This window comes from Pseudolactococcus hodotermopsidis, assembly GCF_011170085.1.
Lineage (GTDB): Bacteria > Bacillota > Bacilli > Lactobacillales > Streptococcaceae > Pseudolactococcus > Pseudolactococcus hodotermopsidis.
This window is the reverse complement of sequence record NZ_BLLI01000010.1, coordinates 1-44,778: the sequence shown is the minus strand read 5'-3', so window position 1 is coordinate 44,778 and position 44,778 is coordinate 1. Positions and strand designations below refer to the sequence as shown.

Below are 44,778 nucleotides of genomic sequence, written 5' to 3'. Positions count from 1 at the left end.
TGATTGATAAGATTATTATTCACAAGCCAACAGCTAATGGTCAAGAACGGAATAGTAAACGTGTTCAGCAAATTGACATCCATTACCGATTTGTTGGAATGGTTGGCGATGTAACAGATAAGCTATCACAAAAAAACGAGCGCAAAAGTTAGGAGTTGCGCTCGTTAAAAAATATTGAGGGACTGCTGGGTTGGGGGTGGTTATTATACCAAAAAACGCTCAAGGACGGTCGCTTTTAAAGTTATGTTAATCTTTTCATTTTTTTCAATTCACGACTGGCATGACGAATCATGAAAACTGCCAGACAAAAGACAATCAGTGAGACGACTGCTCCCGTTGTCATGTTCGATAGTCGTCTTATTTTCTCATCATCATTGCCAAAATGCGACATCATGTCAGTTTGGAGCATAAACATGGCCATGAGCGCACCTGTAAAACTGAGCAATTTGGTTGCTGAGAAAATCGGACTTTTCATCTTTCGGACGGTAATTATGCTGATAATTGCTGTAATCATGCTATAAAAAGTGGACATAGCTGACATATAAATGACCAAACCTGCATAATTGTAGCCTTTATTTTGCCAAATCATCATACCCGTCATGCCAAGATTGAGCGCAATCATCAAAAACCACATAGACGATAAGTTTGCCACTCTTTTTCCAAGTTTTGACGAACATTTTTCAGTAAAATAAAACGTATGAAACTCAAAATCGCATCATAAACTGCCACCGCGCCAAACCACGTTGAGTGGTAATGGTGGCTGGTATACGTGTAGAAAATGACGAAAATCAGATTAACGGCGAAACTTTGATAGAGCGAGAGTTTCGCACGAAGTTTGGCATCATTAAGATAACGTGCGCCAAATTTATTTTTGGAAATAATCATCTTTGCCGTTGCGATATTATCAGGAATACCAAGGAAAAGCACTGATAAAGCATAGAGAGAAATCGGATAACATAATGTACAAACAATGGTCTCATAAAGCGCCGCAATAAAGACGAAAGCAAGCAAACTTGCGCCTAAGATACCAATGGGAATTGACCAAAATTTGCTTGGACGAAATATTTTTTTGAGCCATACCACTGCTTTGACCAGCATTTTCAATCATCTTTAGTTTAAGGGCATCTCTAAAAACTCAGATTTCCCAAATTTTGTCAGCTCATAAAATCGCTAACAGGAAAAGATGTGCTAGATTTTCCAAATCCTACGTCAATCCTCCTAGCCTTGTGACTGCGATTACTCGCCACAGAAAGTGCATGTGCACCAGCACGTGTTTACCTGTGACGAGCATTGCGCAGTCACAAGCCGTCGTCAGATTTCCTTGCGGTTAAAAAATCTATCTAAAATTTGGTCAAGCAGTTTTTAGAGATGCCCTTAATTTAATTTTTTGATAACCGTCAATAAAATAACACTTCCGATAATTTTGATAACATAAATCATCATTCTACCTCCAAGCTAATCCTTTAGTCAATGGAATCAAGGACAATAACGTAACAATTCCGACAATGCCAACAATAACACCCATGACCACATTGCCCCAAACCATTGTCAAGCACATACCGACACCTAGCAAAAGCGCCCCGATAACTGCTAACAGCGTTGTCCCGATTGTTTTGGCGCTGAACCGAATCGGCGCTTTACCCGTCATTTTGCGCCAAACAACAACGGTCAAAAGCAAGATGACAAGCCCAATACTGCCCATGATAACACCGATTTTGAAGTCGCCGAAGTCTGATTCTAGGCACATAACCATGCCAAGTGCGCTAAAAATGCCACCGATCGTTCCCATAATCATGGCAACAAAATTGGATTTTTTCATTAGATTTCCTCTTTCTTTTTATACTCGTTTCACTATAAAAAACGTACGTAACTTTCGTGCTAGATTCGTCAATTCTAGGCGACATGGCGAAGGCGTACAGGTGTACGTCGAGACTTGTCAACGACGTAATGGTGGAGCTAGCCGAAAGTGTTAGCGTTTTATAGTTAAATGAGTCTATTAAATATACCAAACTTTGTCTAATTTTACGGACGTTTGGCGTTTGTTAGTTTGACGAACAATCATAATTGTGCCGACACTGATAACTGCGGTAACGAGTGTACTTGCGATAATTTTTTTCATGGGAATTTCCTTTTTATTTGAACTTCAAGCTAACTTTCTACGAAAGTTTGCGCCTACGGTCACTCGGCGCATCGCTTTTCAGTATCATGATTTTAATCTTTCCAAATCATGTTAGGATAGATTTTTTCCATCAGCGTGTCATTGAGTATTTTGTCAATGGTGGTGTTTTTGCTTGTCGGGCCAACTTGTCTGATATGCCATTTGACAACTGCTAGGCCTGAGATTAACAAATCTAGCACCAAAAACAAGATAAATAATTTTGTCAGTACTGGCTTGATTTTCTGTGATAAATGGTCTATCGTTTTTTCAAGAAATGGTAGAACAAACAGATACCAAATAATTGTCAAAATGCCCCAAAAGACTGAAAATAGTAAGCTGACACGACCGTCAATGTTGAATGGCTGACTGCTATAATCCCATGAGACTGAGCCAATTAGCATTTCTTGGACGATTGAGACAACATATTCCAAAATGGTACTAGTAATCGCACCAAAGAGAAATATCGTGCGCAATTTTCGGTGGGCGACCAAATATTTGCCTAGATAGAGCATGACCATAGCTAAGCCGTAGATGATGTTAAATGGCCCAAAAATCAAGCTGGAACGGCATTCTAGCCGACCATTGACTAGGAAACAGAACACCGTTTCTAGTACAAAGCCGAACACTGAGCCAATGATGAAAAGCCAAAATAACTTATTAAGTTTTGCCATAATTTCTACCTGATTAAAGCAGTCGCTTTTTGACAAATATCATAGATTTCATCAAATTTCTGTTCAATCAACTCGGTCATCTGCACCGTTTTTTTCGCCGAAATCCGATGAAAAAGTGGATAAGCCAGCCCCCAAGCAAGAAAACCTAGCGCACCGAAAATGATACAAAGCACAAGATGAGTTGTTGCACCTGTGATAGAAAAAACTGAAATTGCCATAAAACCACTCCCAACGATACCTGTCGTGAAAGCCGTGATTGCGGCAGTGCGCGTTTTCATCATTTCCAGCTGATCAATTTGCTTAACCGCCACCTCAAAATGCCGTTGCAAGCGTGCCAATTCTGTTTTATTTTGAATCTTGCGATCGCGCTTGAATTTCAGCGTGATTGTACCAAGCGACGACAGCGTCGTCCCACCACCGTCATACTGCCACCCAAAAGCTGTGTAGCTGTCAACATACAGATTTTCAAGCGATTGTTTGACCGTGACTTCCTTGTACTCATAGCCGACAAAAGCGGTTGCGCTTTTTGTGATTTCGTTCATAATATCTCCTCCTTGGTAAGTTTCCCTTACCTTATGATACTAGTTTATCTTGAAAATGTTTGTAAGTTGTTTAGGGAATGTTTGGAAATTATTAACGACGAAAAAACAGCCAATTTATTATTTTTGGCTGTTTTTTTAGATTATGAAAAAGAAGATTAGTTATTTTTGGGAACTTCCTCACGAAGTTTTTGGATGATTTCGATAGGTAACTGACTGTATTTTGAAATGACAGCCATGTCTACATTGTCTTTCAACATATTAATTGCCATTTCCGCCTTTCCTTTCGTCACTCCCAATTTTTCGCCCTCAAGCCTTCCCTCCAACTTAGCAGAGGACAACTCAACATCGTAAAGCACCTTATTTTTCTCAAGTTGTAACACCATTTCTTGCTCCTCCTCTTTCAAGCTATGAAAATCAGTCTTGACTTTCGCCGCCTTAATATAATCTGGTGCCGACTCATCAACCTCGCCCGTTTTCAAAAATTTTTGCCAATGGGCAACAGCTGACAGAGCCACAACATTTTCATTTACAAGACTAAAGTAACAAAGTCTCAGAATATCTTCGCCTGTTTCACTTTTTAAAACGTCATGCGTTTCTTCGTCCAAAAGTCCAAAAATTTTCACGGCTTTTTCATTTTTACCCAAAATATGAAAATTGACAATATTAATGCCATAAGTAGCACGCAAAGCAGAAAAATTGTTATTGTTGACAAAATTTTCCGTTTCAGCATTAGCAAATGAGCCACAAAAAGCCTCAACAAGATAGTATACTGAGCGTTCCTTAAAATAATGATGCAGTTGAATTTGCATCTCAATTGTCGTTTTTGCACCATTTTCAGCAACGGCAAGAATATCAACTTCCGTCCGCAAAAGCTCGGCTTCCCCCGCCGTTTTGGCATAACTATCAATATGATAAGTTTCCGTCGGCGTGAGTGTTTTGAAAGTAACTCCCAGAAGATCTCTTACAAAAGCACGCAAAATATGCCGCGTATCCTCAGAAGTTAGCATTTTCTTAAAAAGTAAATCGTTTGTCGGTAAGTATTTCGTCATGATTTCAGCTTTCTTTTCAAAAACACGACTACTCCAATTTTCATTTAATCATAAACAAGATAGAAAATCAAATTTTTGATGTCCTACCTTTATATACGAAAAAACTTGCCATTTTGCTCGCAAGTTTTTGAAAAAATTTTGGTGTTAATAATAGAAAAACATTGCTTAGCCGTTGGCTAGAACTAACGAATTTAGCTCAAAAGTTAAGTATAGAACACCTCCAAAAACACTTGACAATCTTTATCAGACTATCAAATATCTTTTAAGTCGCCACAATATTAACCAATTTATCAGGCACAGCAATAATTTTTCGGACAGTTTTACCGCCAATCAAGCCTTTGATGACCTCATTGTCAAGGGCAATTTTTTCCAACTCTGATTTGGAGAGACCTGTCGGCACCATGATTTTCGCTTTATTCTTGCCCAAAACTTGCAGAACAATCTCAATTTCATCATCAAGAAGTTTACTGTCATCAAATGTTGGCCAAGGCACATAGGAAATACCTACTTCGCCCGTCAGCATTTGCCAGAGTTCTTCCCCCAAATGTGGCGCAAATGGCGCAAGCAATTGGACAAAACCTTTGGCATAATCTCTTGGCAATTCAGATAATTTGTTAGCACTATTAACAAAAATCATCAATTGCGAAATCGCCGTGTTAAATTTAAAGGCCGCTAAGTGTTCCGTCACAAATTTGACTGTTTCATGGTAAACACGGTCAAGTTTGCCGTCATTTTCAGCAACAATCGTTTTTTCTGTAAGCAAACGATAGACACGTTCGAGGAATTTGTGCGCCCCTTCAAGCCCCTCTGGCGACCAAGCAATACTGGCATCCAAAGGTCCCATAAACATCTCATAAATGCGCAAAGTATCCGCCCCGTACTGCGCCACCACATCATCTGGATTGACCACATTTTTCAGCGACTTCGACATTTTAGCGACAACTTGCTCAAGCGCCTCGCCCGTTTCCAGATGATAAAACTTGTCATCACGCGCCTCAACCTTGTCATTAGCAACCAGTGCACCACGACCGTCCTTATAGCTCATCGCCGTAATCAACCCTTGATTATATAACTTTTGGAACGGTTCTTTTGTTGGCACAATGCCAATATCGTAGAGGAATTTATGCCAAAATCTTGCATAAAGCAAGTGCAGGACGGCATGCTCAGCACCACCGACATAAATATCAACTGGCAACCACTCTTTAAGCAAGTTTTCATCAGCCATTTTTTCCGTATTTGTTGGATCAATATAACGAATGTAATACCAGCTAGAACCAGCCCATTGTGGCATGGTATTGGTCTCACGCCGACCTTTAACACCATCCTTGCGTGTAACCGTCAACCAGTCAGTCAAATTGGCAAGTGGCGACTCGCCAGTTCCCGACGGCTTAATATCAGTTGTTTTTGGCAAAACGAGTGGCAAGTCATGTTCAGGCACAGCCGTAGACGTGCCATCCTCCCAATGAATAATCGGAATCGGTTCCCCCCAATAACGCTGGCGGCTGAAAAGCCAGTCACGCAAGCGGTAAGTGACCTTTTGACTGCCAACACCATTTTCAGTCAGCCAATCGTTGATTTTGCTAATAGCTGTCGCCTTGTCAAGACCGTCCAAGAAGTCCGAATTGATATGCAAACCGTCCTCTGTATAGGCAGATGCGGTAACATCGCCACCAGCCAGCACAGGAATAATCGGTAAGTCAAATTGCTTGGCAAATTCCCAGTCACGTGTATCGTGAGCAGGCACCGCCATAATCGCACCAGTACCGTAGCTCGCCAAAACATAATCAGCAATCCAAATCGGAATTTCTTGATTATTGACAGGATTAATCGCATAAGCACCTGTCCAAACGCCCGTTTTATCCTTGGCAAGATCAGTACGCGCAAGGTCAGATTTGAGACTAGCCGTGTGCTTGTAATCAGCCACCGCAGTAGCCTGTGCTGATGTCGTAATCACGTCAACTAGCTCATGTTCGGGCGCTAAAACGGCATAAGTTGCCCCAAAAAGCGTATCTGGTCGCGTTGTGAAAACAGTAAAGTCACGGTCTGTCTCTTTGATTTTGAATGTCACATTTGCGCCGACAGATTTACCAATCCAGTTACGCTGCATTTCCTTGATTGATTCTGGCCAATCGACTTCTGCCAAATCATCAAGTAAACGCTCAGCGTAAGCCGTGATTTTCAACATCCATTGGCGCATCGGTTTTCTGACAACTGGATAACCACCACGTTCTGATGTGCCGTCGGGTAAAACTTCTTCGTTTGAAATGGCTGTCCCAAGTTCTTCAACCCAATTGACAGCGACTTCTGCCTCATAAGCCAACCCTTTTTCGTAAAGTTTGGTAAAAATCCACTGTGTCCATTTGTAGTATTCCGGGTCAGTTGTGTTGATTTCACGTTCCCAATCATACGAAAAGCCAAGCGAATTGATTTGACGCTTGAATGTTTCAATATTTTTCGCCGTAAATTCAGCTGGATCATTGCCAGTATCCATGGCGTACTGCTCAGCAGGCAAGCCAAAGGCATCCCACCCCATTGGATGCAAAACATTATAACCTTGCGCACGGCGCGCCCGACTGAGAATATCCGTTGCCGTGTAGCCCTCCGGATGACCTACGTGAAGCCCAGCGCCACTCGGGTATGGAAACATATCTAGGGCATAAAAATTCGGTTTTGTCTTGTCAGTCCCTGTTCTAAATGTCTGATTGTCAGCCCAAAATTTCTGCCATTTTTGTTCGATTGCTTGATGATTAAATGTCATATTAGTCTTTCTTTTAATTTGGTATGTCTTATTTTACTATTTTTAGACGCGTTTTTCAATGGTTCGCAACAAATTCAAATCAAACTCTTCAACAATACCAAGTCGCTACTGGTCAAGCTAATGCCGTATTGTTTCTCGAATTTTTTAATTTTCTGGGTCAGCGTGTTGCGATGAATGTAGAGGTCTTTAGCCGTTTTCAGCTGATTGCCGTCATTTTGATAAAGAACTTTGACCAGTTCCTGACTGTCAATATCGCGCTGAAATGCCGTTTTGAGCTTATTCAAAATCAAACTTTGCGACTTTTCAAGATTTTTAGCAATCATCGCTTCACTGAAAGTTTGATGATTGGCAAAATTCAGCTTTTCTTCTGCATAAATTTGAGCTAACTCTGATTTTTCCGTAAAAAAACCAATATACAAGTCAATTTTAAAGCTCAAATCTTGCGCCAAAGCCTTGACAACATTGGTTAGTTCAGTCCAACTCAATGTTTCTTTGTCATATTTTTCAATGGCAATGCCAGATTTTTCATCAAATTTGATTACTTTTACAACTGACGGAATGATAAGTGACAAATTGTCTGCCACTTCTGCAAAATTTTTCGCCCGAATCTGCAAAATACGGTAATTGCCATTTGTAAGCTGTTCAAAATCAGCCGAAATTTCCTGTTTAAATAAGCACTCAAAAAGTAAAATCTCGCGATTACTCAAGTCATTTTTGGCAATATGAAACGCCTTGCCGTCAATTTCAAAATTGACTTCAGCCTCACGATAACCATTTTTTACAGCATAAATTTTTGCTAATTCTTCTATTTTCATGATTTTACCAAAAAACGCCGTTTGGCGTTTCGCTTGTTATATAGTCTTATATATCTTCAGATTTCACGCGCATTTTAAACAAAGGCGACAAAGGACGATTTTCATGAATCCGAACAATCGCATCCGCAATCAGCGCTGAAATCGAGATTTCAGTGATTTTTTCAGAATTGCGAATGGCCTCTGGCAACTCAATCGTGTCAGTCACAATTAACTCGGTAATCGCCGAATTTTCAATCCGCTCAAGCGCTGGACCAGACAAGACACCGTGTGTGCATGACGCATAAATTTCAGTCGCGCCAAGCTCTTTCAAAGCATTTGAGGCAAGTGTAATCGTTCCTGCTGTGTCAATCATATCATCAATCAAGACACATTTTTTACCTTTAACATCACCGATGATATTCATAATTTCAGCAACATTGGCACGCGGCCGACGCTTGTCAATAATCGCAATCGGCGTTTTGAGGAAATCTGCCAATTTACGCGCACGTGTTACCCCACCATGGTCAGGCGAGACAACAACAACATCACCATTTTCACCAGTCAATCCCTTGCGCTCGAAATAATCAGCAATCAAGGGTGCACCCATCAGGTGGTCAACTGGAATATCGAAGAAACCTTGAATTTGCGCCGCATGTAAATCAACCGTCAAAAGACGATTGACACCCGCAATTTGGAGCATATTTGCGACTAATTTTGATGTAATCGGTTCACGCGGACGAGCCTTGCGATCTTGGCGCGCATAACCATAGTAAGGAATGACAACATTAATAAAGCCAACTGAAGCGCGTTTCAGCGCATCAACCATAATCAAAAGCTCCATCAAATTTTCATTGACAGGACTTGAGGTTGATTGTAACAAAAAGACGTGACTGCCGCGAACTGATTCTTCGATATTGATTTGAATTTCGCCGTCGCTAAAGGTTTTCACGCTACATTTTCCGAGGTCAAGCCCCATATTTCTAGCGACTTTGTTGGCTAATTCTTTGTTTGAACTGAGTGCAAATAACTTCAAGTTTGCGTACGACATGTCATCCTCCGAGATTTTTTAGACACAATCAGCTATAAAATAACGATAAAATCCCGTGCTTGAATGCGTCTATTAGTGTTATTTTATAGTTGACTGTTCACACATATAATTTTACTATTTTTTTAGCATTTTGTAAATGCTGACTAAATCAAGTCTTGAAAAAGTCCCTTGACAAATAATTCTTCGTTAAAAGTTTCCAAATCGTTAATTCCCTCGCCTAGTCCGACTAATTTAACTGGAATTTGTAGAATTTGCTGAATCGTTAAGATGATACCGCCTTTGGCTGAACCGTCTAATTTTGTCAAAACAATACCTGTCAATGGTGTAACATTTGAAAATTCTTTGGCTTGAGAAATCGCATTTTGTCCTGTCGTTGCATCCAAGGCTAATAAGGTTTCATGTGGCGCATCAGGTATTTCACGTTTGATGATTTTGCCCATCTTCTCTAACTCCTTCATCAGATTTTCCTTATTTTGCAGACGACCTGCCGTATCAATCAAAAGAATATCATAACTTTCTGTCTTAGCTTTTTTAACCGCATCAAAAACAACAGAAGCTGGATCAGACTTTTCTTTTCCGACAACAATCTCAACATCACTTCGATGTGCCCATTCGACTAATTGATCCGTTGCACCGGCACGAAACGTATCTGCTGCCGCAAGTAGCACTTTTTTCCCTTCATTTCTGAAACGATTGGCGAGCTTGCCAATTGTCGTCGTTTTACCGACACCATTAACCCCGACAAACATCATAACAGTCAAATTTTCCTGCAAATTAAGACTTGTATCAAGACCCGATTCACCAAAGTTGTCAACCATTTTCTCAATGATAACACGCTTAACATCATCTTGTGACTTAGCCTTTTGGAGCTTAACTTCACGGCGCAAATCGTCTGTTAATTGCGTTGCGACATCAACACCGACATCACTCATAATCAATGTATCTTCCAAATCTTCAAAAAATTCTTCGTCAACCGAACGGAAATTCGCCAAAAATTCATTGAAACGCGCGCCAAATGACTTGCTCGTTTTTTTCAGCGATTTTTCGTATTTTTCCTCAATTTGTGTTTCAGGTTCAGATTGGATAACGCTTTGTATTTCTGGTTCAGCGACTTGTTCTACCGAAATTTCTGGTTCAACAACTGTGACAATTTCGCGCTCAGATTCGGATGTTTCTGCTAAATCTGACAAATCAAAGGAGAAAACATCTGCCTCGATGTTTTCTGCTATTGTTTCTGCCATCTTTTTCTTACCAAAAATCTTATCAAATAATCCCATTTATGCCTCCAAAATATAGTTGTGAATTGCCCAAGCAACGCCGTGCTCATCATTTGTAACAGGTGCGATAATATCAGAAAGCGACTTGACTTGTGCTGTCGCATTTCCCATCGCAACACCGATTCCAGCCCATTCTAACATGGCAATATCGTTTTCTTCGTCGCCGATTGCCATCACATTTTCTTTGGTAATGCCTAGAATTTCTGTCAATTTTTCCAGTCCAAATGACTTGATAACACCTTTGGGCATGAGTTCTAATAAAATATCACGAGATTTGAAAATCTCATATTTTTCTTTTAAAAGAGGTGAGATTTCTAAGATTTTCTCATCTAAAACTTCGGCATCTAAAGCGCTGACTGCCTTGTTTAAAATAATATCATGAGGAATCGCTGAAAATGGTCCTTCGATAAAATCAAGAAAAGGGCTGAACCCTTGATAGAGGGACTTAGGGTCAGTCTCGTAGCAAGTGCCGTCAGAAATAACGTCCATCGGGAGGTCAAGGCGTGCCAACTCAGCGTGAATCTCAGCCAACTCAGCATAAGAAAACGTTTTTTTCGAGAGAATCTCGCCATTGTTGCGCTGAACCAGACCACCGTTGAAAGTAATCGAATACTGTGTATCATCAAGCAAATCGAGCGCCGTCAAGATATGCTCAATCGCTTTCAGCGGACGACCTGTCGTAATCACAACATGAACGCCAGCCGACTGCGCAAGTTTTATCGCCGCTTTATTTTCAGCAGAAATCGTTTTCTCACTCGTCAATAAAGTCCCGTCCAAATCAAGTGCTAATAATTTTATTTTAGTCATAATTTCATTATATCAAAATTCAAGATGTTTGCCTTGTATTTTTCTTAAAAGAAAAACTTTTAGCTAACAATCAAATAAGTTAAAAACAGTACGTCATTTTATCTATCATGCACCGCTTTTTCTGCTCCTTTGCCCGCTTCAGCGACCACATAATCTTTGAGCTTGACCGATACGATTTTAGAAATCCCACCCTCTTGCATGGTCACGCCATACATGGCTTTAGCAGCTTTCATCGTCCCTTTTCGATGGGTCACAACAATAAACTGACTACTTTCGTCAAAGCGTGTCATATAATCACCGAAACGCTTAACATTAGCCTCATCCAAAGCCGCCTCAACCTCATCAAGCACGACAAAAGGCACTGTCCGCACACGGATAATAGCAAAAAGCAGGGCGAGTGCCGTTAGCGATTTTTCACCACCACTCATGAGATTAAGACTGGCAAGTTTTTTGCCTGGTGGCTGCACCGCAATCTCAATCCCAGCATCTAGCAAGTTGTCCGAAGTCAAGCGCAAATCAGCCTGACCACCACCAAACATCTGCGTAAAAGTTGTCTGAAATGATGTTCTAATCGCCTCAAAAGTTGATTTAAAGCGAATTTTAACCTCATCATCCATGTCGTTAATCGTTGATTCTAGCAAGTTTTTCGCATTGAGCAAATCTTCTTTTTGTGTATTAAGAAACTCACGCCGATTATTGACCTCGTCAAATTGCTCAATTGCAGCTAAATTGACTGGACCGAGTTTGCGAATCTGCGTTTCCAGAGCTTGCAATTGGCGCTCACTTTCTTGTAAATTAGCTAATTCTTCCGCCAAATCTTGCGCCGCTTCAAAACTCATTTGATAATCATTTATCAGTTTATTCTGACGATTTCTGAGTCTGTTTTCAGATGTCTCAATTGACAGCTCCAGTCGCGTTTTCTGTGATAAAAATTCCTGACGTTGCTTGATATTATCAGCATTGGCAATATCTAAATCTTCAATTTGCGCTGTCAAATCTTCCCGCTCAAACCTGAGACTGACTTGCTTGATATTGGCTGCTTCAAGTTTTTCTGAAACTTTCGACAGATTTTCAGTCAATTTTTCAAGTGTTTGGTCAGTCACTTCAGGATTTTCCGCCTGATTTTGACTGGTTAGCGCTTGAATTTCTGACGCTAAAGTCACTTTTTCACTCGTCAAACGCGCAATTTCTGCCTTGTCATATTTGATTTCTGAGGTAATTTCAGAAAGTTTCAGTTGCGATTTCTGCAAGGTCTGACGTAGCGTTTCACTAAGCACTTTGACTTCTGTTTGACTGCTTTTAACTTGGTCAATGTCCGTGTTAATCTGCTTTTTCTTGTCATCAATGACAGCAAGAGCAACCCTTTTCTCAGCATTTTCAGTTGTCAGTTTATTGATTCTTGTTTGCTCGTCAGTAGCACTTGAAAGTGCCAAACGACTTTCCAAATCAGTCTTAGCTTCACATAAAACTTTTTCTTTCAATTCATATTCTTGACTGTCAAGCCGCGCTTGTTCGCCTTGTTGGCGCAAATTTATCAGAGATTCAGTCAACAACGTTTTCTGATTTTGCAACTCTTGCAATTCATTTTCATAAATTTTGACACCATTTTCAGAAAGCGTCACTTTTTGCGTTAAATCATCAATTTCAACGTTGGTAAATGACGTTGATTTTTGCTTGTTAGTGCCACCTGTAAATGAACCACCTGCGTTGATTTGTGTGCCATCCAAGGTCACAATCTGAATCGAATAATTCATCGCACGCGCAATTTTCGTAGCATTGTCAGCATTATCCACAATCACAACACTACCGAGCAAATTTGAAATCGCTGGCGTAATTTTTTCATCATAGCTAAGCAGATTTTGCGCCGTATCAATAAAGCCCGTCATCGTCGAAATTTGAGCATATTTATTAAAATAACGTGGTTTAATCGTCGTAAGTGGCAAAAATGTCGCCCGACCTAAACGCTGATTTTTCAGAAAATTGATAGCTGATTTGGCTGCTAATTCATCAGAAACAACTACAAATTGCCCACGATTGCCAATCGCAATCTCCATAGCCGTCGCATATCGTTTATCAAATGTTACCAAATCAGCAACAGCACCGATAATACCTGACAATTTATCAGTGGCTTGTAACACGGCTTTGACACCTTGAAAAAAGTTGCTGTGATTGGCACGCACATTCTCCAAATGTGTCAAGCTCGCCTTAAATTTATTCAGCTCGCCCATGGCTGAAAACAGCTGCTCTTGTGTCTGAGTAACCTTACCATTCAGTGCTGTCAAGTCAGCTTCGGAGGTTCGATATTGGCTCAAGAGCGTGTCAAGTTTTGCTTTCAACGCCTTAGCGCGTTCTGCTGTCTCGGCTAATTCAATTTTTAGCGCCATATATTTTTCAGACAGGACTTGATTTTCATCTGACTTACTGGCAGCATTTAGCTGAATATTTTCTAATTCTGATGTATTTTTGGTCAAAGCATTTGATAACTGCGCTTCTTGATTGACCAAATCAACAAATTCTGCCCGCAAACGCTCAATCACATCATCAGGATTTTCAGAAAAATTAGCTAATTTGCCTTGTAAAGCTGCAATTTCAGTCTCTAATGTTGCTTTTAAAGTTTGATTTTCAGATAATTTCTCTGATAATTGCTGCAAATCTCTTGAAATTTCAGAAACTTTTTCAGAAAGCGACGAAATTCTTTCTTCTCGCTCCGCTGCAGATTTCTGGGACATCTTAGCTTGGCTATGATAAATGTCAATTTTCGACTGAAAATCAGATTTGGCAGTTGTCAATGTCAAAATTTCTGCCTGTAATTTTTCCTGTTCAGCCTCGACAGTCGCACGTTGCTGTTTCAACTTCAGCACTTCACGATCAAATTCAGCTTGATCCTCATCAATCTGAGCTAAGGTCTGCTGTACCTCGCTAAATTGCGCTTGCGCAGACTCATAGTTCACTTTTTCAGCAATAATTTGCGCAACCAAAACGGAAATCTCAAGCTGAGAACGCGTGGCATCAAGCTCACGAAAACGCAGAGCCACATCACACTGTGCCCGCAAAGGCGTGAGTTGACCATCAAGCTCATAGATGATGTCATCAAGCCGATCCATATTTTCTTGCGTGGCAGCAAGCTTTGACTCCGTTTCTTTCTTGCGATTTTTGTACTTTAAAACACCCGCCGCTTCCTCAAAAATCGCACGCCGTTCCTCAGGTTTACTGTTAAAAATCGCCTCAATTTTCCCTTGGGAGATAATCGAAAAACTGTCACGCCCAAGTCCCGTATCCATAAACAAGTCATGGACATCTTTGAGACGAACTTTCTTGCCGTTAATCAGAAACTCACTATCGCCATTGCGATAAAGCCGCCGCGTGATGATGACTGTCTTTTCACTAGGTAAATAATCATCCTCGTTATCAAAAGTTACGATAACCTCAGCATAGTTCATCGCGCGCCGTTTCTGCGTCCCCGCAAAGATAATATCAGGCATTTTAGCGCCACGTAAACTCTTAGCAGACTGCTCGCCAAGCGCCCAACGGAGACTTTCTGTCACATTTGACTTACCTGAGCCATTTGGTCCGACAATCGCTGTGACACCAGTATCAAAAGTGATTTTTGTACGGTCAGCAAAAGATTTGAAACCGACCATTTCGATTTGCTTCAGATACATGATTTGCTGTCCTTTTGCTGATTTTGAAAGGCATCACGCGCCGCATCTTGCTCAGCTATTTTTTTAGATTTCCCTTTTCCGTGACCAATGGTACGCCCCTCAAAAACCACGTCTATCTCAAAAATAGGCTCATGAACTGGACCACTTTGCCCAATCACAACGTATGCCAAAGGAATTTTATTATTGTCATCAATTGTCCCTGCCGAGTAAAAAATCTCCTGCAAAGCAGACTTATAATCCGTCACTTTATCATAGCTACCATTTTCAATCTCAGGAATCATAACCTTATAAAGGAATTTTTTGACCTCAAACATCCCTTGGTCAACCAAAAGTGCACCAAGAAAAGCCTCAAATAAATTTTCCATATTGGCATCATTTTTACGACCACCATTTTTTTCCTCGCCATTGCCGAGCTTGAGATAAGCATCAAAACCGAGCTTGCGCGAAAAATCAGCCAGTGATTCCCGCCGAACAATCGAAATCTTCTTTTCCGTCAAAACACCCTCGCGCTCATCAGGAAAAGCTTTATAGAGATACTCAACGATGACAAATCCCAACACCGCATCACCTAAAAATTCCAAACGCTCATTATGAAAAACACTCGAATCTTTATGCTCAAAATAGTAAGATTTATGTGTAAATGCCTCATCAAGCAAAGCCAAATTTTTAAAATTTATCTTGTAATCACGTAATTTTTCTTGTAAAGTTTCCATTATCTTCTATTATACCAAAAAACAAGGGCTTTCGCACCTTGTGATGTTGGTAAAAAGGAAACAAGAAAATGTACTTTACTAAAAAATCTAAGGCACTTGTAATAGAAGCCTTTGACGGTAATATTTATATCAATATCGAGGACAAGATTTATAGCTCAAGAATGTTACTAACACATGAAATTTACTCAGAAGAATTTGATCAACCCAAAGAAGGCAAAAAAGAAAAACGCAAGTATATTCCCCAACAGTCACACCCGTGGAAACTTGCATCTTTCGAAAAGTATCTCAGAAGAATCGGTAAGACGCTTCTGGAATATCAAGCTGAAAATTCAGCCTAAATCATAACTAAATAATATCAAAAATGGAATCTAAAAGCAAATTTTGCTTTAGCAAAACGTAACTCATGTTTAGACTTTTTTTGGGACATTTTCAATTTCGCTTGACACAATTCCCAAGGCAAATTTTACTTGTTATCTAATTCTTTTATCATCACTTTTTCCAAAAAAACAAGGGGCTTTCGACCCTTGTCCTCATTTTTCTTGATCAATTTCCTTGCCTAAAAAGTAGGAAATGACTGTCCGAATCACGACCAAAGCCGCGAGTTTACCAATATCTGCAAAAGTCGGTTTGATAATACTCTCGATAATATCTGCCGCAATCAAAATTTCAAGCGACAGCAAGACATAAGCGCCCAGTTCATTTTTGATGGCACGCAACTTATCAGAATGTGTCAACTCATTTTGAGCAAATTTGACCGTTGCTTTGACAACACCGCAGAGCAATACGATAACAGCGACAACACTGGTTGCCACTATCAAAACGTCACAAATTTTCGTGATGATTACCATATTTTAGCCAATCACACTGCCATTTGCCACTTCGTCCGGCACTGTCAGCAAGGTTAATTTACCGTTTGATTCTGCTGATAAAATCATGCCTTGTGACACCTGCCCCATCATTTTACGCGGTTTAAGATTGGCAATGATTTGTAATTTTAAACCGACCAATTCTTGAGGATTTGGATAAAATTTGGCAATACCAGACAAGATTTGACGATTTTCAACATCGCCTGCATCCAATCGGAACTTGATGAGCTTGTCAGAACCCTCAACTTTTTCAGCTGCGATAACTTGCGCCACTTTGATTTCAATTTTCTCAAAATCGTCAAATTTTATCGCTGATTTTTGAGACGATAAGGTAACATTTTCTGGTTGCCACACGGTCTCCTCAGCAACTTCTGGACTTGTCGCATTCATCTGTGCCTTGATATATGCCACTTCTTCAGCTGTATCTAGGCGCGGGAAAATCGGCTGACCTTTGGCAACAACTGGTGCTGTAAATGCAAAGCCAAATGCCAAGTCAGACAATTTTGGTGCATCAAAAACAAGCCCAAGTTGCGTGTAAATGACGTTAGAAGTCGCACGCATAAAGGGTTGCAACAAAACAGCTACAAGTCGCAAACTCTCCGCCAAATGATACATGACACTATCAAGTTGCCCAGACTTACTTGTCTCCTTAGCCAAAAGCCACGGCGTTGTTTCATCAATATATTTATTTGTCCGCGAAATAATCGTCCAAATCTCATTTAGCGCGACATTGAACTCCATCTTATCCATGGCCGTATGGTAGTTAGCAATCGCTGTTTCAATGACAGCTTGTAGCGTGCTATCGAATGCCGTCTGTGCTTCTGGTGTCCGAATCTCACCGCCATTATACTTGTTAATCATGGCAATGGTACGGTTGAGGAGATTACCGAGGTCGTTTGCGAGGTCGTAGTTGACGCGATTAACAAAGTCCTCAGGCGTGAAAATGCCGTCACTGCCAAAAGGTACGGCGCGCATGAGATAATAGCGTAACGCATCCAAACCATAGCGCTCAACCAGCATTTCAGGATAAACAACATTGCCCTTAGATTTGGACATCTTGCCGTCTTTCATGAGCAACCAACCATGACCAAACACCTGCTTAGGCAAGGGCAAATCAAGCGCCATGAGCATAATCGGCCAGTAAATCGTATGGAAACGCACGATTTCTTTTCCAACCATGTGAACATTGGCAGGCCAGTATTTTTCAAAATTTGTCGTGTCGTTAGCCCCGTAACCAAGCGCCGTGATATAGTTGGTTAGCGCATCCAACCAAACATAAACGACGTGCTTGGGGTTTGATTTGACAGGAATCCCCCATGTAAATGACGTCCGCGAAACCGCCAAATCTTCCAGACCTGGCTTGATAAAGTTGTTAATCATCTCATTTTTGCGAGATTCTGGTTGGATAAACTCTGGGTGCTCGTTATAATAAGCCAACAAGCGATCGGCGTATTTGCCCATGCGGAAGAAATACGACTCTTCTTTGACCCACTCAACTTCGTGACCGCTCGGTGCTTTACCACCTGTCACATTGCCAGACGCATCACGAAAAACCTCAGCAAGCTGCGATTCTGTAAAAAATTCCTCATCTGACACACTATACCAACCCGCATATTCACCAAGATAAATATCATCTTGCAAAAGCAACCGCTCGAAAATATCTTGCACCGCTTTCTCATGATAAGCATCCGTCGTGCGAATAAAATGGTCATAAGAAATATCAAGCGTTTGCCACAATTTTTGCATATCAGCCGCCATACCGTCAACGTACGCCTTAGGCGAAATGCCTAAATCTTTTGCCTTGTCCTCAATTTTTTGACCATGCTCGTCTGTCCCAGTCAAATAAAAGACATCAAAATTCATAGCACGTTTGTAGCGCGCAAGAACATCACAAGCAATCGTCGTATATGAATTTCCAATGTGGAGTTTACCCGACGGATAGTAAATCGGCGTTGTGATGTAAAAAGTTTCTTTTATCGTTTCTTGATTAGTCATTTTATCCCTTTCAATCGTGCAAATGATGCGACGTTTTTGAAAATTTCGTCTTTACAATTATACCATATTTGCGTATTTTTGGGAATGCTTCGTGTTGTAAATACTGTGGAAAATGCAATTGTTTGATAATTCTAAACATTGGAATTAACATACCCACCCAACTTCCCAAACTCCCAACACCCTAAAACGATAACATTTCATGGTATAATAAAAGAATGAAAATGAAATTTATCTCGTGGAACATTGATTCCCTAAACGCTGCGCTGACAAGCGATTCCCCGCGCGCTCAGCTGTCTCAGGCCGTGCTGACGACCCTCGCTGCGCACAACGCTGACGTTATCGCCTTGCAGGAAACCAAACTTGCCGCAAACGGTCCGACCAAAAAGCACCTCGAAATTCTGAGCAAGCGTTTTCCCGACTACGACATTGCTTGGCGCTCGTCCATTGAGCCAGCTCGTAAAGGCTATGCGGGGACAATGTTTCTCTACAAAAAGAACTTGTCTGTCGTGATTAGTTACCCAGAAATCAGCGCGCCGTCAACCATGGATAGCGAAGGACGTATCATCACGTTAGAATTTGATACTTTCTATCTGACCCAAGTCTATACGCCCAATGCTGGCGACGGACTTAAACGCCTTGCCGAACGCCAAATGTGGGACATCAACTACCGCGAATACTTGCTTGAACTTGATAGTAAAAAGCCAGTCATCGCAACAGGCGACTACAACGTTGCCCATTATGAAATCGACCTTGCAAACCCGCAAAATAACCGCAATTCCCCAGGTTTTACTGACGAAGAACGTGATGGCTTTACGCAACTTTTGGCAGCTGGCTTTACCGACACTTTCCGCCATCTCCATGGCCAAGTGCCAAACGTCTATTCATGGTGGGCGCAACGCTCGAAAACAAGTAAAGTCAATAATTCTGGCTGGCGGATTGACTACTGGCTAACCTCAAATATCATCGCCGATAAAGTCAGCAAATCTGAAATGATTGACTCCGGCGCTAGACAAGACCACACGCCGATTTTGCTTGAGATTGAGTTGTAAGATGCTTTATCAAATACTAATGCAATTCTTTAACAATTAACTCAAAAAAATACCAGTCATTTTGATAACGACTGGTATTTTTGAATAGAAAAAAGAATCAAGTTTCACAACTTGATTCTTATCTTATACTACTTACTCGTTTTGTTTCATCCGACGTTTTTCAGCCATAAGAGCAGCTGCGGCAATTAAAGCACCGCCGACAAAACCATATGAATCAATAAATTCATCAGGCATGTCGTCACCAGTGTTTGGTAAAACTCCTCTACCTCTTCTGCTGTTTTCTGAATCAAACAACGCATCCGAGTCAAATAATGAATCGGAGTCATACTCCGAATCCGAATCAAACGCTGAATCAGAATCATATTCCGAATCCGAATCAAACGCTGAATCAGAGTCATATTCTGAATCTGAATCAAACGCTGAATCAGAATCATATTCCGAATCTGAATCAAACGCTGAGTCAGAGTCAAATAGTGAATCTGAATCAAATTCCGAATCTGAGTCAAATTCTGAGTCGGAATCAAATGTTGAATCTGAATAATACTCAGATTCAGAATCTAATTCTTCCTCAACTTCCACAACAACCACAGGAGGTGGTGTGGTAAACTCAAGTTTCTCAGGCGCTACCGTATCATTTATGATAGGCGTAAGTTCATCTAAAACATCTAAACTCACTGCAACAGCCTCTTTCACATTCTCTTTTTGCTCAGTTGGTATCTCAACTTCAAATTTCATCGCCTCAGGCTCTTTAGCATATTTCGCCTCTTCCAAGACTGGCATTGGAACACCAGTTGCAGGAGGGACGTCACTAACTCTCAAGTCTGGAGGCGTAACCAAATTCATGGTATTTTTAGCAATGTCGAAACTAAATTTAATAATCGGATCTGAAGAATCTCCTATAGTAGGCGGTAATGCTGTCCATTTGTTATTAGCAAATTCCCAGTTACCATTGAGATACATTTCTCCAACTGTCGCAACTTCAAGTTCACCTGGTTGCATACTATCAAGGTAGTTTTGATATTTGTCATAAGCTACCTTATAATTATAAGCAATTATCCTATCAAAATTTCCCGGAGTTAAAGAAATTGTATCTCGGATAGCCTCAAAGCCCCATTTACTAGGGAGATTTACAGAAGGTACACCAGGAATATCATTAGCTTCTACTTCTCCATTGTATTCACGTACCGCTTTTTCTAAATTCGCCAATTCAATCGCAAATTCTTCATTGGCTTTTAGCCACTTAGGATAAAACGCTTTTTCTAACTCTGAGAGCTTTGAAGTCATATCTGACTTCCACTCTTCCAAAACATTAAGATACTGACTTCCTACTAAACCATCCTTACCTTCCAGATAAACCCATTCTTCTGGAGTCATATTGAGATAATCCATATAGACGCTAGCATCTTCATTTTCAAGAGAGACAAGTGAAATCTTTTGATTATACTCGTCTTTCTTTCTTCGGAACTCATCAACTGCATCTTTCAAGTTATAGTAGCTAACCATTTGGTCAACGATATTATCAACCATCACAACACTTTCACGATAAGGTTGTGTTCCTGGTTCTATCGCAAAAGCTGTATCAGCACTAGGCACACCACCAATTTTAACATAAGCATCAAATGCTGTTTTATAAGCAGTGAACACTGGTTCAGCTGAGTTAATGGCGGCCTTCAAATCATTCTGAAGCGTCTGAAGTGTTGGCTTAAAGACACTATTATACTGTTCTCTTGAAGTTGCTTGGTCAAAAGAATTGACAAAAGTACTAAGTTTACTACTTTTATCATCCAATTCAGCTAATGCCTTAGCTGCAGCACTCCTAGCGACTTCATAATCAGCACTAGGTTTAATCTGAGCCTGTTCTAATGCCGTTTTCTTAGCTAATAACTCTTTATGCTCAAGCTCCAAAGAGCCTAACGCTACGTCAAGCGCACTTTTCTGCTTTTGCAAGGTATCTACTTCGCTCTTCAAGGTGTTAATCGCATCAGCACTGATGTTAATTTCTTCTTTTTTACCAAGTGCAAGCTGATATTGTCCTTTAGCTGCTTCAAAATCCTTGACTAACTGCTCATACTCTTTTTTCAGAGTCTGATAATCAGTTGACAAAGCCTTAAAGGCTTTATCTGCTGCTTGATATTCTTTAGCAAGCTCCTGATAATCCGCAAGTAAAGGTTTTAACTTAACTTCAAGTTCAGTATACTTAGCCTTAGCTTCTACTATTGCATCTTGTGCTTCTTTGTAAGCACCCGCTGCCTTAGTAAAGTCTATCCCCAAGTCTTTATGGGTCTTTTCAATGACCTTAAAAGCCTCAGTATGCTTATCATACGCCGTTTTAGTAGCATTATAAGTTTTTAAAGTCTCGTCATACTTGGCTTTAGTTTTAGCAAATTCTTCATCAGCTATCGCTAAGGCTGCCTTTTTATCAGCATAACTCGCATCAGACTTTTTGACTTCATCAAACTCTGCTGCAATCTTGTCATAAGTCGCTTTTTCAAGATTATACTCTGTCAAAACATCTGCATAGATTTCTTTAATCTCTTCAAACTTAGCCTTATCCGAATTGTAGGCAGCTAACTTTTTCGCATAATCTTGCTTACTACTCAAAAAGGCTGTTTTCAAGTCATCATAAGTTTTCGTCTTAGATTTCGCAGCATCTTTCAAGTCGTCGTAGACTTTTTTTTCTGTATCAAAAGCAACTTTCGTTGTTTCATACTCAGACTTATGCTTTTCATATGCCGACTTAATCTTTAGAAATGCTGTTTTATCAACATTTTCATACTTATCAAACTTAGCTTGATAAGCCTTAGATTTAGCTGAAAAGTCTGATTTAAGTTTATCATAAGCAGCAACTATCTCAGCATAATCTGAAACAGCCTGTTTATGATTGTCAATCTCAGCTTTTTTTTCAGCAATCAAAGCAGAAAGACGGTTAGCTTCAGATTCATACTTAGCTTTAGCACTGTCATAAGCCTTTAAATCTGCCTCGTAATCCACTTTAGCAGACTCATAATCCTCTAAAACATCAGCTGACACTGTCTCGGTCGCAAAAGAAAACTTTAGACCAGTATGATCTGCGACAACATTCGATACCATGCCAACGCTCGTAAGCGTTGCAACGGTAGTCATTGTACCAAATAACCATTGTTTACCCGATTTCCACATCCTATAATGGGACTTTTCGGGTTCTTGGTTCTGGTGCAATAAATTACTAAAAGTAATTTTCTTCATCATTTACCTCGATTTCCTCTTAAAATAAAATACAGTGTTATAAGACTATTATACGCTTTTATACTAAGTGAAAAAAATAAGTTTCGATTTCGGGACTTTGTTATTTTTCTCTAATTGTCAGATAATTAAATGACAAAAAAAGCTTGCCATAAGCAAGACTTTTCTCATAAACTTAGACTAGCATAAGTCGCCCGATAGCCAATCTGCAAGACTTTTCCAGTCTCATCAAGCAATATCGGTCGCTTAATCAACATGCCATCACTTGCAAGCAAATCTGCCGCCTCAAGCAAAGACATTTTATCAATCTTATCTTTCAAACCCAAATCACGATAGCGCATACCAGACGTATTAAAAAACTTCCGTTTGTCAAAACCAGAGGTTTCAAGCCACGACAAAATCAAATCCGCCTTTGGCGGCGCCGTCTTCAAGTCAATCTTGTCAACATTAACCTGCAACGCTTCAAGCTCACTTAAGGCTTTCCGACAGGTCGAACACTTAGGATACCAGTAAAATGTTTTCGTCATTTTTGGATTACCCGCACCTTGACAATGTTCTCAGATTTGTCAAATTCATCAGCAAGCGCTTGAACCTTAGCACCATCAGTCTCATCCAAATCAAGCAAGGTATAAGCATGGTCGCCTTTTGAGCGATTGATAATATTTGAAATGTTAATCCCAGATTCAGACACACGTGTTGAAATACCTGCCACGATATTTGGCACATTTTTGTTAATCAACGTAATCCGAAACGGTGTTGTCAAAGCCTGTTTGACATTAGGGAAATTGACCGAATTAATGATTTCACCTGTTGTCATAAAACGCCGAATCGTTTGTCCAGCCATAATCGCGCAGTTCAACTCAGCCTCCTCAGTCGAGCCACCAACGTGGGGTAAGACAGTGATTTTGTCTTTGTTGAGCAAGTCTTCCGTCCCAAAATCGGTAATATAACGTTTGACAACACCTGTCTCAATCGCATCAAAAAGCGCTGCATTATCAACCAATTCACCACGCGCAAAGTTGATAATCGTCACATCTTTGCCCATCAAATCAAAGGCTTTACTATCAAAAGTCGCTTTTGTTTCGTCAGTCAATGGCACATGAATCGTAATATAATCACAATGCGTGAAAATTTCCTTAATATCATTGACACGGCGTACATGGCTCGAAATATTCCAAGCGGTTTCAATTGACACGTAAGGGTCGTAACCGTAAACTTTCATACCCAAACGATAAGCATCATTAGCGATTCGCCCGCCAATTGCGCCAAGACCGATAACACCGAAAGTTTTCCCAGTAATTTCACTCCCCGCAAATTGTTTCTTACCAGCCTCAACTTGTTTTGGCACATCATCGCCAGTCAAGGTATTGACCCATTTATTAGCAGCGATATAATCACGCGCACTCAAAAGTGTTGATGCAATTACCGCCTCTTTCACGGCATTAGCATTGGCACCAGGCGTATTGAAAACGACAATTCCTTGATCAGTTGCCTCATCAATCGGGATATTATTTGTCCCAGCACCTGCGCGCGCAATCGCTTTGAGATTTTCTGGCAATTGAGTCCCGTGAAGATTTTCCGAGCGAATAATATAGGCATCTGGATTATCCTTGTGGTCGCCGTCAACTTGAAAACGATTGCCAAGCTCACGCAAACCAATTTTATTGATATTGTTATATGTTTTAACTGTATAAACCATTATTTTTTATCCTTTATTTCTTTCTTCAAATGCTTTCATAAACGCAACCAGCTCCTGCACCCCTTCGAGTGGAAAGGCATTGTAAATACTGGCACGCATGCCACCAACAGAACGATGACCCTTGATATTTTTGAAATCATGCTCAAGTGCCTCTTTATTGAACAATTTGTCCAACTCATCAGACGGTGTGACAAATGGGATATTACAAATACTCCGATCAGCCTTGACTGAAACAGGGTTTGAATAAAATTCCGACTTGTCAATGAAATCGTAAAGTAACGTCGCCTTTTCAACATTTTTCGTCTCCATAGCATCAACGCCACCAAGACTTGCCACGTAGTCAAAGACCAAACGTGCGATATAAATGCCATAAGTTGGCGGTGTGTTATAAAGCGAGCCATTATCCGCTTGAATCCGATAATCAAGCATGCTAGACAAAACAGGTGTGTCATTTAGCAAATCATCGCGAATGATAACAATCGTCACACCAGCAGGACCAATATTTTTTTGTGCGCCTGCATAAATCATCCCAAAATCAGCGACACGATAACGAACAGCAAGAATATTTGAACTCATATCGGCAACAATCGGCACACCATTTGTATCTGGCAAGTCATAAATCGTTGTTCCCTCAATGGTGTTATTCGTCGTCAAATGCACATAAGCCGCCTCTTTGTCAATCGTTTTTGAGTCAAATGTCGGAATATGGTTGTAAACAGTGTCCTCCGAAGATGCCAAAAGCTGCGGGTCAAAGTCAATCGTTTTCGAGAGTTTAACCGCCTCCGTATAAGCTTTTTTGCCCCATGAACCGCCAACAATATAGTAGGCTTTTTTACTTTTTTTCGCCAAATTCAAAGGAATCATTGAAAATTGGAGTGACGCGCCACCTTGCAAGAAAAGGACTTTATAGTTGTCGGGAATCGCCATCAGCTCACGCAAACGCAATTCAGCTGCCTTTATGATTTCGTCAAACTCGGAGGAGCGGTGGGACAGCTCCATCACACTCATGCCACTGCCGCGGTAGTCAAGCATCTCTTTTTGCGCCATTTCAAGCACAGGTTTTGGCAAGACTGCTGGTCCTGCTGAAAAATTGTAAACTGTCATTTTGTGAAACCTCCGAGTTTTTTAGTCGGCAAACTTATCAAAAGTTACCCTAACATTTAGAATTTACTAAATATTTATCCTATTATATCATATTGAGAATCATTATACACAAAAAAATCAGCATTTTTACTGATTTTTTTGAAAATGTTCGGTTTTATTTAGCTTTTTGTGACAAATCAAAATTATCGGAAACAAATGTCTCAATTTTCCCTTCAGCTTTGAGTTTGTCGATAACTTTATCAATTTCTTTTTTTAGATTTCCCGAGTTTTTCGGCAAAGCAATCGCATAGCTGTCAGATTCTGACGATTCAAAGCCAATTGTCTCAGAAATAGCCAAATCAGAATTTGCCGCCACATAAGCCTTAGCAATCGGTTCTTCAAGAACAACACCCGAAACTGTCCCATTTTTCAGCTCGTTAATCATCTGCCCATTCTTTGTTAAGCTCACTAAATCTGCCTGCTTAACTTGTTCTTTAACAACCGTCTCCTGCACTGTACCTTTTTGCGCTGCAACCTTTTTCCCCTTGAAATCAGCTACCGTTTTGTAGCTTGCAAGTTCAGATTTTTTGACAATCATAACATTTTTGGCAATGTAGTAAGGTGTCGTGAAGTCATAGTTTTTTTGACGTTCAGCAGTTACTGAAATGCCAGAAATCGCAATATCTGCTTTTCCAGATTGAACAGCAGCCAGCACATTGTTAAAGTCCATCGCCTCAAACTTAACCTTAACACCCAAGGCTTTGCCAATCTCATTTGCCAAATCAACATCAGAACCAACAATTTTATTTTTACCCTCTTGAATCACTTGAAACTCAAACGGTGCAAATTCAGGATTCATAGCAACCGTTAAAGTTCCCTTATCCTTAATTTTATCCAAATACTTGTCAACAGTTGCCTTTTTATCCGAACCACAGGCACTTAAAGTCAAAATTGAAAAGGCAGTAACAAGCCCTAAAATTATCTTTTTCATCTTCATAACACTCCCTTTTTTAGTATATTTATTAGTTTATAGGTATAATTATACACTAATTAGGGGATAAGTCAAGCATTTTACGCATATTATTTCAATAAAAATAATTTTTATTCAAAAAAGCGGAGATTTTCCAATCTCCACTCAAGAGTCATTGTTTACAGCGAATCATTTTCCAGCTCGACAGGTTTATTATTAATCATCAGCAGAGCCAAAATAACGAATAAAATATAATTTGTTTTAGGATAGGCTATATAGCGCGGTATCCAAGCATCCGCATACTTATCCTTATAAGAACGCAAACCTTGAAATGAGTAGATTTTATTACCAAACTGATAAATCAAGTTTGCCACTCGCTCATAAGTATTACTTTGCTGATAAATGCCAACATTTGACAAAGGCGCCATCCCCAAATCAAACTCGGCAAAACCAGCCTCTCGTAAGTGAGCAAACAAGGATAAGAATAAAAAGTCCATAACACCGCTCGGTGCTTCAGATGAATAACGCATCAAATCAATCGTTACCACTTCTTGCGTATAAGAGTGCATAATCGTTGCAAACGCCACAATTTTCTCATCATTATTTTTAACCACAGCAATAGGCGCACGACTGATATAAGCCTCATCAAAATAGCCTAGTGAAAAGCCCATTTCCTTGCGACCATTCAACCATTCATCCGAAATCAGCCGCATTTCCGCTAAAACTTCTTTAGAAAATGGTGTCTCAAGCATTTCCAAACGATAACCGTCACGCTCAAAACGATTGACAATCGCCCGATGATTCTTGTGTTTCTTGCCTTCCAAGGTAAAGTCCGCCAAATGCACATGTGCCTCCTCGCCAACCTTGATAAAGTTGTAGCCATACTCGTGCAATGCTAAAGTTTCTTGCTCCATGACCTCATAAAAAACAGGAGAATAACCATACAAATCACAGGTTTTGACAAAACAAGCCAAAGCATCCTTAAAATCTATCCGCTTCCCAGACGGTTCGCCCATAACAACCACCTTGTCATGATAGGCTTCAAACTGGAGAAAAACGGTGTCCTCGCCTGCCTGATTTTGGTACATAAACATATCCTTGTCGCCCAAATAAACAAGCTGACTCTCCGTATTGCCACCATAAGTCGTGAGAACCTTGGCAATACGCGCATAATCCGCTTTTTCACCAACCGTCTCTTTAGTGCCTTTAAGGTAATGAATCAGGGCATAATCAAGCGCAATCACAGCAACAATCGCAATAAATCCAGTCAACCAGACACGAAACGAGGGAAATAACAAAAATTCATGCACCATTTTTTTATGCGGATGAAAAATCGAAATCGGACTATTATAAACGCCAATTCCCAAATAAATTGTAATCAAAACAAAATACATGAAACCGTCACGAACCAGCGATTCCAATGAGAAAACAAGCTGTTTGCGATAAAGTTGAGACTTGGTAACAACCGTCAAAAGTAAGACAAGCAGATAAAATAAGATACCATACCAAGAAAAATCATCCCAAATAATATAAATCAGCACAATGATTTCCAAAATAAGCGTTGGTAAAAAAGCACGCTCTACCTTATTTGCCAAGGCACGCCCCATTGCAATCAACAAGAATCCCAACACAACTTTAGGAAATTCTGCCACAATATGCTCCGACCACGGACTAATCTTACTCAGCCATTTAAGACTAGAGAAAAATTCAGGCACCGTTGCCGACAAAACAAGTAAAATTCCTGATAAATACAACAAATAATAAGCAATCTTATGCCCAATTTCATCAATTAAATGACGTGGGACATCATGATATTTAGCATTAAATGAGCCACCTAGATTTTTCACAGCAAATATTACACCAATAATAAATGGTACAAAATAATATGCCACACGAAAAAGCAAAATCCAAGCGCCAATTATCTCCGAATCAATCCCAAGATGAGAGAGACCTAGGAACATCATGACATCAAAACTCCCTAAAGCCCCTGGAATCATTGACACAACACCAATAATCATCGCCGCAACAAACAAAGCCGAAATTTCAAGCGACGATACTTTGACCCCAAGTAAAACACCAGTAACACAAAATGATAATAGCACACCCAACCATTCTAAAGTCGAAATAACAAGCAATAATAGCTTATTTTTTAGGTCAACACCACCTAAAAAGCCGTCTTTCTTGACACTTGTCGCAATTAAAACAATGGGAAAATAGCAAGTGCCACCCAAAAACCAAATCCAATATTGTGACACAAAATGATTCAGCTGACCATTCAGCGACAAAATCAACGAAATAAGACTAAAAATTGACAAACCAGCGCCAGAAAAGAGGAAAATCTGCGAAATCGTACTCAAGACTTTCTTATTATCTTTTCCCTTGCCATAGATACTCGAACGAAAACCAATCGTAAAAATACCACCAAAACCAATCAAATTATTTATCGTGTTAATCAGCCAACTCGTCTCGAACAAAAAACGTTTTTTCGGCTGATTATCAATCAAACGATTCAGCACCAAATCGTAACCAATCATCGGTAAAATGGCAAGTAAACCAAGCAAAATAATCACAAATGGTTGCCATAATGGCATATCAGAAAAAATCTGTCTCAGCTGCTGCCCCGACAAATGCTTAGAAATCGTAAATAACTCCGTCATAACCAGCACCACAGCCGCCATGATAAAGATATATTTGAAATATTTAATGCGTTCTTTAAACCATTTTATCATTTTATTCTCCTAATAAAAATCCCAAAATCACCTGATTATAGCGCACAGGTTGGCGCTTATAAAATAAATGCCCGACACCTTTTTCAACTAAAAATCTAGCATGCGGAATCAAAGTTGCGATTTCTTGAGAATGTTGCCGTTTTATCAAATCAAACTGCCCAACTAATACAAGGGTAGGACTTAAAATCTCAGTCAATTCAGCCTTTTCAAGCCCAATATCATGCACCAACAACTTCTTAATTGATAAATTCCGCTTAAAAAATCGTGCTAAAATAACTTCTAATCGAGAGGTAACACGGGATAGCCAAGTCATGCCGTCAACCGTCAAATTTCCCGCATTCAAAATCAATTTCCCAACACGATTGGGATAGCGTGTCGCTAAAAACATCGCAATATTGGCACCGTCACTAAAGCCTAAAATATGCGCCCTATCAATCTTTTGTGCATCCATAATCGCTATCACATCACGCGCCATCATTGCAAAATCTAAATAACGACTGCGATTATTACTGCGCCCATGATTGCGACTATCAATGACAAAACACTTGAAAAAACGTTGAAAACTAGGCACTTGTGCGTGGAAAATATCCCCTGACTGACCATTGCCATGCAATAAAATCAAGGGAAAACCACTGCCAAAAATTTCATAAAAAATTTCAGTCCCATCTACCATTTTCAAACATTTTTCCTCGTGCATTATCACTCCTTTTTGATATTATAACATTTTTAATAGAATTTATGAAAGGAAAACTGAGAAAAATAAAAATTTCACCCGAGATAACAGATGAAATTTATTTTTCCTTACTTGGCTTCTTGCGCCAACTCAAAATTTTTCTCAACTGACTTGTTAATGGCATCAGTTTCTTTTAATTTTTTGATAACCTTGTCAATTTCTTTTTTGAGGGCATCAGATTTTTTCGGCATAGCAACTGAATAACTATCTGTATCTGATGAGTCCAACTTGATGTCAGCCAAGACCAAATCAGGATTTGCCGCAATGTATGACTTAGCAATCGGCTCTTCTAAAACCACACCCTCAACCGTGCCATTTTTCAGCTCATTGATTGCTTGTCCAGTTTTGACCAAGGCAACAAGCGAAGCATCTTTGAGTTGCTCATTTGCCACTTTTTCTTGGACAGAACCTTTTTGCGCTGCGATTTTTTTATCCTTAAAATCAGTGATAGCTGTCAATTTAGCAAGATTTTCTTTCTTCACGACGATAACATTTTGCGCTGTATAATAGCTATCTGAGAAATCATAAGCATTCGCCCGATCAGGGTCAACTGAAATGCTTGAAATCGCAATGTCTGCCTTGCCACTTGTCACACTTGCAAGCACATTGTTAAAATCCATCGCCTCAATTTTTACTTTAACACCCAATTCTTTAGCGATTTCATTTGCCAAATCAACGTCAGAGCCGACAATTTCATTTTTACCATTTTCAAGCATTTGAAACTCAAATGGCGCATAATCAGGACTCAAAGCCACAACCAACGTCCCTTTTTCCTTGATTTTCTCAAGACTATCTTTCTTAGAAGATGACGACCCACAAGCCGACAAAGCAACAACTGCTGTCAATGCGACAAAACCCAAAACTACTTTTTTCAATTTCATTTGATTTTCCTTTTGTATATTTACTTCTTCACAAGTATAATTATACAATATTTACTGGTAATGTCAAGCGCTTTTATTCCGCTCGAAAATAAAGCCAATTTTCCGTTTCTTTGATGTTAATAGCGTCAAATTCAACATTTGCCAACAACTGAGCAAACAAGTCTGGGTCTTGATACTCTGTCATCAGTCTGCTTAGTCAATCGCCTTAATCTCCAAAATCATATCGCGGATTTGCGCAGCCAATTCATAATCTAAATTACCAGCAGCCTCATTCATCTGCTGTGTCAATTTCTTAACAGTGGCTTTGCGTTCCTTGCGGTTCATCATCTCATAATCAATCGTGACTTCTTCTCCATTATCCGCAAGCCGAGTCATGCCAATCTTGTCGCGAATTTCCTTGATAATCGTTGTTGGCGTAATGCCGTGTGCTGCATTATATGCCTCTTGCACCTCACGCCGCCGAGCTGTTTCGTCGATCGCTTTTTTCATCGAATCGGTCATTTTGTCGGCATACATAATCACGCGCCCATCCGCATTTCGCGCCGCCCGACCAATCGTCTGAATCAAGCCACGTTCATTACGCAGAAAACCTTCCTTATCCGCATCAAGAATGGCAACAAGCGACACTTCTGGCACGTCAATTCCCTCACGGAGCAGATTAATCCCAATCAGCACGTCAAACACACCCAGTCGCAAATCGCGCAGAATCTCCGTTCGCTCAAGCGTTTTGATGTCCGAGTGCATATATTTGACCTTGACACCCATTTCTTTAAGGTAATTGGTCAAATCTTCCGCCATTTTTTTGGTCAATGTTGTGACAAAAGTTCGTTCATTTCGCTCAGAACGCGCATTTATCTCGCCCAAGAGGTCATCAATCTGCCCCATAATCGGACGGACTTCAACAATCGGATCAAGCAAACCAGTCGGTCGAATAATCTGCTCAACAATCGTGTCTGTTTGTGTCAACTCATAATCACCAGGAGTCGCCGACACATAGACAATCTGATGAACGTGACTCTCAAACTCCTCACGGCGCAAAGGGCGATTATCTAGCGCACTAGGCAGTCGAAAACCATAATTAACCAACATTTCCTTACGCGAGCGGTCGCCGTTATACATGCCCTTAATCTGCCCCATGGTCATATGGCTCTCGTCCACCATGATTAAAAAATCGTCAGGGAAAAAGTCCATTAGCGTGTAAGGTGGCTCGCCCTCAGAGCGCCCGTCCATATGCCGAGAATAATTCTCAACACCATTGGTATAACCCATTTCACGCAACATTTCGAGGTCATAATTCGTCCGCTGTTCCAAACGCTGTGCCTCCAATAGCTTGCCTTCTTCGTTGAAAATTTTCAGCTGATTTTCAAGCTCAGCCTCAATCGTTGCAATGGAATGCGCCAAATGTTCATCATTTGTCACAAAGTGAGTCGCAGGGAAAATCGCCAAATGCTCAACTTCGCCAAGAACATGCCCCGTCAGTGCCTCAATTTCTCTAATTCGCTCAATTTCATCACCGAAAAATTCCACACGAAAGGCATTCTCATCACGAGAGGCAGGAAAAATCTCCACCACATCGCCACGCACGCGGAATTTGCCACGTTGAAAGTCAATGTCATTGCGCTCAAACTGAATATCAACCAAATTATTGAGCAACTGATCGCGTGAAATCGCCATGTTAGGTCGCAAACTCACGACACTATCGGCATATTCCTTGGGATTCCCCAAGCCGTAAATACAGCTGACGGAGGCGACGACAATCACGTCATTGCGCTCCAAAAGCGAACTCGTCGCGCTATGACGGAGCTTGTCAATTTCCTCGTTAATCGCCGAATCTTTCTCGATATAGGTATCCGTCGACGGCACGTAAGCCTCAGGCTGAAAGTAGTCATAGTAGGAAACGAAGTATTCCACCGCATTGTTCGGAAAAAACTCCTTAAACTCGCCGTAAAGCTGACCTGCAAGCGTTTTATTGTGCGCGATAACAAGCGTTGGTTTATTTTCCCGCGCAATCACTTGGCTCATCGTATACGTCTTTCCTGTCCCTGTCGCCCCTAGCAAAATCTGCGCTTTCTCGCCATTTTCAATGCCCTCACACAATTCTTCAATGGCTTGTGGCTGATCGCCAGACGGCGAATATTTAGAAATCAATTCAAATTTTTTAGTCGTGTCTTTTTCTATCATAGGTTCATTTTACCATTTTTGAGGATAATTTTGTGGTATAATAGTTGTATATTATATATGATAACAAGAGGTAATCATGACAAGACAAGAAAATTTAATCAAAGCCAGTCATTTGATTGACATGGCTGATATTATCCGCGAGGGAAACCCGACTTTGCGCGAGGTTGCCGCTGATGTGGCGCTCCCTTTGCATGACGACGATATTATTCTCGGTGAAAAAATGCTGGCATTTTTGCGACATTCGCAAGATCCTGTCATGGCGGAAAAAATGGGTCTCCGTGGTGGTGTGGGGCTAGCCGCACCACAGCTTGATGTGTCTAAAAAAATCATTGCTTGCTTGGTGCCAAAGGAATTTGAGACTGAGGATGAGGCTGAAAAAGCCAACGAGGCTTATAGCTTAGCAACCATTATGTATAATGCTAAAATCGTCAGCCATTCTGTTCAAGATGCTGCGCTTGCTGACGGTGAGGGCTGTCTGTCTGTTGACCGTGAGGTGCAAGGTTATGTTGTTCGTCATGCGCGCGTAACTGTTGACTATTTTGACAAAAATGGCGATAAACAGCGACTCAAGCTGAAAGGCTACGATGCCATGGTTGTGCAACATGAGATTGATCATACAAATGGTGTTATGTTTTATGATCGGATTGATGAGAAGAATCCTTTTGGGGTTAGGGATGGGATGTTGATTATTGAGTAGGGGGAATTTCTGAAGTATTTTAAACTTCGGAAATTTTTTTCAATTCGTAAAGTATTATTTTAGAGAAACACGCTAATCAAAAGGAACAATTTATGAATACAAAAGAAACATTACTGTCAATTTTAAGTGAGATTAAAGAACACATTGATAAATTCCAAAGTCAAATAAAGACAGATGGAATCGATTGGAAAAATGACGACGAAAATAAATTCCATAATCAACTTGAAAAATTTAACAGAAACTATCAAGATTTAATTGACGTTATTGAAAATAAAAAGCAATTTTCAAATAATATCCAAAATTTATTTACAAATATCCTTCGAAATTTTAGATTTTATCACGATTCTAACGAACCTCTTCCAGAACACTACCCAAACAGTTCACTCAATCAATTATCTTCGATAAATGATCAATTAAAACAATTGAGATATTTAGTTCCTATTGATGGTGAAAAAAATGCTGTAATTATTGGAGGAAATGGTAGCGGAAAATCTTCATTAGCTAATTTCTTTAAAAAAGGAGGTAGTAACGGAATAGCCGTCATTCCCGCACGTAAAAATCTATTTTCATCAGATGTAAATTACGATCATGCAATGGATCGTAAGAGTATTCAAAATGAACTATCTAGGAAAGATGTTAAATCCGATAACCTAGAAGAAAGGTTCTTCTTCCAAAAATTAATAACTGCCTTAGTAAACGAGTCTGATAAAGATATACAAAAAGCCTATTACGGTCAGATTAAAAAAGATGATGATACTGATAATATTTTCTTTAAGTTCAAAACTTTATATGAGAAAATAATACCAGATATAAGTTTCGATAAACCTGATACTATCCTAAAACAAATTATTCCTATCAAAAATAACCAACCATATACTATTGATCAAATGAGTGACGGTGAAAAAGTTATAATTTACTATATCATTCAAGTTTTATTAGCTGTTCCTAATGCAACAATTATTATCGATGAACCAGAAATGTATCTGAATACTTCAATATATAATCGCTTATGGAATGAACTTGAACAGCTTAGAGCAGATTGTAGATTTATCTATATCTCACACAGAATTGATTTTATTGAGAGTCGTGTAGATGTTGATTTTATTTGGTGTAAAGGTTTCATATTTCCAGACAATTGGACATTAGATTTACTTGAAAACGAGAGCACCAACTTATTTCCAAAAGAGCTACTTGTTGAATTAACAGGGGTTAAAAAAGATGTTATTTTTTGTGAAGGGGAGAAACATAGCCTTGATTATGCTATGTATTCTGTTTTATTTCCAAATTTAACGGTCATTCCTGTTGGAAATTGTCTAAACGTTCATCGGTATGTAAAAGCATATAATGATCAAAATAGTATATTTTCTAATAAAGCATATGGCATTATTGATAATGATTTAAGAACTGACGATGAACAAGAGCGATTAAGAAATGATTTTGTTTTTACTACCAAATTTCTAGAAATTGAAATGATGTTATGTGATGAAGCTATTTTTAAAGCAGTGTTAAGCAACAATTTTCCTGAACCTGAAATTAGTACTAAAATTAATGAGTTTAAAACAAAATTTCAGACACTGTTATCAGACAAACAAGACTTAATTATTCAAAGAAGAATTAAGAAAATTTTTGAGCAAACATTATCAGACAGAGGTTACGATACGAAAATTCCCTTAGACCAAAATATTGAAGAATTAAAATCTCTTTTCTCTGTTTTATCCACAGAGGAAACAAAGTTTAAAAAGAAAATTTCTGATATATTAGAAACAAATAATTACGAAAGTATGCTCCAAATTTGTACATTAGAACATAACGAAATTCTTGGTGGTATTGCTAATAGCTCAATTGATGCAAATTTTGAGAATAAAGCAAAGAATCAGCTAAAGGAAAATCTAGCATTACAAAATACAATTAAAAATAAATACTTCTCTGATTTTTTTGACCTCTCATCCGAGTAATCATTACCAAAAAAATTTTAACACCACTAATCCAAAATAACCAAATACTCATCCAACCGCTCAATGACATAACCAGCAAATAATTTTTGTATGGCAAGCAAATTATGCTTAACATGAAATTCATCAAAAGCATCATAGTAACTTAGTCTATCCGTAAACTTAATATCAATAGGTGGTAAGCCTGTTTTCATCAACTCCAAATTTACCAACAAACGACTCTTCTCAAATACACCAAACCGCATACAAAGGCACTGACTTAATCCCATTTTCAAAGCCAAAATGCTTACTAGAAATACGAATCGCATAGTTAGGGGAATATTTCTCCGTATACACATTCAAAGACTTACTGCGCGTATTAGCGCTTGCCTTGACCTCAACAGGAATAATCCCGTCTTGATTATATAACAAAAAATCAACCTCAGCACGATTGCCACTCGTCCAATAATATCTCGAAATTCCCTTAACTTTAAATTCACAAGCCACATAATTTTCAGTAATCGCACCCTTGAAAAGATAAGGTTTATCCAAAATCACATCAGGTAGTAGCAACTCCGACTGACTAACCAACAAGCCCACATCACTCAAATATAACTTAAAGGCATTGGGATCAACATAAGCTTTCAGCGGCATCTCAACTCTCGTGATTTTAGTCACATCAATCAACATCTCACTAGACAAAAGCCAAGAAATAGCCGAGTAATAATCTCGCTTACTTGCATGTTTATCTACCAAATTATACTTAAACTTCCGCGACTCCTTTTGAGCAAGTTGCGCTATCATCCGTTGATACGTCAACTCAATCTTATTCGTCTCAAACTTATTAGTCGTGTATTTATTCATATCCGCCAAATACATCTGCGTAATCAACCGCAAAATACTCACATCATACAGCAAAATATCCTGATTATTTTCAAGAAAATTCTTGACAGACTCGGGCATCCCTCCCACACATAGATACTCCCGATACCGCTCTAAAGCATGGTCGTGCAACATTTGAGGCAACTTCAAATCAAGCTCGAAAGCATTTTGAATCTCTTCTAACAGTCTTTCCTCATCACACGCTAACATAAATTCCTTAAAAGAAAGCGGGTGCATATGCTCAATCTGAACTTTCCCAACAGGAAATGATGACTCAAAGCGATTAATCTTAACGCCCAAAAGACTGCCCGCACAAACAATCTTATAATTTTCCGATGACTCATTAAAATATTTCAAAGCAGCAATAAAACGCTCTGAAACTTGAACCTCATCAAAAAAGAAAATCGTCTGCGCCACATTAATTTTCTTACGAAGTAACAGCTCCAACCGTCTAATAATCTTTTTAGGATCAATCGTCTCCTCAAAAATTGCAACAATTTCCGCATCCCGATCAAGATTAAAAAATAAATAGTCCCGATTTGTCGCACGACAAAATCGATCCAATAAATAAGTCTTACCAATCTGTCGAACACCGACAACCATCAAAGGTTTTCGTGTCTCGCTCGCATACCATTTCGCAACAACTTCATCAAAATCACGTTTCATATTATTACCACTTTCGATTTAATGATACCATTTTTTAGATTGAATTTCAATTTTTCAACACATAAAATCAAAATACTTTCAAGAAAATCATAGATAAAAGAAAAAGAGAATGAAACAAAAGCCAAAATAATAAGAAAATCACATAAAATACGTTTTTTAAACGTTGATTTTATGCGATTCTTTTATTTATAATTAACTAATCTTTCGGTTTGTAGACAAATGCCAATTTTGGCACTTAAATTTGAAACTTGTCGTTTTCTTGAAATTCCCATGAAAAACTTCATACGCCACGAAATATCAATCAACTCACTCATCAGCAGCAACTGCTGTTTCTTCAACAACCCGATTAACAATCACAATCGCATCATCAACCAATTCAGCGACCAAATCTTTATACTCAGGATTTTCAATATAGAAATCAGCAATGGCATCCTCAATGTTATCTTGAATCGTCCGTCGTAAAGGACGAGCGCCCATTTTCGGATCATAACCCAAGTCAACTAATTTTTCCTTAACTGCTTGTGTTACCTCAAGATGAATGTCATTGCGCGCAATCTGCCGATTAACATCAGCCAGCATCAAATCAACGATTGTCAGCAGATTTGCCTTACTCAACGCCTTGAATTCGATAATGCCGTCAAAACGGTTCATAAACTCAGGACTAAAGAAATCGCCCAATTGACCGAGAACAGAATTTGTCGTCCCTTCACGCGCTGCACCAAAGCCAACATTTGCCTCAGCCTTACCAGTCCCAGCATTTGAGGTCATGATAATAATCGTGTCCTTAAAGCTAATCGTGCGCCCTTGCGCATCCGTCAAGCGACCATCATCCAAAATCTGCAAGAACATGTGCATCACATCGGGATGTGCTTTTTCAATCTCATCTAGCAAAATCAGCGAGTAAGGATTGCGGCGGACTTTCTCAGTTAATTGCCCCGCCTCATCATAGCCAACATAGCCCGGAGGCGCACCAATCAACTTCGCCACACTATGTTTTTCCATATACTCGCTCATATCAAAGCGAATCATGCTGTCCTCGCTACCAAAAAGCTCCAGCGCCAATTGCTTAGCAAGCTCAGTTTTCCCGACCCCAGTTGGCCCAACAAACATAAAGCTCCCAATCGGTCGATTTGCCTTACCAAGCCCGACACGATTGCGCCGAACCGCCTTAGAAATCTTGTCAATCGCCTCATCCTGCCCAATAACGTGAGCTTTAAGATCAGCTGCCAGATTGATTAACTGCGTTTGCTCTTTTTCCTTCAAATCGCCCACAGGAATCTGCGTTTTTTCTTCAATGATTGCCTCAATATCCTTTTCAGTAATCACAGGCGTATCCTCGTCCGTCAATTCTTGTTTGGATAATTCGCGTAATTTGGCAATTTGATCGCGAAAATGTGCTGCTTTTTCAAAATCTTCAGACCGCAATGCCTCATTTTTAGCCTCCTCAGCCTTTTGAATTCGCTCAGCAATATCTTGCGGATCAACAAATTTCAAAGTCAGATTTTTCTTAGAACCAGATTCATCCAACAAATCAATCGCCTTATCAGGTAAAAAACGATCCTGAATATAACGATTTGACAAAATCGCTGCCTGTTCAAGCGCCGCATCTGTATATTTGACGTGATGAAAATCTTCGTAACGTTTTTGAATCCCCTTGAGAATGGTAATCGTCTCATCGACAGACGGCTCATCCACCTTGACAGGCTGCATCCGACGTTCGAGCGCCGCATCTTTTTCGATAATGCGGTACTCATTCAATGTCGTTGCACCGACAAGTTGCAACTCACCACGAGCAAGCGCAGGTTTCAAGATATTTCCCGCATCCATATTGCCATCGCCAGCCGAGCCAGCACCAACAATCTCATGAATTTCATCAATAAAGAGAATCACATCCTTGCGTGCTGTAATTTCCTTCATTAACTTCTGCATGCGTTCCTCAAATTGCCCACGAATGCCAGTCCCTTGCACCAAACTCACAACATCAAGGCGAATAACTTCCTTATTTTGCAATTTTTGCGGCACATCGCCGTCTACGATTTTCTGTGCCAACCCCTCAACAACAGCCGTCTTACCAACACCAGGTTCACCGATAAGAACAGGATTATTTTTCGTTCGCCGATTAAGAATTTCAATCACACGAACAATTTCCTCGTCACGTCCGATAACAGGATCAATTTCTCCCTTGCGCGCACTTTCAGTGACGTTAAAACCAAATTCATCAAGCAGACTATTTGATTGCCCACGACCACGCGGCGGACGACCTCCCCCATTGCCACGACCTGCTTGAGTCGGTGGCACATTATTTTCAGGACGACCACTCGCCCGATTCAAATCATTTTTTAACGTCCCAAACAAATCATCAAAAGGATTGTAGTTTTGATGACTTTCATTTTTTTCGCCAAAAAGTTTCTCGCGCCCACCAGATTTCATGATTTGATAGCAATTTTGACACAGATTATTCGATTGTTTATGACCATTCACACTTGTAAAAAGATGAATCGTCGCCTCATTTAATTGACAATTTTGACAGAGCATAAGCGTCACTCCTTTATTTTAAGATATTGAATCGTCTATCTTGCGTTTTAGAAAATTAAGCGAAAACGCAAGGAATTGAAAACAACTAATTTTTTAAAAAGTCAGATTAAACTTTGACCATTCCTGACCTTTGATTCTATTATATCTATATTTTAATATAAATTCAACTAATTTGCTTGTTCCAATCGTAATTTTGCCAACAAAAAAATAAAAGACACATCAGATTGATGTGACCCCTAAAATACACAAATTATATCATCTACTTAAATTCCATCATTGCTTCATAAACCGCCCCAATCAGCCCTGCATCATTACGCAAATAACATGGCTTAACCTCTGCAACTGTGATTCCCGTCAATTTGTTTAAAGTCTTATGATTTTTCTTAATCTTATCAATTCTGGCAGACAAATTACTTATAAATTCTTCATTAGCAGAAATACCACCGCCTAAAAGTAGCACTTCAGGATCAAAAGTAGCAATCAGATTGAGCAAACCTTTTGCCACATCATCATAGTATTGATTCATGACTTGAACAGCGATGTCATCCCCATTTCGCGCCAAATCTAAAATCACACGCGCATCACTTACTGCCTTACCACTAGCTTTTTCATAGCGTTTATAGAGACCAAGCACAACACCGCTCGTGAAATTCCACGACTCTTGCTCCAAATTATGCGAATAATCAAGTGGATACTGCATCGTCCACCCTGCTTCGCCAGCTGCACCATGCGCACCTTGATAGATTTTATGATTGATGATAATGCCACAGCCCACAGCCGTTCCGAGTACAATCGCGATATAGTTTTCAACACCTTGCGCATTGCCAATCCAATGTTCAGCAATCGCCGCACAGTTGGCATCGTTTCGCACAATAACTGGCAAAGCAAAGACTTGCTCACATTTTTCTTTTAGATTTATATCATAAAAAGGTTTAATCGCACCGCCTGTTACCATATAGCCGTCAGCTCGAACAATCCCAGGTACACTGATACCCACACTTTTAATCTCATATATTTCTTGAAATTTACTGATTTGCGCCGCCATATTTGACACAATCAAATCGCCATCATCTGGCGTTGTCGCAAACAAACCTTTTTCAACAATTTCACCCGATTCAGTGATAAGACCATATTTAACAGTTGTTCCACCAATATCGAAACCTATGTAATATGTCATTTTAATCTCCTTAATCTAAAACAACTTTTCCAATCAATGACAAAATGCCTTTTAAATCGCCTCAAAACTCAAACTCGGTCGCGCATTCAAGGATAAGTCCGCAAAATTGCCATGATTGAATTCGCAAACGCTAGCATAGGCAATCATGCCTGCATTATCGCCACACAAACGTAATGGTGGAATAACAACAGGAATATCTGTTATTTCCGTCGCCAAACGTTCACGTAAGCCCTGATTAGCTGCGACACCGCCTGCGACAACAAGCATTTTCACGGGAAATTCAGCAAGTGCTATTTTCGTTTTTGCTAGTAAAACGTCTAACACAGCCGCTTGAAAACTGGCTGACAAATCTTTATTATCAAGTGCATCGCCTTTTTGATCAGCATTATGGACAGTGTTAATGAAAGCAGATTTGAGTCCTGAAAAGCTAAATTCGAGCGCTGGGTCATCGTGTTTCATCATGGCACGCGGGAAATTGAACACGTCATTACCTTGATGCGCTAACGCATCAATCTCCTTACCCGCGGGGTAAGTCAAATTCATCACACGGCCAACTTTGTCATATGCCTCGCCAACTGCATCATCTCGCGTTTCACCAACAATTTTATAATCGCTTGGCGCTTTCACATAGACGAGTTCTGTATGCCCACCACTCACTAGCAATGCAAGCAAGGGAAATTCGAGTTCTCGTACATTTCGCGCCGCCCAAAGATGTCCAGCCATGTGGTTGACAGGGATAAGCGGCAAATTGTGCGCCCACGCAAAGGCCTTGGCAGCCGCCACACCGACAAGGAGCGCGCCGACAAGCCCCGGTCCCTCAGTCACAGCAACCGCCGTCAGATCCTGCGCTGAAATCTGCGCCTCGCGCAAGGCCTCAGTCACGCAGGTCGTTATCACCTCAACATGATGACGGCTCGCCACCTCAGGCACAACACCGCCAAAACGCTTGTGGCTCTCAATTTGACTGGCAATGATATTGCTGAGCAACTCATCATCATTTTTAAGCACGGCAACACTTGTTTCGTCGCAAGATGTCTCGAATGCTAGTATGTATTTATCTGTCATGGCTACTCCTTTAGCGATTGAGCGACGTAGTCGCGTCAGTTTAAGGAAGTTGCTAGGCACAACGTGCCTTTGCGATTTATCGCTTAGGCGTTGGGTTGGCTACTCCTTTTCATTAAAACTGCATTTTCTGGCGGATTTTGGTAATAATTTTTGCGGATATGATAGACTTGAAAGCCAAATTTTTTATACAATTTCTGTGCTGAAAGATTGGATTTTCGGACTTCTAAGAAGATTTTTCCGTCAAATTCTGCCAGTTGCGATAGCAACAAACTAGCAATGCCGCGACCTTGATACGCCTGTTTGACAGCGATATTGGTGATTTCCGTTTCGTCCATGATTTGCGATAATGCCAAAAAACCGACCATTTTTTCATCAGAAAAAGCTAAGAAATAAGTCGTTTCTTCTTTCAACATATCAGCAAAAGTTTGCTCAAATGTCCAAGGTGCAGTAGTGTAAACATCGGCTAAAATCACCTGAATGTCTACCGCAACATCACGAAAACAGTCTGTCAGAAAATTGGCTTGTCTAATTGTTATCATTTTAATTTTTTAACCATCCAAAGTCCGTCAAGCTTGTTATCATAGTAATCAGGTAAGATTTCAGTGGTCGAAAAACCGAGCTTACGGTACATGGCTTGCGCCGCCAAATTATCCCGTTTGACCTCCAAACTCATCGTGTCAATGCCCAAATGTCGCATAAGTTCAGCCACCGTTTTAACTAGATTTGAGCCAATACCTTGCTTTTGAAAAGCGGTCGCAACCGCTAGATTTGACAAATGCACTGAATTTTTATCAGGAATCACGCGAGCGCCAATGAAACCAACGATTCTCCCACTAGCTTCAGCTGTCAGGAAAACCGCAAGCCGATCCGTCGTAATCTCATACTCAAAATGTGAGAAAGTCCAAGGCGTGTCGCCTGCATAAACATCACGCTCAATCGCCAGAAAATTGACAATATCAGCGCTTTCAGATATTCGGTAAAGCGCGTTATTAATCACGACATCAAGATCAACCTCATCAAAAGTGCGATACCTGCGAAAATCGCTTACCTCAAATTTTTTGAATATATCGCGTATCAGTGCTTTCATCGTGAGTCTCCAACCATTTTTCTTCTGCTTCAACTTTTTTCAGATAATTTGGCACAAATGTATCCACATCTGCTATTTCGCCAACTGCGCCTATGCGCGCAATTTGAAAGGCGTTAGGCAATCGGCGCTCAGAATTTTCAATAAATTTTGCCTGTGGCAATTCCTGTGAAATTAACTCACGAAATGGCGCAACTTCTCCTGTAAATGTGATGTCAGCTTCATTTTTTAAACTGTCTAATAACTCTGAAAGTGCCGTGTGACAGTCTTTTTTAATTGCCATACCATGCTCATAAACACCCGCATAAACATTTTGACGACGCGCATCCATCAAAGGAACAATTTTTCCTGAAACATCAGCATTTCTCGCAATTGCAGCCAGACTTGATACACCAACAAGGTCAATGCCAAGCGTACTGGCTAATGTTTTTGCTGTCGTTACCGCAATCCGCAATCCTGTATAGCTACCGGGACCTTTGGCAACGGCAATTCTATCCAACTCTTGCGGTGTTAAGCCGATATTTGCCATCAGAAAATCAATAGCCGGCATTAAAGTTATGCTGTGATTTTTCTTAATCGTCACATCAATCTTCCCGAGTAAATTGCCATTTTCCGTCAAAGCAACAGAAAGCGCTTGACTTGACGTATCAAAAGCTAATATTTTCATCTTATTTCTTTTTTACCTGTATTTTCGTTTGATCAATCAAAGCCGAATCATACATGACCTTGGCATGATTTTCTAAAAGCAATTCATCGGAAATGGTGTTACCTGTTCGCTTGTCAATCGTCTTTTTATATATCTTGTTATGTCGCATCATATTACCAGCATTTTCATAAAAATAAGCCTCTTCTTCACGAATGTGGACTTTTATCGCAAGCGGCGCAGTCGCCCGAATCTCACCAACAAGATACTCATCAGTCGTCTCAACAACGAGCTGATAAGTTTTAGAAGTTGTGTTTTTAAAGCGATAATCAAGATAGTTATAGACGATTGATGTACCTGTTCCAAATGGTATTTGACGTTTAAAATCAGGAAATAAATCCAAACCATTGTGATGATGATGCTCAACAATCGCCAAATCCGTATGTAAAATAAGCCAATGTAGCAAATTGGTAAACTGACACATGCCACCACCAACATCAGCCGTAGGACGACCATTTGAAATCGTCACACCCTCCAAATAGCCTTTTCTCCGAGTAATTCGCCCAACTAAATACCAAAAGGAGAAAGTCTCGCCTGGTTTAATTAAAATATGACTAACTTTTGGTGTTGCGATTGAAAGAGATCTGGCTTTATTTTCCTGTAAATGTAAATCAACATTGCCAAGTTTTCGACGAATAAGCGATTTGTGTTTTTTGATAACAACAGGCAAAAGCACCTGACTTTTTGTCTTGGCAAATGTCAAGTTTGAAAATGTATTGACTAAATTCTTTTTAAATCTTTCCTTTTCCAGTGAGATTTTATAAGTTAGCGGATTTAATTCACAAAATAATTTTCTTCCCATTTATATTACATACTCTATCCTAAAATATTTTTATGTCCCTACGGTTACGCCACCGTATTATTGCAACTACTACCATTTTATGATAAATACAGTTTAATTTCAACTATATTTCATTATAACACACGGTCATTTCATAAATTTAATTTATCCGACAAATTCCGAAATTTCACAAGTTAAATAGCTATTTCAGACGATTATTTCCCTAACCGCTTTAATTTTCATAAAAATCTGTTAAACTTTCGTTATGGAGCTGAAAATGACAATTAAAGAAAAATTTACGGTTATTGAAGATTTACGAGACCAAAGTTATGTTGCTTATCCTCTTTGCGATGTGCTAATCATTGTTATG

The 44,778-nt window shown here is 39.9% G+C and carries 37 protein-coding genes and 2 pseudogenes; 5 read left to right on the top strand and 34 right to left on the bottom strand.

Annotated features, from left to right (window positions below):
* Positions 1-2 precede the first annotated feature (2 nt).
* Positions 3-152, top strand: coding sequence for a DUF4368 domain-containing protein (locus tag Hs30E_RS03000; RefSeq protein ID WP_228461977.1), 150 nt, complete (start codon positions 3-5; stop codon positions 150-152).
* 89 nt (positions 153-241) lie between these two features.
* On the opposite strand, the gene Hs30E_RS02995 is transcribed toward Hs30E_RS03000, so the two are convergent.
* The 14 genes from Hs30E_RS02995 to rnc form a co-directional block, all read right to left on the bottom strand.
* On the bottom strand, positions 242-652 hold the full coding sequence (locus Hs30E_RS02995) for a hypothetical protein (protein ID WP_172207837.1): 411 nt from the start codon (positions 650-652) through the stop codon (positions 242-244).
* Positions 622-1,098 (bottom strand): hypothetical protein, encoded by a 477-nt coding sequence (locus Hs30E_RS02990; protein WP_172207835.1) that lies wholly within the window; start codon positions 1,096-1,098, stop codon positions 622-624. Before Hs30E_RS02990 ends, Hs30E_RS02995 begins: the two co-directional genes overlap by 31 nt.
* Positions 1,099-1,444: 346 nt before the next feature.
* Positions 1,445-1,819 carry a hypothetical protein gene (locus Hs30E_RS02985; protein ID WP_172207834.1) on the bottom strand — a complete coding sequence of 125 codons (375 nt, stop codon included), beginning with the start codon at positions 1,817-1,819 and terminating at the stop codon, positions 1,445-1,447.
* Positions 1,820-1,996: 177 nt separating this feature from the next.
* Positions 1,997-2,119, bottom strand: coding sequence for a hypothetical protein (locus Hs30E_RS11370; RefSeq protein ID WP_267130224.1), 123 nt, complete (start codon positions 2,117-2,119; stop codon positions 1,997-1,999).
* 92 nt (positions 2,120-2,211) lie between these two features.
* Positions 2,212-2,829 (bottom strand): putative ABC transporter permease, encoded by a 618-nt coding sequence (locus tag Hs30E_RS02980; RefSeq protein WP_172207833.1) that lies wholly within the window; start codon positions 2,827-2,829, stop codon positions 2,212-2,214.
* Positions 2,830-2,834: 5 nt separating this feature from the next.
* A complete protein-coding gene (locus Hs30E_RS02975) occupies positions 2,835-3,371 on the bottom strand; it encodes a hypothetical protein (RefSeq protein WP_172207831.1) in 537 nt (178 codons plus the stop codon).
* Positions 3,372-3,526: 155 nt separating this feature from the next.
* Positions 3,527-4,420 (bottom strand): Rpn family recombination-promoting nuclease/putative transposase, encoded by an 894-nt coding sequence (locus Hs30E_RS02970; RefSeq protein ID WP_172207830.1) that lies wholly within the window; start codon positions 4,418-4,420, stop codon positions 3,527-3,529.
* Between the two features lie 262 nt (positions 4,421-4,682).
* A complete protein-coding gene (gene leuS, locus Hs30E_RS02965) occupies positions 4,683-7,178 on the bottom strand; it encodes a leucine--tRNA ligase (RefSeq protein WP_172207828.1) in 2,496 nt (831 codons plus the stop codon).
* A gap of 74 nt (positions 7,179-7,252) precedes the next feature.
* Entirely contained in the window at positions 7,253-7,993 is a 741-nt protein-coding gene (locus Hs30E_RS02960) for a helix-turn-helix domain-containing protein (RefSeq protein ID WP_172207827.1), read from the bottom strand.
* Between the two features lie 46 nt (positions 7,994-8,039).
* A complete protein-coding gene (locus Hs30E_RS02955; protein ID WP_172207825.1) occupies positions 8,040-9,020 on the bottom strand; it encodes a ribose-phosphate diphosphokinase in 981 nt (326 codons plus the stop codon).
* Between the two features lie 143 nt (positions 9,021-9,163).
* Positions 9,164-10,297, bottom strand: coding sequence for a signal recognition particle-docking protein FtsY (ftsY, locus tag Hs30E_RS02950; RefSeq protein WP_172207823.1), 1,134 nt, complete (start codon positions 10,295-10,297; stop codon positions 9,164-9,166).
* Positions 10,298-11,104, bottom strand: coding sequence for a Cof-type HAD-IIB family hydrolase (locus Hs30E_RS02945; RefSeq protein WP_172207821.1), 807 nt, complete (start codon positions 11,102-11,104; stop codon positions 10,298-10,300).
* A gap of 98 nt (positions 11,105-11,202) precedes the next feature.
* The gene (gene smc, locus Hs30E_RS02940) at positions 11,203-14,766 is read right to left on the bottom strand and encodes a chromosome segregation protein SMC (protein WP_172207819.1); all 3,564 of its coding nucleotides are present in this window, start codon (positions 14,764-14,766) and stop codon (positions 11,203-11,205) included.
* Positions 14,757-15,479 carry a ribonuclease III gene (rnc, locus tag Hs30E_RS02935; protein ID WP_172207817.1) on the bottom strand — a complete coding sequence of 241 codons (723 nt, stop codon included), beginning with the start codon at positions 15,477-15,479 and terminating at the stop codon, positions 14,757-14,759. Before rnc ends, smc begins: the two co-directional genes overlap by 10 nt.
* A 53-nt stretch (positions 15,480-15,532) precedes the next feature.
* Between rnc and Hs30E_RS02930 the strand changes: the two are divergent.
* A pseudogene (locus tag Hs30E_RS02930) lies at positions 15,533-15,817 on the top strand (ISNCY family transposase); the annotation flags it as partial.
* A 192-nt stretch (positions 15,818-16,009) separates the two neighbouring features.
* On the opposite strand, the gene Hs30E_RS02925 reads toward Hs30E_RS02930, so the two are convergent.
* Together Hs30E_RS02925 and metG are read right to left on the bottom strand one after the other, a co-directional pair.
* The gene (locus tag Hs30E_RS02925) at positions 16,010-16,327 is read right to left on the bottom strand and encodes a DUF1622 domain-containing protein (protein ID WP_172207814.1); all 318 of its coding nucleotides are present in this window, start codon (positions 16,325-16,327) and stop codon (positions 16,010-16,012) included.
* Positions 16,328-16,330: 3 nt separating this feature from the next.
* Positions 16,331-18,340 (bottom strand): methionine--tRNA ligase, encoded by a 2,010-nt coding sequence (metG, locus tag Hs30E_RS02920; protein ID WP_172207812.1) that lies wholly within the window; start codon positions 18,338-18,340, stop codon positions 16,331-16,333.
* A 221-nt stretch (positions 18,341-18,561) separates the two neighbouring features.
* On the opposite strand from metG, the gene Hs30E_RS02915 reads away from it, so the two are divergent.
* The gene (locus Hs30E_RS02915) at positions 18,562-19,389 is read left to right on the top strand and encodes an exodeoxyribonuclease III (protein WP_172207840.1); all 828 of its coding nucleotides are present in this window, start codon (positions 18,562-18,564) and stop codon (positions 19,387-19,389) included.
* A 132-nt stretch (positions 19,390-19,521) separates the two neighbouring features.
* On the opposite strand, the gene Hs30E_RS02910 is transcribed toward Hs30E_RS02915, so the two are convergent.
* The 9 genes from Hs30E_RS02910 to uvrB form a co-directional block, all read right to left on the bottom strand.
* Positions 19,522-22,617, bottom strand: a complete 3,096-nt coding sequence (locus tag Hs30E_RS02910) for a KxYKxGKxW signal peptide domain-containing protein (RefSeq protein WP_172207811.1) — start codon at positions 22,615-22,617, stop codon at positions 19,522-19,524.
* 161 nt (positions 22,618-22,778) lie between these two features.
* Positions 22,779-23,138, bottom strand: coding sequence for an arsenate reductase family protein (locus tag Hs30E_RS02905; RefSeq protein ID WP_172207810.1), 360 nt, complete (start codon positions 23,136-23,138; stop codon positions 22,779-22,781).
* Positions 23,135-24,310: a 3-phosphoglycerate dehydrogenase family protein gene (locus Hs30E_RS02900; protein ID WP_172207809.1), complete on the bottom strand. Its 1,176-nt coding sequence runs from the start codon at positions 24,308-24,310 to the stop codon at positions 23,135-23,137. Before Hs30E_RS02900 ends, Hs30E_RS02905 begins: the two co-directional genes overlap by 4 nt.
* 6 nt (positions 24,311-24,316) lie before the next feature.
* Positions 24,317-25,414, bottom strand: a complete 1,098-nt coding sequence (serC, locus tag Hs30E_RS02895; protein WP_172207808.1) for a 3-phosphoserine/phosphohydroxythreonine transaminase — start codon at positions 25,412-25,414, stop codon at positions 24,317-24,319.
* Between the two features lie 154 nt (positions 25,415-25,568).
* Positions 25,569-26,390, bottom strand: coding sequence for a transporter substrate-binding domain-containing protein (locus Hs30E_RS02890; protein ID WP_172207807.1), 822 nt, complete (start codon positions 26,388-26,390; stop codon positions 25,569-25,571).
* A 152-nt stretch (positions 26,391-26,542) separates the two neighbouring features.
* Positions 26,543-29,092, bottom strand: coding sequence for a bifunctional lysylphosphatidylglycerol flippase/synthetase MprF (gene mprF / locus Hs30E_RS02885; protein WP_172207806.1), 2,550 nt, complete (start codon positions 29,090-29,092; stop codon positions 26,543-26,545).
* Position 29,093: 1 nt separating this feature from the next.
* Positions 29,094-29,789: an alpha/beta fold hydrolase gene (locus Hs30E_RS02880; protein WP_172207805.1), complete on the bottom strand. Its 696-nt coding sequence runs from the start codon at positions 29,787-29,789 to the stop codon at positions 29,094-29,096.
* Between the two features lie 104 nt (positions 29,790-29,893).
* Entirely contained in the window at positions 29,894-30,706 is an 813-nt protein-coding gene (locus Hs30E_RS02875; RefSeq protein WP_172207804.1) for a transporter substrate-binding domain-containing protein, read from the bottom strand.
* A 192-nt stretch (positions 30,707-30,898) separates the two neighbouring features.
* Positions 30,899-32,887, bottom strand: coding sequence for an excinuclease ABC subunit UvrB (uvrB, locus tag Hs30E_RS02870; RefSeq protein ID WP_172207803.1), 1,989 nt, complete (start codon positions 32,885-32,887; stop codon positions 30,899-30,901).
* A 76-nt stretch (positions 32,888-32,963) separates the two neighbouring features.
* On the opposite strand from uvrB, the gene def reads away from it, so the two are divergent.
* Positions 32,964-33,584 carry a peptide deformylase gene (def, locus tag Hs30E_RS02865; RefSeq protein WP_172207801.1) on the top strand — a complete coding sequence of 207 codons (621 nt, stop codon included), beginning with the start codon at positions 32,964-32,966 and terminating at the stop codon, positions 33,582-33,584.
* Between the two features lie 92 nt (positions 33,585-33,676).
* The gene (locus Hs30E_RS02860) at positions 33,677-35,539 is read left to right on the top strand and encodes a DUF4435 domain-containing protein (protein WP_172207800.1); all 1,863 of its coding nucleotides are present in this window, start codon (positions 33,677-33,679) and stop codon (positions 35,537-35,539) included.
* Between the two features lie 26 nt (positions 35,540-35,565).
* Here Hs30E_RS02860 and Hs30E_RS02855 read toward each other — a convergent pair.
* The 9 genes and pseudogenes from Hs30E_RS02855 to Hs30E_RS02815 all read right to left on the bottom strand — a co-directional run.
* Positions 35,566-35,754 (bottom strand): annotated as a pseudogene (locus tag Hs30E_RS02855) (cell filamentation protein Fic); the annotation flags it as partial.
* A 7-nt stretch (positions 35,755-35,761) separates the two neighbouring features.
* Positions 35,762-37,063, bottom strand: coding sequence for an ATP-binding protein (locus Hs30E_RS02850; RefSeq protein ID WP_172207798.1), 1,302 nt, complete (start codon positions 37,061-37,063; stop codon positions 35,762-35,764).
* A gap of 306 nt (positions 37,064-37,369) precedes the next feature.
* Positions 37,370-39,598: an ATP-dependent Clp protease ATP-binding subunit gene (locus tag Hs30E_RS02845; protein ID WP_172207796.1), complete on the bottom strand. Its 2,229-nt coding sequence runs from the start codon at positions 39,596-39,598 to the stop codon at positions 37,370-37,372.
* A gap of 259 nt (positions 39,599-39,857) precedes the next feature.
* Entirely contained in the window at positions 39,858-40,775 is a 918-nt protein-coding gene (locus Hs30E_RS02840; RefSeq protein WP_172207795.1) for an ROK family protein, read from the bottom strand.
* A 51-nt stretch (positions 40,776-40,826) separates the two neighbouring features.
* On the bottom strand, positions 40,827-41,840 hold the full coding sequence (gene tsaD, locus Hs30E_RS02835; RefSeq protein WP_172207794.1) for a tRNA (adenosine(37)-N6)-threonylcarbamoyltransferase complex transferase subunit TsaD: 1,014 nt from the start codon (positions 41,838-41,840) through the stop codon (positions 40,827-40,829).
* 83 nt (positions 41,841-41,923) lie between these two features.
* Positions 41,924-42,379 (bottom strand): ribosomal protein S18-alanine N-acetyltransferase, encoded by a 456-nt coding sequence (rimI, locus tag Hs30E_RS02830; RefSeq protein ID WP_172207792.1) that lies wholly within the window; start codon positions 42,377-42,379, stop codon positions 41,924-41,926.
* Entirely contained in the window at positions 42,376-42,927 is a 552-nt protein-coding gene (gene rimI, locus Hs30E_RS02825) for a ribosomal protein S18-alanine N-acetyltransferase (RefSeq protein ID WP_228461976.1), read from the bottom strand. Before rimI (Hs30E_RS02825) ends, rimI (Hs30E_RS02830) begins: the two co-directional genes overlap by 4 nt.
* Positions 42,890-43,591, bottom strand: coding sequence for a tRNA (adenosine(37)-N6)-threonylcarbamoyltransferase complex dimerization subunit type 1 TsaB (gene tsaB, locus Hs30E_RS02820; RefSeq protein WP_172207791.1), 702 nt, complete (start codon positions 43,589-43,591; stop codon positions 42,890-42,892). The genes rimI (Hs30E_RS02825) and tsaB overlap by 38 nt, the downstream gene beginning before the upstream one ends.
* Position 43,592: 1 nt before the next feature.
* Positions 43,593-44,429: a VanW family protein gene (locus tag Hs30E_RS02815; protein WP_172207789.1), complete on the bottom strand. Its 837-nt coding sequence runs from the start codon at positions 44,427-44,429 to the stop codon at positions 43,593-43,595.
* Positions 44,430-44,778 lie beyond the last annotated feature (349 nt).

Coding starts and splice junctions, on each gene's coding strand:
- Hs30E_RS02925 (WP_172207814.1), bottom strand. CDS start 16,327: ATGGTAATCATCACGAAAATTTGTGACGTTTTGATAGTGGCAACCAGT.
- Hs30E_RS02990 (WP_172207835.1), bottom strand. CDS start 1,098: ATGCTGGTCAAAGCAGTGGTATGGCTCAAAAAAATATTTCGTCCAAGC.
- tsaD (WP_172207794.1), bottom strand. CDS start 41,840: ATGACAGATAAATACATACTAGCATTCGAGACATCTTGCGACGAAACA.
- Hs30E_RS02945 (WP_172207821.1), bottom strand. CDS start 11,104: ATGACTAAAATAAAATTATTAGCACTTGATTTGGACGGGACTTTATTG.
- rimI (WP_172207792.1), bottom strand. CDS start 42,379: ATGATAACAATTAGACAAGCCAATTTTCTGACAGACTGTTTTCGTGAT.
- Hs30E_RS02955 (WP_172207825.1), bottom strand. CDS start 9,020: ATGTCGTACGCAAACTTGAAGTTATTTGCACTCAGTTCAAACAAAGAA.
- metG (WP_172207812.1), bottom strand. CDS start 18,340: ATGACTAATCAAGAAACGATAAAAGAAACTTTTTACATCACAACGCCG.
- smc (WP_172207819.1), bottom strand. CDS start 14,766: ATGTATCTGAAGCAAATCGAAATGGTCGGTTTCAAATCTTTTGCTGAC.
- Hs30E_RS02975 (WP_172207831.1), bottom strand. CDS start 3,371: ATGAACGAAATCACAAAAAGCGCAACCGCTTTTGTCGGCTATGAGTAC.
- uvrB (WP_172207803.1), bottom strand. CDS start 32,887: ATGATAGAAAAAGACACGACTAAAAAATTTGAATTGATTTCTAAATAT.
- leuS (WP_172207828.1), bottom strand. CDS start 7,178: ATGACATTTAATCATCAAGCAATCGAACAAAAATGGCAGAAATTTTGG.
- Hs30E_RS02880 (WP_172207805.1), bottom strand. CDS start 29,789: ATGCACGAGGAAAAATGTTTGAAAATGGTAGATGGGACTGAAATTTTT.
- Hs30E_RS02910 (WP_172207811.1), bottom strand. CDS start 22,617: ATGATGAAGAAAATTACTTTTAGTAATTTATTGCACCAGAACCAAGAA.
- tsaB (WP_172207791.1), bottom strand. CDS start 43,591: ATGAAAATATTAGCTTTTGATACGTCAAGTCAAGCGCTTTCTGTTGCT.
- mprF (WP_172207806.1), bottom strand. CDS start 29,092: ATGATAAAATGGTTTAAAGAACGCATTAAATATTTCAAATATATCTTT.
- Hs30E_RS02890 (WP_172207807.1), bottom strand. CDS start 26,390: ATGAAGATGAAAAAGATAATTTTAGGGCTTGTTACTGCCTTTTCAATT.
- Hs30E_RS02815 (WP_172207789.1), bottom strand. CDS start 44,429: ATGGGAAGAAAATTATTTTGTGAATTAAATCCGCTAACTTATAAAATC.
- Hs30E_RS02900 (WP_172207809.1), bottom strand. CDS start 24,310: ATGGTTTATACAGTTAAAACATATAACAATATCAATAAAATTGGTTTG.
- Hs30E_RS02875 (WP_172207804.1), bottom strand. CDS start 30,706: ATGAAATTGAAAAAAGTAGTTTTGGGTTTTGTCGCATTGACAGCAGTT.
- Hs30E_RS02905 (WP_172207810.1), bottom strand. CDS start 23,138: ATGACGAAAACATTTTACTGGTATCCTAAGTGTTCGACCTGTCGGAAA.
- rimI (WP_228461976.1), bottom strand. CDS start 42,927: ATGAAAGCACTGATACGCGATATATTCAAAAAATTTGAGGTAAGCGAT.
- Hs30E_RS02980 (WP_172207833.1), bottom strand. CDS start 2,829: ATGGCAAAACTTAATAAGTTATTTTGGCTTTTCATCATTGGCTCAGTG.
- Hs30E_RS02985 (WP_172207834.1), bottom strand. CDS start 1,819: ATGAAAAAATCCAATTTTGTTGCCATGATTATGGGAACGATCGGTGGC.
- Hs30E_RS02915 (WP_172207840.1), top strand. CDS start 18,562: ATGAAATTTATCTCGTGGAACATTGATTCCCTAAACGCTGCGCTGACA.
- Hs30E_RS11370 (WP_267130224.1), bottom strand. CDS start 2,119: ATGAAAAAAATTATCGCAAGTACACTCGTTACCGCAGTTATCAGTGTC.
- ftsY (WP_172207823.1), bottom strand. CDS start 10,297: ATGGGATTATTTGATAAGATTTTTGGTAAGAAAAAGATGGCAGAAACA.
- Hs30E_RS02960 (WP_172207827.1), bottom strand. CDS start 7,993: ATGAAAATAGAAGAATTAGCAAAAATTTATGCTGTAAAAAATGGTTAT.
- Hs30E_RS02850 (WP_172207798.1), bottom strand. CDS start 37,063: ATGAAACGTGATTTTGATGAAGTTGTTGCGAAATGGTATGCGAGCGAG.
- Hs30E_RS02970 (WP_172207830.1), bottom strand. CDS start 4,420: ATGACGAAATACTTACCGACAAACGATTTACTTTTTAAGAAAATGCTA.
- rnc (WP_172207817.1), bottom strand. CDS start 15,479: ATGGAAACTTTACAAGAAAAATTACGTGATTACAAGATAAATTTTAAA.
- def (WP_172207801.1), top strand. CDS start 32,964: ATGACAAGACAAGAAAATTTAATCAAAGCCAGTCATTTGATTGACATG.
- Hs30E_RS02845 (WP_172207796.1), bottom strand. CDS start 39,598: ATGCTCTGTCAAAATTGTCAATTAAATGAGGCGACGATTCATCTTTTT.
- Hs30E_RS02840 (WP_172207795.1), bottom strand. CDS start 40,775: ATGACATATTACATAGGTTTCGATATTGGTGGAACAACTGTTAAATAT.
- serC (WP_172207808.1), bottom strand. CDS start 25,414: ATGACAGTTTACAATTTTTCAGCAGGACCAGCAGTCTTGCCAAAACCT.
- Hs30E_RS02860 (WP_172207800.1), top strand. CDS start 33,677: ATGAATACAAAAGAAACATTACTGTCAATTTTAAGTGAGATTAAAGAA.